Here is a 56,519-nt window from a genome sequence, read left to right on the forward strand (position 1 = left end):
GGGGTACTGGTATTGGGATTGATGATGACCAGGGTCATGTTGGGCTCTGCCTGCTCAGCGCCGCGCGCTGCCCCAGAGTGGGGAGATTATGGAAACGGATGCCTTGTCATGGTGCATCGACGGCCCCGCGGGCGGGTGCATGAGGCCCGGCCGGGGCCCGCGATGAAGGGCAGTCTGGCCCGTGATTCGGCCGATTTGCAACATTTGTTACACCGGCTTATGAATTGGCACGAAGATTGTATCGGCAAGGGTGAAAGGACGGTACCGAGCCGCCACGCTCCCCCAATCGGAGGCCCACATGAGCGATACCACTGATCCTACGGCTCAGGCTGCGGCCGGCCATGATCCCCGGCTCTACAATCAGGCTCTCGCGCCGGCGCGCCAGGACTGGAACGCCTACAACATCTTCGCCTTCTGGATGGCGGATGTGCACAGCGTCGGCGGATATGTGTTCGCGGCCAGCCTGTTCAGCCTGGGGCTGGCCAGCTGGCAGGTGCTGATTTCGCTGCTGGTCGGCATTCTGGTGGTGCAGTGCCTGGCCAATGCCATGGCGCGACCCAGCCAGCGCGCCGGCGTGCCGTTTCCGGTGGTGTGCCGGATGGCGTTCGGCACCGCAGGGGCCAACCTGCCGGCGGTGATCCGCGGCATCATCGCCGTGGTGAGGTACGGCATCCAGACCTGGCTGGCTTCCAACGCCCTGACGCTGGTGATGCTGCGCTGGTGGCCGGGGCTCGAGGCGCTGTCGCAGAACAGCGTGCTGGGACTGTCGACACTCGGCTGGTTGTCGTTCTGTCTGATGTGGGCGGTGCAGGCGCTGGTGTTCTGGCGCGGCATGGGGGCGATCCGGCGCTTCAACGATCTGGCCGGGCCGCTGGTCTATGCGGTGATGTTCCTGCTGGCGGCGTGGATCGTCTGGCGCGCCGGCCCGGAGAACATCAGCTTTACGCTTGGCAGCAAGGATCTCTCCGGCGTGGATGCGCTGTGGCAGATGGTGGTCGCGGCGGCGCTGGTGGCCGGCTACTTCGCCGGCCCGACGCTCAACTTCGGTGACTTCGCCCGTTACTGCAAGAGCGAGCGTTCGGTACGTTCCGGCAACTTCTGGGGGCTGCCGGTCAACTTTCTGGTGTTTTCGATCATCACCGTGGTGGTGGTCTCCGGCACGCCGGCGGTGTTCGGCGAGATGCTGACCGATCCGGTCGAGACCGTGTCGCGCATCGACAGCGCCACGGCCGCCGCCCTCGGCGTGCTCACCGTGCTGGCCGCCACCGTGGGCATCAATATCGTCGCCAACTTCGTCTCGCCGGCGTTCGACTTCTCCCATGTGGCACCCTCGAAGATCAGCTGGCGTGCCGGCGGCATGATTGCCGCGGTCGGCTCGGTGCTGCTGACGCCCTGGAACCTGTTCAACAACCCGGTGCTGATCCACTACACCGTGGATGTGCTGGCGGCCCTGATCGGCCCCATCTACGGCATCGTGCTGATGGACTTCTACCGGCTGCGCCGGCAGCAGATCGACACCCGCGCCCTCTATGACGGTTCGCCGGGCAGCACCTATCACTACACCGGCGGCACCAACCCCGAGGCGGTCAAGGCGCTGCTGGTGGCCGGGGTGGTCAGCGTGATCATCAGCATGGCGCCGCTGGGTGATCTCAGCCACTTCTCGGTATTCATCGGTGGTGGACTGGCGGCGATCAGCTACGCGCTGTTTTCCGGCTACTGGCTGGGCGATGCGGTGGCCTCGCGGCGCGGCGCATCGCAGGCGGCTACCGAAAGCTCCCGCTGATGATCCGGTCCGACCCGGACCCTGCCTCTTGCCTGCCCCGACCGACGCGGCCTGCGTCGGTCGGCGTCATTGTGCCGGATGCCTCTGCCGCGATCCGCTACGCTTGAGTCGCAGCCCGCTGCTGCCGGCCCGGGAAGCCATTGCGGTAGTTTTACAACATGGCTTTAAACCAAGGTCGAGTATCTAGCGGTCTGTCAGTCTGTACGATGTTATCGCTAACACGCTTACGCCCACCCCGTATCGGGGCATCGGGAACGGTTCCGGAGAGCACAATGGAAGGATGGACCCAGACAATGTCGGCCGGTCCGCTGCTGGGCATAGCGGCGGCGGCCATTGCAGTACTGCTGGTGATGGTAATCAAATTCAGGGTGCACGCATTCCTGACCCTGATTCTGGTCAGTCTGCTGACGGCCTTTGCCACCGGCATTCCGGCCGATCAGATCGTCCCCACGATGGTGGACAAGTTCGGTAGCACCCTCGGTTCGGTTGCGCTGCTGGTTGGGCTCGGTGCCATGCTCGGCAAGCTGGTCGAATACTCCGGCGGTGCCGGGGTGCTGGCCGATCGCATGATCTCGATCTTCGGTGAAAACCGCGCGCCCTTCGCGCTGGGCATCGCCTCGCTGTTCATGGGCTTCCCGATCTTCTTCGATGCCGGCCTGATCGTCATGCTGCCGGTGATCTTCGCGGTCGCCAAGCGGCTGGGCGGGCCCGTGCTGCTCTATGCCATTCCCGCGGCAGCGGCCTTCTCGGTGATGCACGTCTTCGTGCCGCCCCATCCCGGCCCGGTGACGGCCTCAGAGCTCTATAACGCCAACCTCGGCCTGCTGCTGCTGGTAGGCATCATCATCGCCTTCCCGATGTGGATGATTGCCGGTTACTTCTGGGGTCGAGTGACCGCGCGCCAGCACCCCTTCAAGCTCTCCGATGCACTGTTCGGTGAAGTGGACGACAGCGAGGTCAGCAATCCGCCCACGGTCGGCACGGTGCTGGCGATGCTGCTGCTGCCGATGGTGCTGATCTTCATGAATACCGGGCTCGACTTCCTGCGCTCGCTGGGCATGGTGGACAGCAGCCAGGGCTGGTACCACGTGCTCTCCGCACTGGGCCGGACCCCCATTGCACTGTTGATCTCGACGCTGGTGGCAATGTGGGTACTGGGCACCCGGCGAGGCGAGAGCGGCAATGCCCTGCAGAAGCTGCTCGATTCCGCGCTGGGGCCGATCTGCTCGGTGGTACTGATCACCGGCGCCGGCGGCATGTTCGGCGGCGTGCTGCAGGCCTCGGGCATCGGTGATGCGCTCTCCGATTCGCTCAACGACATCGGCCTGCCGGTCATCGTGGCGGCCTATCTGGTGGCGGCCATCATCCGCCTTGCGCAGGGCTCGGCCACGGTGGCGCTGGTCACGGCCGCGGGTCTGATGGCGCCGGCGGTTTCCGGGGGCGACTTCTCCTCGCTGCAGGTGGTGGCGATCACCCTGGCGACGGCCGCCGGTTCGGTCTTTGCCGGTCACGTCAACGACTCCGGCTTCTGGCTGGTGGGGCGGCTGCTGGGGATGGACGTCAAGACCACCCTGCAGACCTGGACCGTACAGCAGGCGATCGAATCGCTGGTCGGCTTCGTGTTCGCCTGCATCGTTTTCGTGATCTTCTGAGCAGGAGTACGGCATGGCAAACAACCCCTTTGATATCAGTGGCCGGCTGGCGCTGGTGACCGGTTCCTCGCGCGGGCTGGGCAATGCCCTGGCGCGCGGGCTGGCCGAGCAGGGCGTGCGCGTCATCCTTCACGGCCGCTCGCGCGATACGGTCGATGCCGCCGCCCGCGAGATGGCACAGGCCACCGGGGCCGAAGTCAGCGGCGTGACCTTCGATGTCACCGACGCCGATGAGGTCCGCGCGCAGCTGACGGCGCTCATCGAAGAGCACGGCGTTCCGGACATCCTGGTCAACAACGCCGGCCTGCAGCGGCGCGCGCCGTTCACCGAGTTCGACCCCGAAGACTGGGATGCGGTACTGGCGACCAACCTCTCCAGCGCCTTTTATGTGTCGCGGGCCATTACCCCGGCGATGGCCGAGCGCGGCACCGGCAAGGTGGTCAACATCGGGTCGGTGCAGTCGAAGCTGGCACGCCAGACCATCGCCCCCTACGGCGCCTCCAAGGGCGGTGTGGTGATGCTCACCCAGGGCATGGCGGCCGATCTGGCGCGCCACAACATCCAGGTCAACTGCATCTCGCCGGGCTATTTCCGGACCGAGATGAATACGGCACTGTGGCAGGACGACGAGTTCAACGGCTGGATCGAGAAACGCACGCCGGCGGCACGCTGGGGTGAGGTCGGCGAGCTGGTAGGCACCCTGATCTATCTCTGCTCGGATGCCTCGAGCTTTGTCTCCGGCCAGAACATCTTCGTCGATGGCGGCATGACATCCGTGGTGTGAGTGCCCCGGCGCTCACCCGAGAGGAGGACGGCAACATGAAGGCCCTGTTCATTCATGGCAGACAGGATCTGCGGGAAGCGGACGTCGAAATACCCGAGCCGGGCGAGGGTCAGGTGCGGCTGCGCATGGCCTTTGGCGGCATCTGCGGCTCCGATCTGCACTACTACCACGAAGGCGCCAATGGCGCCTTCGTGGTGCGCGAGCCCCTGATCCCCGGCCATGAGGTGTCCGGGGTGGTGGATCACGATCCTGCCGGCCGGCTGGCTGCCGGCACCCCGGTCACCCTGCATCCGGCCACCTTCGGCGACTCGCAGCCGGGCATCGAGACGCAGCCGCACCTCTGGCCCAACGGCGCCTATCTCGGCTCCGCGTCCACCTGGCCGCATACCCAGGGCGGCATGAGCGAGTACCTGCTGGTGGATGCCGGCATGATCCGGGTGCTGCCCGAAGGGCTGTCGCTGCAGCGTGCCGCGCTGGCCGAACCGCTGGCGGTCGGCCTGCACGGCATCAACGTGGCCGGTGGCGTCGAGGGCAAGCGGGTGCTGGTCTGCGGCTCCGGGCCGATCGGGCTGCTGGCAGCGGCAGCCGCGCTGGCAAAGGGCGCCGCCGAGGTGACGGCCACCGACGTGCTCGAAGGGCCGCTCGAGCGCGCCCGCGCGCTGGGGGTGACGCGCACGCTGCAGATCGGCACCGATGAGCTGCCGGCGGAAGCCTTCGATGTGGTGCTGGAGTGCTCCGGCGTGCCGGCCTCGATCGATGGCGCCATTGCCGCGGTGCGCCGCGCCGGGGTGATCGCCCAGATCGGCATGATGGGGTCGGGCCCGCAACCGGTGTCGCTGGCGGCGCTGATCGCCAAGGAAGCCCAGTTGCGCGGCTGCTTCCGCTTCAATCAGGAGATCGACGAGGCGATTGCGCTGCTGGCCGCCGATGCGCGTTTCGATCGGGTGATTACCCATGTGCTGCCGGCAACCGATGCCGAGGCGGCCTTCGCCGCGGCGAAGGATTCGCAGGCTTCCGGCAAGGTGCTGGTCGAGCTCTGGCCGGACCACGACCGGCACTGAAACGGTCACGGGAGAGCGTCATGAAGATCGTGATCACCGATTGCGACCACGCCGATGTCGCCATCGAGCGTGACTGTATCGCGCAGGTCGGGGGGGAGTGCGCGCTGTATCAGGACGCCTCGCCGGCCGGCATCATCGCCAATGCCCGCGGCGCCGATGGCCTGCTGGTGCAGTATGGCCGGATCACCGGCGAGGTGCTCGATGCCCTGCCGGAGGTGCAGGTGATCTCGCGCTACGGCGTGGGCGTTGATACGGTCGATGTGGCGGCAGCCACCGAGCGCGGCGTGGCGGTCTGCAATGTGCCCGATTACGGTACCGAGGCCGTTTCCGACCACGCCATCGCGCTGGCCGTGGCGGTGGTGCGCAATACCGCCGGCATGGATCGGCGGATGCGGGCCGGGCAGTCGGCTCTGGCGGCCTCGGTGCCGGTGTACGGCTTTGCCGGGCGTCGTTTCGGCGTGATCGGCGCCGGTGCCATCGGCAGCGCCACGGCGCGCAAGGCCGCCGGGCTGGGATTCGAGGTGGTGGTCTTCGATGCCCGCTTCGAACCCGGCGCGCGGACGCCCGAGGGCTGGCCGGTGGTGAGCCTGGAGACGCTGCTGGTCTCATCCCATGTAGTCTCGATACATGTGCCGCTCACCGAGCAGACCCGTCACCTGATCGACGCCGATGCGCTGGCGTGCATGCGCTCCGATGCCGTGCTCATCAACACGGCGCGTGGCGGGGTGGTGGAGACCACCGCGCTGGTGACGGCATTGCAGCAGGGGCGGCTGCTGGGCGCCGGCCTCGATGTACTCGAGGAAGAGCCGCTGCCTGTCGATCATCCGCTGATGAGCTGCCCGCGGGTGGTGCTGACCCCGCATGCCGGCTTCTATACCGAGGACTCCTATGCCGAGCTCAAGCGGCGCACGGCGCAGCACGCCCTCGATGTGGTGCAGGGGCGGCGGCCCGGCAATATCCTCAACCCTGAAGTGCTCAAGTGAAGTACTGGTGCGCAGTGCTGGTGCAAAGCATGGGTGCAAGGTACCCGGGTGAAGTCCCGGAGTCCGCCCGGCGGGGCTGAACCGCCGCTTTCGGCTATGCCACTTTCATCCAAATGTCCCTTGCCTGTCACGACAGGTACCGATCCGGATTGATAATCTGAACCGGAACTGAACGGATGGCACGCGGTTTGCTTCCCGTTCGGCGCCGACGACACTCAGCCGCCGACGCCAGGAGGAGCGGCATGATCTCATTGAGCCTGAACCGAATCCTGCCCGGCCTGTTCACTGCCGGTGTCATGGCCCTGTCGGGAGCGGCAGGCGCCGCGACCGGCAACGATGTATCCCCGTCACTGAGCGTGAAGGATCAGAGCGAGAGCTTCGGCCGGGTGACCCTGCACAACGTCGACATGCCTGCCAACGGCTTCGTGGTCATTCACGAAACCCGGCAGGGCGATGGTCATGGCCCCGTGGTAGGCAGCGCCTTCGCCCAGGCAGGCCATCATGCGAAGGTCAGCGTGGCCCTGGATGACAGCGTGCAGCAGCAGGAACAGCTCACCGCCATGCTGCATCTCGATACCGCCGAACGCTACGAATTCGAACATGGCAGTGATCACCCGCACCTCGATCCGCCGGTAGAGCGGGAGGGCCACCAGGTCACCCGTAAGTTCACGGTCACCGATATTGTGGGCGACGAGAGCGGCTGACATCACGAATGATCGGGTTTCATGTTACTTTTTCCCTGCACCCCGGGTTCTTCCCGGGGTTTTTCATGCCGGCTTCGGGGTGCGGCAGATGAACCACATTGCTTTCATGTAACGCGCCCTGCCGTTACATGCTGCAGGGAGATGCTGCATGGTTGCCGTCTGGGCCATCCTGCCGATTTTCGGTCTGATCGTTCTGGGATACCTGCTGGGCTGGCGTGGCTGGCTGTCACCGGAAGGCATGGGTGGGCTGTCGACGATCACCTTTCGACTGTTCATGCCCTGTCTGCTGTTCACCGGGATTGCCCGGGCGCCGCTGGGTGATGCTCTCTCGCCGGTTTTGATCGCGCTCTACTTCCTGCCCGCACTGCTCATCTTTACCTTCGTCAATACGGTGGTCGACCGCCGCCGCCATCAGGCCACGGCGCTGGGGCTGGCCGGCAGCTACTCCAACAACGTGCTGGTCGGGCTGCCGCTGGTGGCGGCGCTGTTCGGTGACCGGGGGCTGGTCTATCTCTACGCCATTCTGGCCGCGCACAGCCTGGTCCTGTTCACCGCCCAGTCGGTGCATGTGGCGCTGGCCGATGCCGAAGGACGTCGCCCCGGGCTCGGCTCGATCCTCGCCACGCTGAAGAATCCGCTGGTGATGGCGCTGCTGCTCGGCATGGAGGTGAATGCGCTGGGGCTCGGCCTGCCGGAGACGGTCTGGCAGATGCTGGACTGGCTGTCGCGGGCGGCCCTGCCATGCGCCCTGCTGGTGCTGGGCATCGGCCTGACCCGCTACCGACTGCGTTCCAACCGGCTGGTGTGGAGTGTCTGCGCGCTCAAGCTGATTGCCTTCCCGCTGCTGGTGGCGCTGGCGACCACCCTGGCGGGGGTCGGGTCGGTCGAGCAGCAGGTGCTGGTGCTGCTGGCAGCGGGTCCGATCGGCGTCAATGCGCTGGCCTTTGCCACCACCGCCGAGGATCAGCGCACCGTGGGCGGCCTGATCTTTCTGTCCACCCTGCTGGCGGCCCTGACCCTGCCGATCTGGATGGCCGTGATGGGTTGAGTAAGCTTTTTTCATTAAGCAGGACTCACCGTAAGGTATTAGAAAAAAATTTCCTGTTCGGGCTACTAAAGTACGGCTTTTCCTGGACCGATAGTGCAGTCACGCGGTGACTCGAACGGGGCGGTCACGCGCGCTGACAAGTGACCGGGAGAAGGTGGAAATGGGACTACTGCAAAGGAGTGTCGGCACCCGACTGGTGGTGACGCTGACGTTTCTGGCGGCGTTGCTGCTGCTGGTGGGGGGCATGGGGGTAACGGCGCTGGGCAGGTCGAACGAGGCGCTGGGCGATGTCTATCGGCGCAATGTGCTGCCGATGGAGGCGATCAGCGAAGTGATGAGCAGCGTGCTCAACCTGCGCGGCCAGCTGCTGACGCCGGCGCTGATTCGCACCGAGGAGGAGATGACCCGGGCGCGCGACCACCTGGCCGAATATCGCCGCCATTTCGATCACGGCTGGCCGCTCTACATGGCCTCGGTGCCGGCCAGCGGGCGCGAACGGGAGCTGGCCGAGCGGGTCATGGCAGAGCAGCAGGCCTTTGCGGACAAGCTGAACCGCTACTTCGCCCTGCTGGCGGCCGGTCGGTTCGATCAGGCGGTAGACTTCAACAACACCACCCTGCGCGACGAGTTCCGGTCGCTGCGGGAAGATCTGAGCACGCTGTCCGGCATCCAGACCGCCTCGGTACAGACCGCCTATCAGCAGGGTCAGCAGGCCTATCGGCATCAGCGCCTGCTCGTCTCGGCCATCATCATCACGGCGCTGCTGGCGCTGGTGCTGGTGGGCTGGCGGCTGACCCGCGGCATTCTGCATCCGCTGCGGCGCGCCCAGGGCTTTACCGAAGAGATCGCCCGGGGGCATCTCGATGTCCGTATCGAGCACGGCTATCGCGATGAATTCGGCCGGGTGCTCGATGCGCTCGGCGACATGCGCACCCGGCTCGCCGGGATCGTGCGTGAGGCGCGTCTCGGTGCCGAAACCGTGGGCGCGGCCTCGGCGCAGCTGGCCAGCAGCAACGATGAGCTCTCCCAGCGTACCCAGGAGCAGGCCGCCAGCCTCGAGGAGACCGCCTCCTCGATGGAGGAAATGACCGCCACGGTACGCCGCAATGCCGACAACGCCGGTCAGGCCGATCAGGCCGCCGGCAGTGCCCGCGATCAGGCCGTGGCCGGCGGCGAAGTGATCAGCCAGGCGGTTGGCGCCATGGAGGAGATCAGCGCCTCCAGCCGTCAGATCAGCGAGATCGTGACACTGATCGACGACATCGCCTTCCAGACCAACCTGCTGGCGCTCAATGCCGCGGTTGAAGCGGCGCGTGCCGGCGAACAGGGGCGCGGCTTTGCCGTGGTGGCCGGTGAGGTACGCACCCTGGCGACCCGCTCGGCGGAAGCGGCCCGCGAGATCAAGACGCTGGTCGCGACCAGCGTGGAGCGGGTGGAGAAGGGCAGTGCGCTGGTATCACGCTCCGGCGAGACGCTGCGGGAGATCGTGACCGGGGTGCAGCGCACCACCGGGCTGGTCTCCGAGATCGCCATGGCCGGCCGCGAGCAGTCCGCGGGCATCGAACAGGTCAACATGGCGGTCTCGCAGATGGACGAGATCACCCAGCGCAACGCCGCCATGGTCGAGGAAGCCTCCAGCGCCAGTCGGCTGCTGCAGGAGCAGGCCGAGACCCTGCTGGAACGGCTGGCCTTCTTCCGGCTGGCCGAGCGTACGCCAGCGCCGGCCAGCAGCGCCCGGCAGCTGATGACTACCGCGGCACATCACTCTGCCCGCACTCCGGCGCCTCATGCCGCCACGCCGACACGCACTGCCGGGGCCGGGCGGTCATCCGGGGCTGCGCGCACGGTAGCGGCTCAGGTCGAGGATGACTGGGAGAGTTTCTGAAGTCTCCCGCCATGTGCCTTCAGGCCGCCTTCGGGCGGCCTTTTTGTTGACTCTCCAAAAGAGGGGGAAAGCTCAAGTCCCTGCGCGCCGGGCCGTTAACTGCCATTGAGCGGGACTCTATCCGGTCGCTGGGACCGGTCGACAATAATCGCAGGGAGAGTGAACCGATGCGGTTCTGGAACACAAGTGTAGGCACCCGGCTGGTGCTGACCCTGGCCCTGCTGGCGGCGTTGCTGCTGGCGGTCGGCGGGCTGGGCATCGTGGCGCTGTATCAGTCGAACAGCTCGATGGGCAGCGTCTACAAGCAGAATGTCATTCCGATGCGAGCACTCTCTGCGGTGCTCTCCGATACCCTGGGGCTGCGCGGCCAGCTGCTGATGCCGGCGCTGTTTCACTCCGATGCGACCATGGCGGCCAACGAGCAGGACCTGGCCCGCTACCGGGAACATGCGAGCGAGGAGTGGCAGCACTATCTGGCGACCAGTCAGCGTGGCCCCGAAGAGCAGGCGCTGATCGAGCGGGTCGAGCAGCAGCGGGCCGCGCTCGATGAGCAGCTGAAGACCTATCGCCAGCAGCTGGAATTCAACCAGCGGGGCGATGCGATCGACGCCTACCACGATACCCTGAGCGGCCAGTTCGATGCGCTGCGCGGTGATCTCACCACGCTGATTGACCTGCAGCAGCAGCAGACCGAAGGTGCCTGGGGCCTCAGTCAGGCGCACTTCGGTCAGCTGGTCTGGCTGATCGGTGCCATGATGGCCGGTGCACTGATCGCACTGGTGCTGATCGGCTGGCGTCTGACCCGCGGGATCCTGCGGCCGCTGCACCAGGCGCAGCGCTTCACCGAGGAGATCGCCCGCGGGCATCTCGACACCCGCATTTCACACGGCTATCGCGACGAGTTCGGCCGGGTGCTCGATGCGCTGGCCGACATGCGTACCCAGCTGGCCGATATCGTCCGGCAGGCGCGCCGCAATGCCGAGAGCGTGGGCGCCACTTCGGCTCAGCTCGCCGGCAGCAATGATGAGCTATCGCGGCGTACCCAGGAGCAGGCCGCCAGCCTCGAACAGACTGCCTCCTCGATGGAGGAGATTACCTCTACGGTGCGCCAGAATGCCGACAACGCCGGGCAGGCCGATCAGCTGGCCGGCAGCGCCCGCGATCAGGCCGTGGCCGGTGGCGAGGTGGTCAACGAGGCGATCAGTGCAATGGGGCAGATCAATGAGTCCAGCCATCAGATCAGCGAGATCGTGGCGCTGATCGACAACATCGCCTTCCAGACCAATCTGCTGGCGCTCAACGCCGCCGTCGAGGCAGCCCGCGCCGGTGAGCAGGGGCGCGGCTTTGCCGTTGTGGCCGGTGAGGTACGTACGCTGGCGACCCGTTCCGCCGAAGCGGCGCGCGAAATCAAGGCGCTGGTCGCGACCAGCGTCGAACGGGCGGAGAACGGCAGCGTGCTGGTGAAGCGCTCCGGCGATACCCTGGCGGAGATCGTCACCAGCGTGCGACGCACCACCGATCTCGTCTCCGAGATCGCCATGGCCAGCCGCGAACAGACCAGTGGCATCGATCAGGTCACGACCGCGATCAGCCAGCTCGACGAGATCACCCAGCGCAATGCCGCCATGGTCGAAGAGGCCGCCAGCGCCAGCCGCATGCTGCAGGAACAGTCGGCCACGCTGCTCGAGCGCATGGCCTTTTTCCAGCTGGCCGATGAGCCCGGGGCGCGCCCCGCATCGCCCGCAGCGCCTGACACGGCACACCGCGCAGACCATCACACGAGCCCCGATCACGCCTCGCACAACGCGCGCGCTCCGGCGGCCGCCGCCGGGGCAGGGGAGGCGCCCGCCGAGCATCCGCCGGCCCCTGTGGCAGAGCGGCATGAACGCAGCCGAGTGACCACCGCGGAGAGCAGCGACGACTGGGAGAGCTTCTGAAGCGACAGCCCACTGGAAGAAAACGCAGACCGCCCCGAGGGGCGGTCTTTTTACGAAGGGTCTTCAACTGCGGATCTTGATGCAACCGAGCGCATGTCAGGCACGGTTATCGGTGGAGAGGGCCGGCGTGCGTAGCATGAGCTCACGCGAGGGGAGAGTGAACAGCACCTGCCCCTGGCGACGGTTGGCGAGGCGGTAGATGCCGAGGCACAGCAGCACGGTGGCTGCAGCCAGCAGTGGCGGCATCACGGCGACGTACAGCTCGGCAGTGAGGCCGTGCAGCTCGAGCGGGCCAAGCAGCTGGGCGACACCGGCGATGATCAGGCAGTGCATGACGTAGATCGGTAGTGTGACGCGGCCGATGTTGCGCAGCAGCTTGAGCCTGAAGTGCGCCGTGGCCCACGCCGTCACGTCAATGGCGGTAATGATCATGGCCACGGAGGCCAGCGGACGAACACCCGGCATGTGGTTCAGGGTCGGATAGACCTTGGAGATCGTGAGCAGGACCAGGGTGGCGCATGATGCGATGAGCAGGCGCCGGGCGTTGAACTCTCGGGCATGCCGGGTGATGAAGGGTTTGGCAAAGCAGCCCAGGGCGAAGAAGATCGCGTTGGCCAGCAGCGACGCCACACTCCAGAACTCGATCCCGAAAAGCGGCTGATGAAAGACCGAGACTACCCCGATGGCGGTGAGTGTCAGGCCGACGTGGTGGCGCCCTAGGCGGCAGATCACGAAGTAGATGACCAGGCCATAGAGATACCAGATACCCGTGTCGGCCCGCAGGGCCGTGAAGGCCAAGCCGCTCAGGTCGACGGGCAGCGTCCCGGCTCCCGGCACCAGGGTAGGATCGCCGTAATGATAGAGCGCCAGGCACACACCCCAGTCGGCCAGCAGCCAGATGCCGTAGAGCCACAGCAACGAGGCGATACGGGAATGGAACACGTCACGCCACGCGGTGCGATAGACGGCAGAGTGGGCCAGAAATCCCGAGATCATGAAAAACAGCGGCATTCTCATCGGCCGCAGGGCGAGCACGAACGTATTCCACAGCGTGAACGCCAGGGTGTCGGTCATCAGCCCCATTTTGAAGACGAAAAACATGGTGTGATAAAGCACCACCATGAGAATGCACATGCCTTTGGCGGCGTCTATCCAGTCAATACGTTGCGTGTTAAAGCGGGTAGGCATTGATTCTTTCCTGATGTTTGTAACTTTTCGTTATTCCCACCTCGCTGATGCTATCGATTAAGATGCGTTTAATGTATGCCGAAGCGGGATATTACGTCGCAACATGCAAAAATGGCTGATCAGAAGCATTACAAATCGGCCTGGGCCTCCGGCCTGCTCCGGGGCTTGCCTCCCGTTCGCTGCCCCCGATCCTTGATGCGGGCTGAGCCACACCCGCCCCGTGCATTTTCTCCGAGTTGCCTGCCCGGCAGCGAACACATATGATGACCCGCGCAGCATGGCGTTCCCTTTCTGAGCTGCCTGCCCGGCAGCGAACGATCTTGGCGATGCAGTCGATGACCATCTCCATTTCTGAGCTGCCTGCCCGGCAGCGAACGAGAAGAAAAGGAACTCACCGAAACGGCCAGTTTTCTGAGCTGCCTGCCCGGCAGCGAACGCGCCCCACTTGAGAGCATCAAGTGCCACCTTTTTCTGAGCTGCCGCACAGGCAGCTCAGAAATTGCCTGTTATTGCCCTGCGGTAAAAGTGCCCGTGCGCTGCCGCACAGGCAGCTCAGAAAAAGTGCGTCAACCTGGTCAAGAGCCAGGGCGAGTGCGCTGCCGCACAGGCAGCTCCGGTTGGTGAACGAGCCCTGCCGCTTCAGTCGTGCTCGGGCTCGAGGGTGTACTGGCTGTAGCGCACTGCCGCCTGCAGCCTGTCGAGGCGTTGTACACCGGGCTCCTCGACAAAGGCCGCGGCTGCGGCGAGCAGCCGGCGATGGGCAGCGCGCTCGGCGCGACGGCTCATGCAGCGCTGAAACAGTGAACTCACGCGGAAAAGGCGATGTGACAGCGGCAGTCTGAAAGAGGGCAGCATGGGACTCTCCCGCCGGAGCCGGGCGTGCCCGGCTCGATGGATGACAGTGGCGCGTGATTACCAGAGCTTGATGTTCATGCCCGCGCCGTAGGCGTTGTTGCCACGTGAGTCGTGCGACCAGTTGGCATTGACGAACAGGCGGTCATTGAGGGGCGTGCCCAGCGCCAGCGAGGCGGCGTTTTCGCCCTTGTAGGCGCCACCGGCAATGCTCAGCTGGCCACCGGCGCCTGGGCCGAGATGGAACTGGTGCGAGGCGGCGGCCACGGCGGCGGCCACGCCGGCTTCGAGGTCGTCGATATTGCCGCGCAGGTCGGCGATATCGGCCCGGTTCTGTTGGATGCCGGCGGCATTGCGGTCAATGGCTTCGGAGTGCTGCGCGAGGCTGCTGCGGGTCTGGCGCTGATAATCGCGAATGTCGGAAGTGTTGCGGTTGATGACCGTGGCGTGCTGATTCAGCGTCTCGTCCTGGCGGTCGTTGGCCTCGGCATTGGTCCGGATGGCCGTATCCTGCTGCTCGTTGAGCTCGGCATTGGCAAGAATGCCCTGGCGGTTGTGCTCGATGTTGTCGGCATTTTTGCGACCGGTGGCCGTGTTGCGGTCGGCCTGTGCCGAAACCGTATCAACACGCTGGCGGTTATCACGGATCGCTTCATCCTGCCGGTGGTTGGTCTGCGTGTTGGCTTCGATGCCTTGCCGATTGGCGGCAATGCTGTCGGTGTTTTGTGAAGTCCGGGTCGAGACATTCTCGATCTGCTGCGTATTGTCGCCGATGACGTCATCCTGACGCTGGTTGCGCTGATCCATGTCATCGAGGCGGCCGCGGTTCTGGCGGATCACGCCCTCCTGGCGATCATTCCAGGCGGACTGCTCGGCGATTTCGCGCTGGTTGGCTTCGGCCAGCCCGGTGTTGCGATCGGCATGTGCTGCTACCTCGCCGATGGCGTCGCGGTTGCTGTCGATTCGCTGGCTGTTATCGGCTATATCGCCCTGCATGCCGCTGATCACGCAGCCGCAGTTGTCATAGGGGCTGGCCTGAGCGGAAAAGGAGGCCACGAGGGCTGCGGATATGGCGGAGGCAAGCAGCGTCTTTTTCATGATCGATCTTCCCTGACTGGTTCCCTGAAGCGGTCGGCGAGGTGGCCGCCTGTTGTCATTCGTTCCCGGGAGCACGCCGGTCCTGTAGGGGCGAGGGTTTAATGTTTCCCGATGAAACTGTTTGTAATCATGGGAGAGGGAAGGCGGGGGCGTTGTGCCATTCGGAGTGCGACACACTGCTGATATTAAAGCTGTCATTGATTGACAGTCGGTTTGCGGTAATTGATGCCCATTTCAATTAATGGGTGATTTGCTCTCGTTGGTATTAGATATTTGATTGCCTCGAGTATGAGACTATTCATCTGCCCGAGTGGCCGCCGGTAAAATGGCGTGCCGGAGTCGGTTGATATAACGGCATGAAGGAAGCAGTGAGGCGGGAATCAGTCGATGATCAGTCCCCGGTCTGGCGTTGCTCGCAGGGCGCAAGAACTGCTGTCAGGTGCCGCCGGGCAGTCGGTCAGGCCCGGCACCGTGCGGTGCACGGATGGGCACAGTCCTGCCGGCAGGGTATGAGTGTTTATGGTAGCGCGGCCCGGAGATACGCAGGCATCCGGTAAACGTCAGCTTTCAGTTGCGTCGTGTTTTTTTCAAACACATCACAAAAATCACGGAATCGCCGATTTTCCGGACTCGCTTTTCGGGGTAGTTTCAGTGCCATGACGAGTGACCGTACATTGGCACCGGCAGAACCAGCCGAACGGACATTATAAGCGATGCCCGAATAAAGGACTTGTTCGATAGGAGTCCGGTTTCTGCGATAAGTAAGGCTGCATATTATGCTGCCGTTTCCTGTGCCATGTTCTGTTACATGACCGGTTCATGAAGCGAAGCAACCGGTGGAAACAGTCAGGGAGCGCAGCCATGACCGAGAGTACTGCCACATGCCAGCACACTTCACATCGCCGATGGCTGAACGGTCTGCTCGGTACCGTTCGTCACGCCATCACCAGCCGCCTGTCCGATCGTCAGTATGTCGCTCTGGTATATCGACGCGAGTTCGGCTACTGGCCCCATCTGAAACAGCCACGCACCTTCAATGAGAAGATATGCCGCCGGCGCATTGATCCCGAGCCGGCCTTTACTCCGCTGAGTGACAAGGTACAGGTTCGTGACTACGTGAAGGCGGTGGTTGGCGAGCAGTACCTGATCCCTTGCCATGGGGTTTGCAAGCATGTCGACGAGGCTTTCTGGGACACCCTGCCGGAACGGTTCGTGATGAAGGCGAATCATGGTTCGGGGTTCAACCTGCTGGTGCGTGAACGCCGGGATTACCCGCCGCAGCTGCTGAATGCGCTGGGCCGGCAGTGGCTCGACGATGATTTCCACGCGACCAGCCGCGAACGTCACTACCGCGGCATTGATCCACAGCTGATGTTCGAGCAGCTGCTGCTGGACGAGCGCGGCAGGGTGCCGAAGGATTACAAGTTCTACTGTTTTCGCCGGCAGGGAGAGGCGCCCCGGGTCTTCATCGAGATCGATCATGATCGTTTCGAAAACCTGGCCTTCGATTACTACGACAGCGACTGGAATCTGGTTGATATCGTCGAGGAGCGCTTCACGACCGGAGTGCCGATGCCGCGCCCGGCAATGCTGGATGAGGCCATGGCGGTGGCCCTGAAGCTGTCGGAAGGGTTCGGCTTCGTGCGGATCGATCTCTACCTGACCGATGATCGCGTCTACTTCGGGGAGATGACCTTCACGCCGACCGGCGGGATGAAGCATTTTCGATCACACGAGCAGGATCTCGCCTGGGGGCAGCTGTTCGAGGAGCTGGAGGCACCCGCCGAACAGCTCCCGGCGTCTGCCCGGGGGCTGAGTCGCGCTGAGTACCGGGGCGTCTGACCGTATCCGCAGCGGCTGCCGCGGACGTGCCGGAGGAGTGACGGCGTGATGGTGCCGGGCGTGGGTGTCAGTGCGTCGGTGCGGTGCAGCTCGCCAGGGTAGTGGGTTCAGCAGGATAACGGGCTCAGTACGGAGACAGGCCGTACTGTTCGGGCTGGGCCAGCCCCTCCAGCCGGCCCAGCTGGGCAAAGTCGACCCGGCCGAGCACGTCGTCCATGGTCATCCGGTTGCGCGCCGTATTGAGCACGACCCGAATCCGCTCGGGCTGACCGTGCTGATCGAGCTCCAGCACCCAGGCGAGGAAGCCGCGCGAGAACTTCACCAGGCTGCCGATGGGGTAGAAGCCGTGGCGCTGGATATAGCGCGTCACCCACCACTTGTCGAAGCGGGCCGGGCGGTTGTAGAGAAAGCGGTAGGCCTCGATCGCGGTGCAGGCCTGGCGGTCGCCCCGGGGGCGGCGCATGGCATCAATGGCATCGATGACGGCGGCCATGCGGGCGACCGGTGTCAGATCGCCGGCGGTGAAGCCGGCAGGGTAGCCGGTGCCATCGAGACGCTCGTTGATGCAGCCGATCACTTCATGACGAATCCCGGCATCGAGCCAGGTCACCGAGGCCAGGGCGTCGAGCATGACCTCGACATGGCCTTTCAGATAGACCTTCTGCTGCGCCGTCAGCGGCCCCTCCAGCGTGGTCAGCTCCTCGCTGATCAGTAGCGCCTTGCCCATGTCGTGCAGCAGTGCCGCCATCACCGCTTCGCCGACCCGCTCGGCATGCTCGGGTTCGGCCATCATCAGATCGGCGAGATGGCCGGCCACGGTCAGCGAGTGCTGAATCCACTGAGGCTCCTCCTGCAGACAGCAGAGGGCATAGAGGAAGACCTGACGGTTCTTCTGCAGCAGTTGCAGCAGCTGGGTGGTGCTCCGGCGCAGCGCTTCGCACGGTATCGGCTGCTGATTCTGCAGCGCCAGCTGGGTGACATGCAGCTGGCGGGCAATCTCGTGCACGGCAGTGACCATCGGCGTGGTGCTGCCCCGGGGCTTGCGGTCACGCTGGTGGGCGTTGCGCCGGTAGCCCGGCTCATCGGAGGCGAACAGCGGCGAGGGCCAGGCCATGCGGCCGCCTTCACCCGCACGATAGGCGGCTTCGCGTTCCACTTCGTTGACGAAGTGCATCAGCTGCGCCTGCTCCTCTGTCGCCATGTCGCCGAAAGCGATCCCCACGGCAGCGAAGTGCGAACGGCCGGCGGGATGCACATGACGGATCCGGCCGGTGGTTGTCAGGTTCTGCCGGTTGGGAAAGGTGATGGAGATCTCGGGCAGCCACTCATCGAGACGAAACGCCGCGCTGTAGCGCAGCGGCACTTCCAGCAGGCAGCCGCCGGCGGAGAGGTTGCGAATCCGGGCCTCGAGGGCGGGCTGGTCGGCAAAGACGCGCACCCGCACCCGGGCCTGCATGCCGCGAATGAATGGCAGCCGGACACTGCGACGCTTGGAGCTGGTGCGCAGGCGCCCCGGGAAGCGGCAGTGGATTGCCAGTGTGTCGTGGTCGCGCTGGCAATCGGTGATCTCGAAGGTGTCGAACTGCAGCGTTTCACGGATCGTTTCGGCACACAGGGTCAGGTCGGTGAGATCGAGCGCGTCGGCATCAAGCGCCTGGGCGTCGAGCAGGGAGAGCGTGAGCAGATTGCGTTCCGGTTCGATTTGTCTGATCGAGGCCGGGTAGGCCAGCGATGTCGCCGGCAGCGTGATCGTCAGGGTGTGGGTGGCGTCACTCAGCGTATCCACGACCGTGGCGATGTGGGCGGTGTCCCGGATCTCGATCTGCAAAAGCGATTCGGTCTGTTGCTGCGGCTGGCTCTCGCGCGTCTCCATGACACCATCCGTGACTTCGGGGCAACGGATGCAGGCATCCGGAACCGCTTTATCGGCCGATATCGGTAGCGCTTTAAACGACGCCCCCGGCTACCGGGTCGACCAGCTGCGGCCGCCGGGAGGCGTGGTCTGCCCGTCCGGGCAGCGGACACCGCTGGTGGAGTACTCCACCGAGCCATCGGGATGGCGGCAGACCTTCGACGTGCCCCGGCTGTTGCCGTCATAGCCGTTGAGCCGGTAGCTGTCGGGAATGTAGTTCGAGCGCCAGTGCTCGAGCTGGGCAGGAGGCAGTACCACGCCGATGTCGACGTCGCGGCGCGGGTCGAAGTTGCGCGGGCCGTGGGTGCCGAAGGGCTGGTGACGGGGATGCTTCCAGGTCGGCCGTTCAAGCGGCGAGATCGGAGGCAGGCCGCCGGTGTCGGTCACGATGACCGGCTGCGCCAGCACCGGCGACAGTGGCAGGCTCAGCAGGATGGCGGTCATGAGGGGCAGGCAGAAGCGTTTCGATACAGCCGCTGGCATCGTCATGGGACTCTCCACGGAGGGCGACCGGATCGACATGCCGGTCTACGGTGGTCATCGGCCGCTGCGGGGCGGGCTTGAGTCCGCAGCGGCCGAGCACGGGAAAGGCGCCTACTGCCGGGCGTCGATCGGCTGCGCATCGGCCTTGATCCGATAGAGCACGAAGGGGCGCTGTCGCTGATCCTCGCCGTCGTGATACTGCGCCTGGCGCTCGAGCTGATTGGCGGTCACGAACACGCCGCCGTCGGGGCCGATCGACAGGGTGTCCGGCCACAGCAGGCGCGGGTCATGAGCGATCGTTTGCCACTGGCCGGTACGGGTATCCAGCCGATGGATGGCGTTGTGCTCGTAGTCGGTAGCGTAGAGGCGACCCTGGTTGTCCATCGCCAGGCCATCGGAGGCCCCCTTCTGGCCGTGATCGACGACAGCTTCTTCTACCTCCCGGGCACTGGCATCGCGATCGCGCAGCAGCCTGGTTGGCACGCTGTAGAGATGGCGGCCCGACAGCGCCGAATAGTAGAGCGTGCTCCCATCCGGCGAGAGGGCGATGCCGTCGGCCGGGACCCGGTTGATCTGCTGCTCGCCGTTATCACCGGTCACGGTCATGTACTGGCCTTCCACCACGGGCACGAAGTCCGGCTCGGCCTGGGTCGAGGGGTGGCCGTCCAGCCTGCGCCAGGCCTCTCCCGAGGCGAGATCGACCACGATGATGGCCCCCGGACCGGTAAACGAGGAGTCGGTGATATAGGCCACCCCGGCCTCACCGTGGCTGAAATCGAAACGCACATCGTTGAGGTAGGTACTGTCGAGGGCGGCGTCATCCGGTAGCACGATGGTCCGGTCGACCCGATTGGTGTCGAGATCGATGGCCACCAGCTTCGGGCCATGGTCGAGCTGCCCGCTGGCCTGGTAGCCGGCATCCGGCAGGGTGCCGGTATCGAGCAGCCAGAGATGACCATCGCCCGGCGCCACCACGCTCTGTACGCTGATCAGCGACTCGGCGGGGGCCTTCGCGTTCGGCCGGTTGAAGTCGCGATCGGGGTAGGGCACGGCCCGGCCATCCTTCAGCTCGGCCACCGTATAGGCGTTGCCGTCGCCCCAGCGGGGGTAGCTGACGAAGCGCCGGTTGTCGCGGGTGACGGTCACCCCGGTCGGCATCTGCTCGGTAAAGCGAAAGGCCGCCTCGAGCTGGCCGATGCGCTGCTCGCCGGGCAGTGCATCGCTGGCACTGCTGCTGTCGGCCAGCGCCGCGGGCACACCCTGGCCGAGTGCCAGGGCGCCGGTCAGCAGTCCGAGTGAGAGGGCGGTGCGCATATAGACTCCGTAAGTTTCGGTAACATGCCCCCAGTGTAGCTGATGCACTCAGGAGCTCATGCGCAGCAGCGGCATGTTAACCTGGGGCGATCATGTCGAATCAGTCCGTCGGGAAACCGTGTCATGCATGAGGAGCACCATCAGCCACCGTGGTGGCCGCCCTGGCGGCGCCGGCTTGCCGCCGCGCGTCATCGCGGCCTGCTGTGGCTGGCCGGTTCCGCGAGTTGGACCCGCCAGCAGGCGCTGGCCCTGATCGACGGCGAACAGGTGCCGTGGGTCGGCGGCCGGGCGCCCGAGAATCCGTGTATCGAGGCGCTGGCGCCCGACCGGGCGCGGACCCGGCTGGGCGGCGAGAGCGACTGTGTGGTAATCGATGCCCATGACGATCACGGCGGCGGTTTCGATCCCGATGCCTTCGGGGCGCTGGCCGGGACGGTGCGTGCCGGGGGCGTGCTGCTGCTGTTGACTCCGACCGACTGGGGCGTGCGGGCCGATGCCGATCACGCCCGGCTCTGTGATGATGCCACGCCGGTGGCGGCGCTGAGTCCGCGCTATCTCGCCCGGCTGGCGAGTCGTCTGCAGGCCTCGCCGCAGGTGGCCCACTGGCGCGAGGGCGAGGCGCACCCCCGGCTGCCGGAGTGTGCCGCCGACGCCCCGCCGCCGGAAGTGCCGCCGGATGAGGACTGCCTGACGCCGGATCAGGCCGAGGCCGTGCGCCGCCTCGGCCGGCTGCGTCGGCGGCGTCCGCTGGTGCTGACCGCCGATCGCGGCCGTGGCAAGAGTGCTGCGCTGGGGATCGCGGCAGCCCGGCGTCTGCAGGCGGGCGAGCGGGAACTGCTGGTGACGGCACCGCGCCCGGCTGCGGTGGCGCCACTGTTCGAGCGGCTGGCCGAGCTGCTGCCGGGCGGGCGGCGTGATGGCAATGTCTTCTACTGGTTGGATGCGGCCGGCACGCAGCACTGCGTGCGCTTCATCGCCCCCGATGCGCTGAGCGAACAGGCCGCCGACCTCGGCGGCGCCGGTACCACCCTGTTGGTCGATGAGGCGGCAGCGCTGCCGGCGCAGCTGCTGACGCGCTGGCTCAGGGCCTTCCCGCGGATCGTCTTTGCCACCACCGTGCACGGTTATGAAGGCAGCGGGCGGGGCTTTGCACTGCGCTTTCGCGCACAGCTCGAGCGTTATACACCGCAGTGGCGTGCCTTCGAGCTGACCACCCCGGTGCGCTGGGCACCCCATGACCCGCTGGAGCAGCTGACGGCCGAGCTGCTCTGTCTGGATGCGAGCGTGGCACCGCTGCCGCAGCCGGTCGAGCCGGATGCCATCACTACCCACCCCCTCGATCGTGACGCACTGGCCGCCGATGAAGGCGCACTGCGTGAGCTGTTCGGGCTGCTGGTGCAGGCGCACTATCGCACCACTCCGGCTGATTTGCGCATGCTGCTGGCGGCGCCCGGTCTCTCGCTGCAGGTGCTCGAACAGCAGGGCATGCTGCTGGGGGTGGCGGTATGCAGCGACGAAGGCGGCTTCGAACCCTCGCTGGCCGAGGCGGTGACCCGCGGCGAACGGCGCCCGCGCGGGCATCTGCTGGCGCAGTCACTGGCCATGCACGCCGGGGTGAGCGAGGCGGCCGGCTACCGCTGGCGGCGGGTGATGCGGATCGCCGTGCATCCCGAGGCCCGCTTTCGGGGCCTGGGGCGGCGGCTGCTCGAGGCGGTCGAGGCCCGTGCCCGGCAGGCAGGGATCGCGCTGCTGGGGGCCAGTTTCGGGGCCGAGCCGGGGCTGATGCACTTCTGGCAGCAGGCCGGCTTCGCACCGGTGCGGCTCGGGCTGACGGCGGAGACCTCTACCGGCGAACATGCGCTGATGGTGGCACGGGGGCTGACCGCCGCCGGCGAGGCGCTGCGGGTGAGCCTGCAGGCGGCGCTGCGCGAGCAGCTCGGTGAGCTGCTGCTGATCGAACTGGCGCCGCTCGACCCCGGGGTGGCTGCCACGCTGCTGGCCCGGGTCGCCGAGCCGCCCGGGCCGCTGACGGCCGCGGAGCACACCCGGCTGACGCGCTTTACCGACGCCCGGGCGCCGCTGGTGCCGGTGCGCCCGCTGCTGCGCCGGGTACTGCTGGCCGCCCTGCAGGACGACAGCACGGCACGCGCCGAACCCGAGGTGCTGGCGGCGCTGACCGGCGTGCTCTGGCAGGGGCGCACGCTCGAGTGGCTGGCCGGCGAGCATGGGCTGGCCGGCCGCCAGGCGGCGCTGGACTGGCTGCGCGCCCGGCTGGGCGAGCTGGGCCCGCTCGCCTGAGCGGTCAGGGCTGATGGCGCATGCGCGATGGCGTATTCTGACCCCATGGCGACCGGCGACGGCCGCCCGTTTCATCCTCATATCGCTACCGGCAGTCAGGGAGACGGCGTGAACGAACATCTTGAAACCATGGAGCCGACGCTCTTGTGGCGTCATTTCCGGACCTTCTGCAACACCCCGCGCCCCTCGGGCAGGGAAGAGGCGCTGGCGAAGAAGGTCGAGGCCTGGGCGGATGCACGCGGCCTTCATCACGAGCGTGACGAGGCGGGCAACCTGCTGCTGCGCAAGCCGGCCTCACCGGGCCATGAAGAGGTACCGGGCACGGTGCTGCAGGGTCATCTCGACATGGTCTCCCAGGCCGCGCCCGGGGTGGAGCACGATTTTACCCGCGACCCCATCGAGACCTTCGAGCAGGACGGCTGGCTGCACGCCCGGGGCACCACGCTGGGCGCCGACAACGGCATCGGTGCGGCGGCCGGGCTGGCCATTCTCGATGATGACAGCCTCACCCACGGCCCGCTGGAGGTGCTGCTGACGGTCGAGGAGGAGGCCTCGCTGGTGGGCGCGATCAAGCTGCGCGAGCAGTGGCTGCAGGGCCATTTCCTGCTCAATCTCGACTCCGAGGATGAAGGCCAGGTCTATATCGGCTGTGCCGGCGGAGCCTCGGTCTCGACCGAGGCGGTGCTGGCCGAGGCGCCGGTGGCTCCCGGCATGGCAGGGCTGAAGATCGGCGTGCATGGCCTCAAGGGTGGCCACTCCGGACTGGACATCCACCAGGGGCTGGGCAACGCCAACTGCCTGCTGGCACGGCTGCTCGATCATCTTGCCGGCACGGGGCTGCAGCTGGCCGATTACGATGGCGGTACCATGGGCAATGCCATCACCCGCGAGGCCTGGGCCACGGTGGCCGTGCCGCGTGATCGGCTGGAACATGTGACCGGCGAGATCGAGCGCTTCGCGCGGCTCTACCGCGAGGAGCTCGAGGGGGTCGATGACGGCGTGACGCTCAGCCACGAGCCGGCCTCGGTCGAGCGCGCCATCGCGGCCGCCGACACCCGCCGTATCGTGGGCGTGATGCACGCGCTGCCCTACGGGGTGGCGGGCATGAGCCGTTCCGCGCCGGGCGTGGTGGAAACTTCCAACAACATGGGCATCGTGCGGCTCGAGCAGGGGAAATTCCGGCTGCAGCTGATGGTGCGCTCGCTGCGTGACAGTGCCCGCGACGAGCTGGTGGCGCGGCTCGGCACGCTGCTGGAGCTGACCGGCTTCGAGCCGCGCATCAATCAGGGCTATCCGGGCTGGACGCCGGACCCCGAGGCCCCGCTGCTGGCGCGTTTTCAGCGGGTGCACGAGACCACCACCGGCGAGGTCCCGGCGGTGAAGATCGTCCATGCCGGGCTGGAGTGCGGCCTGATCGGGGCCAAACACCCCGAGATGCAGATGATCTCGTTCGGCCCCACCATCCGTGGCGCGCACTCGCCGGATGAGCGGGTCGACATCGGCGCGGTGCAGAACTTTTACGCGGTGCTGCGGGCGATGGTCGAGGATCTGGCCCGCCCGTAGGCTCGGGTCAGTGGCCCGGCGCCGCTGCGGCGTCGGGGTTCCGGCGCAGCACGCTGACCGGTACCGACAGCGACAGCAGCATCACCAGCAGGCCGTAGACCCGGGCGGTGGTCTCCAGCCCCACCGCCTGGGTCGCCATGCCGGCTGCCAGCGCCGGCAGACTGGCCGAAAGATAGCTGGCGACATAGAAGGCCGCCATCAGCGAGGAGCGCTGGCCCGCCGGCGCCAGCGGCATGATTGCCCGCATCGCCCCCATGAAGCCCGCCCCGAAACCGAGCCCCGCCACGGCGTAGCCGATCAGCAGCAGCGCGATGAGATGCAGCTGAACCCCGCCCAGCACGATTGCCAGCCCGGTCGGCAGCAGGGTACCGGAGAGCAGCAGGATGGTACGCGTGGTGAAGCGGCGAAAGCGCCATACCCCGAGGCTGCCCGTGACCGACAGCAGGGAGGCGGGCAGCGCACCCACCAGGGCACTGTCGGTAGCGGCGATGTGTTCGGTCAGGGCCGGCCCCAGCGAGAGCGTGAACCCGCCCAGCGCCCAGGCGGCAATGCTGGCCGGCATGGCGCGCACGAAGATGGGCATGACCGAGGGCGCAACGTAAACCCGTGGCTTCATCGAGGCCAGCGCACCCGGCTGCCGGGTGACGGTTTCCTTCATTTCGCGCAGCCCCAGCGTCTGCCAGAGATAGATCAGCACCATGACCGCGAAGATCAGATGCAGCGGCCAGGGCGCCGTTTCCACCAGAATCCCGGCGCCCAGTACGCCCAGCCCCATGCCCAGCATCGGCGCCACGCTGGCCATCAGCGGGCCGCGCTGATGATCGCTGTCGAGCAGGGCGGCGCCCAGCGCGCTGGTCACGATGCCGGTGGCCACGCCCTGCAGCGCCCGGGCGGCGAGCAGCCAGCCGAGATCGGTCGCCAGCAGAAAGCAGAGCATCGCCAGCAGCTGGATGACCAGCCCGCCCAGGATCACCGGCCTGCGGCCGAGATGATCGGAGAGCGCGCCGGTGAACAGCAGCGTCACCAGCAAAGTGAAGAGATAGGTGGCAAAGACCAGCGTCAGCATCGGTGTCGAGAAGTGCCAGCTTTCCTGATAGAGCTGGTAGAGCGGCGTCGGCACCCCGGACGCGGCCAGAAAGGTCATCAGCATCAGGGTGTAGAACAGCAGCTGACGCCGATCGGGCGGGCCCCACTCGTGGGCGGAAGGTGGCATGCGGTGCGGTCCTTGAAGCCAGGATTGTGCGTTAGAATACGCCCAGTGTAAGCCTTCGGGCTGCTAAGGCAAATATTTTGCGTTTGAGGCTGCCATGAGTACGAAATCCGCGGCACGTCCCGGTGGCCGCAGTGCCCGGGTGCAGCAGGCCGTGCACGAGGCGGTGCGGGGGCTGGACGGCGAGCTTGCCCGCGAGCGACTGACGGTCCCCCTGATTGCCGAGCGCGCCGGAGTGACGCCCTCGACCATCTATCGCCGCTGGGGGTGCCTGCGGGAGCTGCTGGCGGATGTCGCGGCGCAGCGGCTGCAGCCCGAGGCGCCGCTTGCGCAGACCGGTTCGCTGGCCGGCGACCTGTTCGCCTGGACGCAGGAGTACATGGAGGAGATGACCTCCACGCCCGGCCGCCAGGTGCTGGCCGATGTGCTTGGCAGCACGCATCAGGAGCGCCGGACACGTTGCTGGCAGTGGCAGCGTGACCAGCTATCCCTGCTGCTCGAGCGCGCCGCGTCACGGGGCGAGGCCCCGCTGCCCGGGGTCGAGCAGCTGCTTGACGGGGTCATGGCGCCGCTGATCTATCGGCTCAGCTATGCCCCCCATACGCTGGACGAGGCGCGACTGCGCCACTGGATACGCCAGACCCTGGACGAGGCGGTGGCCGCGCCCTCGGCAGCGCGCGGTGAAACTTGAGGGTGAAGGCGGAATAAGCCGCAAAATCCCGTTCATTCTCTCCCATGGCGAGAGCCCGGCTCGTGCCAGGCTGTGCCCCATCGAGCGCTGTCCTGACGCATCCACCGGCTGACAGCCGGCATCCGACAACAGCGCTTTATCCGTTACGAGTCATGGAGAGAGGCATGGGGGTACAGCGTTTCATCGGCATCAACGGTCGTGACGCCATGCGCCAGGTGCGGGAGGCGATGGGCGACGACGCCCTGATTCTCTCCAACCGGCCGGTCGAGGGCGGGGTGGAGATCATCGCCATGCCGGAGCAGGAGCACGAGCAGTCGCTGGCGCAGTTCGATTCCCCGGACTCCGCCTCCGAATCCACTGCCCCGGCGCCGGCGGTCGAACGCGCCGCCGCCACCGACGAGGTATCAACCGCAGGTGATGCCACGCAGACCCCCGCCCCCGTGACGCCCGGTGATGACGCCGCCCTGGGCATGATGCAGGCGATGAATCGCCAGCTGCTCGACGAGATGCGCAGCATGCTGCGCGAGCAGGGCAGCCCGGCGAAGGCGACGGGCGCCGATGCCCGCCAGCGGCTCTCGGGGGCGCTGCGCCGGCGGCTGCTCAATGCCGGGTTCAGCGCCACGCTGGTCGGTGAGCTGCTGGAAGGCGTGCCCGAGGAGCTGCTCGCACCGCCCGCCGATGAGGCGGACGAAGCCGCCACCGCCCCGCTGATGGCCTGGCTGGTGCGTCAGCTGGGCGAGCGGTTGTCGGTACTGGGCGACGAGGGCGAGCTGTTCGACGACACCGGCGTGTTCGCACTGGTCGGCCCGACCGGTGCGGGCAAGACCACTACTACTGCCAAGCTGGCCTCGCGTTACGTGATGCGCCACGGGCCGAAGGAAGCGGCGCTGGTGACCACCGACAGCTACCGCATCGGCGCCGCCGAGCAGCTGCGCATCTACGCCCGGCTGCTCGGGGTCGAGGTGCATGCCCTCGATGCCGAGGGGGATCTCGGCGCCCTGCTGGAGCGGCTGGTGCAGCCGCGCCGGGCGCTGCTGTCACGCTCCGGCGGCAAGCGCATGATGGTGATTGACACCGTCGGCATGAGCCAGCGCGATCAGCGGCTGATGGGCGAGATCGCCCGCCTCGGTGACTCGCCGGTACCGACCCGGCGGCTGCTGGTGCTCGATGCCGCGCGCCACGGCGATACCCTCGAGCAGATCATCGAGGCCTGGCAGCAGGCTTCCACCCGGGCCGGGGCGCCCCTGTGGGGCTGCATCCTGACCAAGCTCGACGAGGCCGTACGACTGGGCAGCGTGCTGGATGTGGTAATCCGTCACCGGCTACGGCTGTGCTATGTCTCGCGCGGGCAGCGGGTGCCCGAGGATATCGAGCCCATTGATGTTCAGGCGCTGCTGCACGAGGCGCTGTCGCTGGATCAGGCCTCGCCGTTCGCCTTTGACGAGGCCGATCTCGCCGCCCACCCCCAGGAGAGCCGGCAGCGCTCGCTGTCGCGCGATGTGCTCCGCCAGGGCAGCGCGCTGGAAGCCACCTTCGCCACCCTGCGCAGTTACAATCTCGGCATGACCCTGCTGGAGCAGGGCTGGCGCCAGGCCGATCAGGACAGCGCCGGTGGCGGCGCTTCCGGCTTCGCCCGGCTGATGGCCGCCACCACCCAGCAGACGATGCTGGCCAGCAGCGGCATGGCCCATGCACTGTGGTGGTCGAAGGAGACGCCGGTCAGCGGCGCCGATCAGGTGATGCCGCTGGTGACGCTGGATCAGCACGGCCTGCCGCAGCCGCTGGTCTGGCCGCGCCATCGGCTGCCGGTCGGGGCAGCGGAGCAGCTCGCCTGGGCCGAGCAGCTCGGTGCGCAGTGGCAGTTGCTGATGCAGCTGCCGGGCATCGGCGAGCTCGACCGGCTCGATGGCCGTGGCTGCGCCTGGCTGGCGCCGGTCAGCGGCAGCCGGCGGGTGCTGCATGGCGGGGTGCGCCAGCCGCTGTCACAGCTGACGAGCTCGGGCGATGAGCTCGAGCCGGTGGTGGTGCGCCATCAGGGGCGGCGGGTGACGCTGCAGCTGAGTCGGCTGGATGTCACCCTGACCCAGCGCCGGGAGGAGGCGCACGGTCTGCCGGTCACCGCCTGGTATGGCGAGCTGCGTGATCCCGACGACGGCCGTCGGCTGGCGAAACGCTACTGGCTGGGAACCAGCCGGGCCGGGCGCGATGCCGTGACCCGGATCAAGTGCTCGCTGACGCTGGAACAGCTGCCGGTGCTGACCCGTCAGGCGTGGCAGGCGCTGGAGGCGCGCGGCATGGCCCGCACCGATCGCGAGCAGCGCTGGCAGCTGGCGGCGGCGCTGGCAGCGCTGGCGCTGCGACTGGCGGTCGAGGAAGCGGAGTGGGCCATGGATGTGCGGGCCCGGTTGTCGCGAGTGGCGCAGCGGCGCTGCGGACGACGGCCGAAGGCCCTGCTCGAGGGGCTGCTGGACGCGCTCAACGCCCGCGAGGCACTCAGCCGTGCCGGCGCCATGCAGCCGGTGACCGCGGCGGACCCGGCATGAGCGATCAGGCGGCAGGACTGCGTGCCTGGCATCAGCGGCAGCATGCGGCAGTATCGGCAACGCCGCTGCTGGTGCTGGGCGCACCGGCGGATGATGAACTCGAGCGGGCACTGGCCGCGCTGCCGAGTCCCGGAGGCCGGGGCTGGCGCCCGGTGACGCCAGCGGCCGCAGCGGACCTGGCGGCCGTCCGCCACCGGCTGCTGTGGTTCGATGTCGTGCACTCCGAGGTGGCCGAGGTCTATCGTGCCCTCAAGCGCCTCGCCGCAGCCGAGCCGGGCCTGCCGGTACTGCTGCTGGTCAGTGCCGAGCCCGACCCCGTCACGGCACAGGTGCTGGATAACCTGATGACGACTGCCCGGCATTTTCTGGGGCTGACCCTGATGCGTGAGCCGCAGCGCTGGCTGACCCCGCGACGCTGATGCAGGAGTCGGTGGCGGTAGTGACGGGGTAGACGTTGCGCTGCTTTGATGAAATACTTCGCAGCCTCAGTTTTAACCGCAGACATTTCCCTGAGCCATCCTGCCGACTGCTGATACAGTCGGCATTTTCCCTTTTCCGGCAGACCGGCGGATTTTCGTTCATGCGACGCATCCCTACCGACCACTGGCTGTTGGCGCTGCGTACGGTGCTGGCCGTCTGGATCGCACTCTACCTGTCGCTGCGCCTGGATCTCTCCCAGCCGGCCTGGGCGATCCTGGCAGTGATGATCGTCACCCTGCAGCCGGTGATGTTCACCGGCGGCACGCCGCCGATCGGCATTATCATCGGGCGCAGTCTGGCGCGCTTTTTCGGCACCCTGTTCGGCGCCATCGCCGGGCTGGTGCTGATCGCCTGTTTCGGTCAGCAGCCGATGCTCTATCTGCTGTTCGCCGGCGGCTGGCTGGCCGTGTGTACCTATTGCGTGATGCTCGAGCAGGATGAGGCGGTGGCCTACGTGATGATGCTCAGCGGCTATACCGCCACGCTGGTGTCGCTGACCGCGATCGGCACCGGGGTCGAGCAGATCTGGTCGGTCGCGCTGGCGCGCTTTACCGAAACCGCGATCGGCATCGGTGCCGGCCTCCTGATGCACATCGTGATTGCGCCACGCTTCGGCAGTCGCGGCCTGCCCGAGTCGCTCTCGACCCTGCTGGCCGAGGCAGCCGGCGAGAGTCTCGAGGCACTGGAAGGCGAGCGCTCGCGCTCGGCACAGGATCAGCGCTTCACGACCCTGCTGCAGCACTATCAGCAGTTCGAGAAACTCTGCGGGCTGACCCGGCGCGAAACGCGCCGCTATCGTCATGTCATTCCGGCGCTGGACCGCTTTGCCAGTGACGGCCTGGCGCTGATTACCGGCCTGCGTGAATTCGAGGAGGCGCTGCGCCGCCTGCGCGCCCGCCCGGAAGGCGCGCGCTGGCTGGCCGGGCTGAGCGAGCAGGCCGCGCCGCTGCTGCGCGATATCCGCGACCGGCCGGCCGGTGAGCCGCGCTCACGCGTGGCGCTGCCCGGGTTCGACTGGTCGCAGGCCGAGGCGGTGGAGGATGACCTGCGCATCGATGCCGAGCTGGTCCATCAGCGTCTCGGCGAGGTGCTGGGGCTTTTGCAGCACGGCCGGCGGCTGCGCCATGCGCTGGAGCATCCGGACTCCTCGCTGGTGCAGAGCCTGCCCCGGGAGCGGCGCCCGCGCAAGCCGCACAACGAGCACTTTGTGGCCCGCTATAACGCTCTGCGCGTCTTCATTGCCTTCGAACTGCTGGGTCTGTTCTGGATTCACAGCGGCTGGCAGTCCGGCTATCTGGCCATGATGCTGCTGGGGGTGTTCACGGTGCTGTTTGCCAAGGCGCCCAATCCGGCGGCGATCGTCTATCAGTTCATGTGGGGCTCGATTGCTGCCGTTTTGCTCGGCGGTATCATCCTGTTTCTGATCCTGCCGGTGATCAACGGCTTTCCGCTGCTGGCGATCACCCTCGGCATCCCGGTCATGATCGCTACCCTGATCACGCCCTATCCGCGCTGGTCGCTGCTGGGGCTGGCGGGGGGGATCACCATGATGACGCTGCTCAATCTGCATACCACCTACAGTTTCACGCCGGTGCGCTACATCAACGGGGGGCTGGCGTCGATCATCGGCACCATCGTGACCATGATCACCTATTCGCTGTTTCGTCAGCGCACCCCCGATGAGCGCATCGCGACCCTGCTCGAGGCGTACTGGGCGGGCCTGGCGCGCATCGCCGGCACCCGGCGGCTGCCCAACCGGGCCCGGCTGGAAAGCCGGCTCTATGACCGCCTCGGTCGACTGGTGGCGCTGGGTGGCAGCGAAGCACGGCTGCGCGAAGCGATCGATTTGCACGCCCTGGCGCTGTGCGTCTGGCGGCTGCGTCACCTGCGCGAGGGGCTGGGCGAGCATCGTGCAGCGATCGAAACCTGGCTCAGACAGGTCAGCGCCCGACTGGAGCACGCCTCCCGGCATGATCCGGCACTGTGGCGCACACTCGCCGGCGAGGCCGAAACCTGGGCGGCCCGGCTGCATCATGAAACCCGGCTGCCGGTCGCCGTGATCGGTGAGCTGGTGATGCTGGCGCATCTGATGCGCAATGCCCCCGGCACCCAGCTGGAGGCCGACAGCCGGCGCGCCGTGACTGCGCGGCAGGCACCGGCCGGAGGGGAGGGGTAATGTTCGACGAATGGGCCTTTCTGGGCTTTCTGGTCCCGCCGCTGACGGTGCCGGTATTCGTGGCGCTGGGACTCTATCTGCTGACCAAGCGGGTGATCGTGCGGCTGGGGCTGTATCGCTGGTTCTGGCATCCCGCGCTGCTCGATGTCGCCCTGTACATTCTGCTGCTGTGGGCGGTGCTGAAGCTCTCCGGTGCGCTGCCCATTGCCGGCCTGACCGAAGGATAAGCCGATGGCACTGACTCTCAAGCCGCGCCGTGTGGTGCGCATCGTTCTGACCGTGCTCATCGTGCTGGCGGCCCTGCTGGCAGTGCGCGCGATCTGGAATCACTACATGCACGATCCCTGGACCCGTGACGGACGGATCCGCGCCGATATCGTCAATCTGAGCACCGACGTCTCCGGCCTGGTGGGCAGCATCAATGTCGAGGACAACCACTTCGTTCACCAGGGTGAGGTACTGTTCACCATTGACCGGCAGCGCTATCAGCTGGCGCTGGACCAGGCACAGGCCAATCTCGAACAGCTCGAGCAGGAGCGTGACGAGGCGAAGACCAACTACGAGCGCCGGCGCCGGCTGCAGAACTATGTCTCCGCCGAGGATCGCCAGAATGCCCGCTTTACCATGCTGGCCGATGAGGCCGCGGTGCGGCAGGCGAAGGTCCGGGTGCGCCAGGCAAAGCTCGATCTCGAACGCTCGACGGTCGAGGCGCCGGTGGATGGCTATGTCACCAACCAGAACCTGCGGGTCGGCGAGTACGTCAATGCCGGCAGCAACGCCATGACCCTGGTCGATGCCCACAGCTTCTATGCGCTGGGGTACTTCGAGGAGACCAAGCTTGCGAAGGTGCATGTCGGGGCGCCGGCCCGGATCCAGCTGCTCTCCAGCGACCGGCCGATCCGTGGCCATGTGGAGAGCTATGCCCACGGCATCACCGACAGCAGCCTGAGCAGTCAGTCCGGCAATCAGTCGGGCGGGCTGGCCTCGGTCAACGCCTCATTCGACTGGGTGCGGCTCTCCCAGCGCATTCCGGTGCGCATTGCGCTGGATCGGGTGCCCGATGACGTCAAGCTCTCCGCCGGGCTGACCGCCACCATCTACCTCGATGCCGGCGCCGCGGCCCGCAATGATCTCCCGGACTGGCTCAAGCCGCTGCGACACTGGTGGGAGCAGCTGGTCAGCATCTGAGCCTGATCGAACAGGCCAGTACCGGGGGGCGCTTTCGCAGGAGGCCGGGAACCGCGTGCGCGCGGCCGGCCCGGGGAGCGCCGGAGGCCATGCCGATATGAAAGGTCGCCGCCGCTGCCGGATAAAAGCGGTGGCGGGCCCCGGCGGCCATGGACGAGAAGCCGCAGTGCCGGGCTGTCCTCGCTGATGAGCGGCTATTCCCGGGGCGCGCCATCGGCAGGGTACAGCACGCTCCTGTAGGCCGGTTTTCGTTCGAAAGCGGAAGCGCCGGTCTTCGCGGTTTCCTGTTCGGTGAAGGACTTCCTGACGTAACTGTCACTGTTCGAGGATGCCCTGATAGCCCCCAGCAGAAAAAGAAGAACCGGGATGACAAGTGCCAGATAGATCACAAGCGCGGTCAATGCAATATTCCCTGGTTTTTGAGTTGATGAAGAAATGCATTGCAGTCTGAATTTTCGCTTTTTCTGAAACTTAAAATAACATCCTGACTGGCGGTGATTATGCTGTTTCGGCTTTAACGTTGAGATTGGTAACATCGTATTATTCCTTGTGGTCAAGGTGTTATTTCCGATCTGGTTGAAGTTCCCACCTCTCTGCCGAAGGTCTGGTACTCATCGAGTATCGAGGTCTAATAGTTCGGCACCTCTCATGTTCCTGTTCCCGATTTCTACGAAGCCATTCTCCGGCTTTATGCTTTGGTCGAATGTCCGCAAGTTCGATCTGCGCGGCAGGGATATGCCAATTGTGCTTTTCATTAAAGCCCCTCTTTTTTGTCATGCCATGGATGTTTACCTTTTAAAAGGTCGTGTTACTTCGCGTGAACCCGCCCAGGAAACGATCGGCTTGCACGGGCAAGAAAGGGCAGGTGGTTGATCTGTCCGTTCCGTGACACCAGGGGATTTACCGGCCGTGTCCTTCCGAATCCGACAGGTTTGCGGGCTCCGGACAGTAGCGTACAAAAATCCGAACAAGGTCCCGGTCAGGGGGCATCCCGGGGAAGGATATAATGCAAACGACCTTTCAATCAGACCATGGCAGACTTCGCCACTCCCGCTGGTACGAACGGATACTGCTGAGTTTTCGTACCAATCTCGTGCTGGGATTTCTGCTGACCACGATCCTGCCTGCCCTGTGGGAATGGGGGTGGCACTGGCATAACCGGTCGGCCATGATCACCATGGTGGCCAGCGGGATTGCCTATCTGATCGCGATCAGCGCGGTGCATGCCATTTCCCGCTTTCCCGGGACACGTGCCTTGGTTTACATCCTGCCGTTCATGACGGTTGCCTATCTTGTGATGGGTGTGCTGCTGCAAGCCTGTCAGCTCGCCTTTTCTGCTGAAACAATGGTCATTTCATATGTCATTTCGCTCTGTGCGGCCGGTGCCGGTTACCTGGTAGCGGCCCGTTATCGCATCCGCAAGATTGCAGTGGTACCGATGGGTCAGGTGGGTGATTTCTGCCAGCAGCACGCCGTGGACTGGCGCTGGCTGCAGCAGCCCGATCTGAAGGATATGCGTGTTGACGGGGTGGTTGCCGATCTGAAAAGTGAGATGAGTCCCGAGTGGCAGCGTTTTCTGGCAGATTGCATGATCCGGCGTATTCCCGTTCATGACGCACAGCGTTTTCATGAGGAGCTGACCGGGAAGGTAGGGCTCGAGCATGTTTACCAGAACAGATACGGTTTGCTGGTGACCAACGGCAATTATGAAATTGCCAAGAGAGCGGTCGATTTCATCGTGGCACTGAGCATGCTGCCCCTGATACTGCCGGTCATTGGCATGGCGGCTGTATTGATCAGGCGTGACGATCCCGGTCCCGTGTTCTTCAGACAGCAAAGGGCAGGGTTCCAGGGACGGGAGTTCGATGTTTACAAATTGCGCAGCATGTATGTCGATCCCGGGAATCAGACGCCTACTGCCGATGGAGAAGATCCCAGGATTACGCGAATCGGCAGGAAGCTGCGCAAGTATCGCATTGATGAGCTGCCGCAGCTGTTCAATGTCCTGAAAGGCGATATGAGCCTGATCGGTCCGCGCCCCGAAACGCCTTCATTGACGGAGGCGTATGAAAGGGATATTCCGTTTTTCCGCTATCGCCATGTAGTGCGACCGGGCATTACCGGGTGGGCTCAGATAGAGCAGGGGTATGTGTCTGAAGTGGAGGGATCAAAGCGCAAGCTTGAATATGATTTCTACTACATCAAGAACTTCTCCTTCCGGATTGATATTCTGATCCTTGTGCGCACCATAAGGACGGTATTTACCGGATCGGGAGCCCGTTAGTCGGTAGTCGTGGCCCGTGAATCCCCTGGCCTGGCTGGCGCCATGCTGCCGGCAAGGCCCCTGCTGCAGCTGCCCGCTTTATCGAGGTGCTGCGTGAGGTGGTCGGTGAGAATCGGTCACTGCTGCCCGGGCCGGAGTAGAAAGCGCCAGGGGGCATCGCGATCAACCGGATCGGCGTAGTCGATGCCGACCCGCGGGCCGGTGCGGATCTCGCCGGCGGCCGCGGGGGTGCCGGCGGCGAACCACAGCCCCCGGCCGCTGCAGAGATCGGCGCGATTGAAGGCGGCCCGGGTGATGCCCAGCGCCTGCGAGAGCTTGCCCGGCCCGTTGCCCAGCTCGCGGCCGGCGCGGCCATTGCGCCGGGCGACCATCGCGGCCTTGCCATGGACGGGCACGATGGCGCGCAGCAGCACCGCGCCTGGCAGGCCATCGCACTCGGTGACCACGTTGAGCAGCTCATGCAGCCCGTAGACCAGGTAGACATAGGCGTGGCCCGGCGGGCCATAGAGTACCTCGTTGCGCGGGGTGCGGCCCCGGGCGACGTGACAGGCGCTGTCGCGTTCGTCGCCGTAGGCCTCGGTCTCGACGATCCGGGCGATCAGTATGCCCTCGGCGCTGTCGTGGACCAGTTCGCGCCCCAGCAGCTCGCGGGCCACCGTACGCGAATCGCGGGCAAAGAAGCTGCGCGGCAGCGGTGACGGGGGAAACTCGGGGTCGGGCATGCAGGGCTCCCTCGGGTGAATCGTGTTCAGCGCAGCATGAGCCGAAAGCGGCGCGGGGCATCGCGATCGACCGGATCGGCGTAGTCGATGCCGATGCGCGGCCCGGTGGTCACGGCACTGTCGGGCACCGCGTCGCCGGCCGCGAAGAAGAGCGCGCTGCGGCCGTAAAGCCCGGTTCGGTCGAAATGCGCGCGGGCGATGGCCATCGCCCGGGTCAGCTTGCCGGGGCCGTTGGCCAGCTCGCGTCCGCTGCGTCCATTGCGATGCGCCACCATCAGGGCCTCACCCGCCAGCGGGGTCACCGCGCGAATCAGGACCGCTCCCGGAGTGCCCTCCGCCGCGGCCACTACATTGAGCAGGGTGTGGCCGTACACGCAGTAGAGATGCCCCACCCCCGGCGGGCCGTGAATGGTGGCATGACGCCGGCGGCTACCCCGGGCAGCGTAGCAGGCGCTGTCGGCATCGGTACCGTAGGCCTCGGTTTCGACGATCCGAGCCGCCATTCGGCCGTCGGGGCTGTCATGCACCAGCTGGCAGCCCAGCAGCTCGCGCGCAACCTGGTCGGGGTCGCGGTTGAAGAAGGCGGGCCCGAGCGGGCGTTCTGTGGTCATGGTGCCTGCTTCCCTGCTCCGGTGCCCGGCTGCGGGCGTGACGGCGGCGGTGTCGAGAGATCGTAGTCGAAGTAGCGGTGCATCAGCCTGTCGAAGGTGCCGTCAGCGTAGATGTCCCGGATGGCCTGGTTGAATTTCACCGCCAGCCCCCGGTCGCGCGGGCGAAAGGCCATCGCGGCTCCGCGGCCGAAGATCGAGGTGGGCTCCCTGATGGCGGGGCCGAGCTGCCTGAAGGGGGCATCATCGCCGCGGAAATCGATATTCTCCAGGGCGATCGGCATGTCCTCGAAGACCAGATCGAGCTGGCCGGCCCTGAGCGCGTTGTCGACCGCCTCGGAAGAATCGTAGCGCCGGATTTCGAGCACATCGCCGTACCATTCGGTGACGTAGGCATCGCGGGTCGAGTCGCGCTGCACGCCTGCGGTCAGATCCTGCAGCGAGGCCCGGTCGGCCAGTTCGATATCGCGCTCACGCGGGATGAGCCACACGCTCGGCGTACTGTAGTAGGGGATCGAGAACAGCACCTGCCGCTCGCGCTCGGGGGTGATCGCCATCGATGAGAGAATGGCATCATACTTGCGTGCTTCAAGTCCCGGAATGATGCCGTTCCAGGCCTGTTCGATCCACTGGCAGTCGAACCCGGCGCGCCGGCACAGGGCGTTGCCGAGATCGATTTCAAACCCCGTCAGCCCGCCGGTCGGTGTCCGCTCGACAAAGGGTCTGTAGGGCACATCGATGGCGAGGCGCAGGGTGTCGGCGGCGTGCGCCAGGGTGGCGCTGGCGCAGAGCGCTCCGGCGAGCAGGATGGCGGCATGGAAGCGTTTCATCGGGAATCCTTGTTGTGTGGTTGAAACGGCCCGCGGCGCATGCTCGCTGTGAAACGAGCGCAGCGGCCATCCTCGCCCGGGTCTGCCCTTTTTGCCAGCGCCCCGGCAGTGGCCGCCGCCGGTTTCGTGAAGCGTGGCGGGATGCTGTAGCATGTCCGCCATGAGAGGCGAATGCCCGGCAGAGAGCCCATGATTCCGTTTGCAACCGATACCTCCGATGGAGGCGACGCCCGCCGCAGGCAGGGGCTGCGACGGGGTGCCTGCCCCACGCTGCACGCGCCGATGGCGACCGGCGACGGCCATCTGGCCCGTCTGCCGCCGCTGCCGCGCGGGCTCGGGGTGGCAGAGACGATCGTGCTGTGTGAAGCCGCCGAGCGGCTGGGCAACGGCATCATCGAGCTGACCCGGCGTGGCAACCTGCAGCTGCGCGGACTGCAGGCGGAAGATGTGGGTCGGCTGCCGCGCGAGCTGGCCGGTCATCCGGGCCACGCCTCGGCATCGGTGATCGGAAGTGATCTGCTCGATCCGCGTGCTCCGGCGATCACGCTTGATGCGCTGATGGCTTGTGATGCCGGGCTTGATGACACCGACCGGGCGGTTGCCGGCCGGCTGCGCGAGCGCCTGCTGGCGGCGGGCGTCGAAGGACTTGCGCCCAAGGTGGCGGTCGTCATCGATGCCGGCGGCGAATGGGCGGGGCTGGATCGCTTGAGTGCCGACCTGCGTATTCGTCTGGTACGCGACAGCGACGGGGAACGGCGGGGCTGGCTGGGGCTGGCCGGGGATGCCGACACGGTCACCTGGCTGGGTGATATCGGTCTGGCGCGGCTGGCCGAGGGTGCCGAGGCGCTGCTCGAGGCGATTGCCGCCTGTGGCCCCCGGGCGCGCGGGCGCGATCTGCTGGCGCACCGCGCGCCATTGCAGCTCTGCGAGGTGCTGGGGCTGCGACCGGCGATCGCCTGGGTACGCCCACGGCCGCCGGAGCGCCCGGTGGTCGGCGCGGATTCGCAGCAGCTCGAGATTCACTGGCCGTTCGGCCAGCTGGAAGCCACCACACTGCTGCAGCTGACCCGGGCGGCGCGCCGGTGTGGTGCCGACACCTTCGCCCCGGCACCGGGACGGCGCTGGCGGGTGGCCGGTCACGGCTCGCTGGATGTCGCTGCTCTCGCGCATCGGGCCCGGACGCTGGGGCTGATCACCGACCCCGATGATCCGCGCCTGAGTCTGGAGAGCTGTGTGGGTGCTGCCGGCTGTGCCAGCGGCCAGCTGATGACCCGCACGCTGGCGGCGGATATTGCCGCGGCCGCCGCACCACTGTGTGATGGCAGCGTCTCGCTGCACCTTTCCGGCTGCACCAAGGGCTGTGCGCGGCCGAATCCGGCGACGCTGGTCCTTACCGGTACTCCGGAGGGCGTGACGCTGGGGCTGGAAGCTCGCGCCGATGATTCGGGCCAGCTCGTGGCGCTGGCGGCCGAGCGGCTGCCGCAGGCGGTGGCACAGCTGGCGCGGCGGGTGCAGCGGGTGCATCGTCATGGCGAGACCATGCGTGAGACCCTGGTGCGGCTGGGCGAGGCGCGACTGGCCGCATGGCTGGCGGCAACCGAGTGAACAACGACACGCCCGTGCGACGGGCGATACGGAGGGCAGGGGGCGCATGACGCAGAGCCTGGAGAGCAGTTTCGACTATATCCGTGATGGCCGCGAGATCTACCGCCAGTCCTTCGCGATCATTCGCGAGGAGGCGGCGCTCGAGCGCTTCAGCGAGCTCGAGGCCGAGATCGCCATCCGCATGATTCATGCCTGCGGGCTGGTCGAGCTGGCCGAGCACATCGAGTTCGGCGGCGATGCCGCGAGCGTGGGCCGGCGCGTGCTGCAAAGCGGCATGCCGATCCTGTGCGATGCCGAAATGGTGGATCGCGGCATTACCCGCAAGCGGCTGCCGGCGGGCAACGAGGTGCACTGCACGCTGCGCGATGAGCGCACCCCGCAACTGGCCGCCGAGCTCGGCAATACCCGGTCGGCGGCGGCGCTGGAGCTGTGGGGCATGCAGCTGGCGGGTGCCGTGGTGGTGATCGGCAATGCCCCGACGGCGCTGTTTCATCTGCTCGAACGGCTCGAACAGGGCGCATTGCCGCGCCCGGCGCTGATCGTCGGGGTGCCGGTCGGGTTCGTCGGCGCCCGCGAATCCAAGCAGGCGCTGGCCGCGAGTCGGCTGGGCATTCCCTTCATCACGGTGCACGGCCGCATGGGGGGCAGTGCCATCGCCTCGGCGACCGTCAACGCACTGGCGAGTGCAGCGCTGTGAGAACCTTTACCGAGCAGGCCATGCTGTCCGGCGCCGGCCGCGCTGCCCCCTCGCAGCAGGGGCAGCTGTTCGGCGTGGGCACCGGCCCGGGCGACCCCGAGCTGCTGACCCTCAAGGCGGTGCGTACGCTGGCGCAGGCCGACGTGGTGGCGTGGTTCGCCAAGGCCGGCAATGTCAGCAACGCGCGCCGGGTGGTCGCCGAACAGCTGCGCCCCGGTCAGCCCGAGCTGGCGCTCTACTATCCGGTGACCACCGAGCTGCCGCGCCATTCGAGCGCCTATCGCGATGCCATCACCGCCTTCTATGACGAGAGTGCGGCGCGGCTCGCCGAGCATCTCGAGCGTGGCGAGCAGGTGGCGGTGCTCTCCGAGGGCGATCCGCTCTTCTATGGCTCCTGGATGCATCTGCATGTGCGCCTGGCGTCGCACTACACCACCACCGTGATCCCCGGCGTGAGCGGCATGTCGGGGGGCTGGTCGAGTGCCGGCCTGCCGATCTGCCAGGGCGATGACGTGCTGAGCATTCTGCCGGGCACGCTCGATGAGGACGGTCTGGTCGAGCGGCTCGGCCGCTGTGAAGCCGCCGTGATCATGAAGGTGGGGCGCAATCTGCCGACGATCCGGCGGGCGCTGGCGCGTACCGGTCAGCTGGAGCGGGCGCTCTATGTCGAACGCGCCACCATGGCGGGTGCGCAGAGCATCGCGCTGGCCGAGCGTGACGATGCCCCGGCGCCGTATTTCTCGATCGTGCTGGTGCCGGGCTGGCACGAGTCGCACTATCGTCCCGAAGCGCTGCGCCATCTGCTGAACAAGGCGCCGCAGGATGAGTGATGCGGTGACGCACGGTGGTGCACTTTGGGTGATCGGGCTGGGACCCGGTGAGCCGCACCTGCTGACGCCCCGGGCGCGCGAAGCGCTGGATGCCGCCGAACGGCTCTACGGCTACGGCCCTTATCTGAATCGCGTGGTCGATGAACACGATCCGCGCCGAATGGCTTCCGATAATCGCGAGGAGGGTGCCCGTGCTCGCCAGGCGCTGACCGATGCCGCGGCCGGCGCCCGGGTGGCGATGGTCTCCGGCGGTGACCCGGGTGTGTTCGCCATGGCGGCGGCCGTCTGCGAGCAGATCGAGCGCGGCCCCGTGCACTGGCGTGCCCTGGAGGTGCAGATGATCCCGGGCATCAGTGCGATGTTCGCCGTCGCTGCCGCCTGTGGCGCACCACTGGGGCACGACTTCTGCGCCATCTCCCTCTCCGACAACCTCAAGCCCTGGGCACTGATCGAACGTCGGCTGCAGGCGGCTGCCGAGGCCGGATTCGTGATGGCACTCTACAATCCCATTTCGGCCTCCCGCCCCTGGCAACTGGGTCGCACATTCGAGCTGCTGCGGGAAACACTGACCGGTGAGACGGTCGTCATCTTCGGGCGCGCGGCGGGGCGCGCCGATGAGCACATGCGGATCACGACCCTGGCCGAGGCCCGGGCCGAATGGGCCGACATGGCGACCCTGGTGATGATCGGCTCCGAACAGACCCGGGTGGTCGAGCGGCCGGATCAGCCTCCGCTGGTTTACTCGCCGCGATTTGCGCCGGGGTGCGATCCGGAAGTTTCCGCCTGACGAATCAGCCATTCAAGCGCCTCATCAATATGCTCGACCCGGGGCAGCGCCGGCGTCGGTGGCCGGCGAACCATCACCACCCGAATGCCCAGCTCGCGGGCGGCGGCAATCTTGGCGTAGGTCTCCTCGCCGCCGCTGTGCTTGGTGACGATCACTTCAATCCCATGACGCTTCAGCAGCGCGCGCTCGCTTGCCAGGGTGAAGGGTCCGCGCGCCAGCAGGCTCTGCGCGCGCGGCAGGTCGAGCGCCGGCTCGAGCGGTTCGACGCTGCGGATCAGGTAGTCGTGCTGTGGTGCCGCCTCGAACAGGGCCGCCTGCTGTCGCCCCAGCGCCAGCAGCACCCGGCGTGGAGTATCGCCCAGCAGGGCCGGCGCGTCCTCGAGCCGATCACACTCCAACCAGCAATCCTGTGGATGGCGCGGCCACTCGGGGCGGGCCAGATGGAGCGTGGGGATGCCGGTCCGCCGGGCGGCCTGCTCGGCATGGACGGCCATCTGCGCGGCGAAGGGATGGGTGGCGAGGATCATGGCATCGATCGATTCGCGCTCAAGCCAGGCGGTCAGCCCTGCGATGCCGCCGAAACCGCCCTGGCGCACGGTGACCGGCGCCAGTCGCGGCGTTCGGGTGCGCCCGGCCAGCGACAGGATGACCTCGAAGCGGTCATCCCCGGCGAGGCGTTCGGCCAGCCGGCGTGCCTCGCCGGTCCCGCCGAGCAGCAGCAATCGAAGGGGCATGGTGTCAGTCATTCCGGGAGTGGAAGGCCATCGTGACACGGATTGCGCTCGCCTTCGACGCGCCCGATCTGCTGGCATCCACCCGGGCCCCTAAAGCAGCGTCAGTCCGAGCGCGATGATCACCCCGGTGACCACCAGCTGAATCAGACAGAAGCCCATGATGTCCCGCGCCTTCAGCCCGGCGATCGCCAGTACCGGTAGCGCCCAGAAGGGCTGCAGCAGATTGGTCCACGCATCGCCCCAGGCCACGCCCATGGCGACATGCGCGATATCGGCACCCAGCTGCTGGGCGGCCGGGATCATCACCGGCGCCTGCACGGCCCACTGCCCGCCGCCCGAGGGTACGAACAGATTGACGATACCCGCGCTGATGAAGGACCAGAAGGGCAGGCTGTTGGCGCTGGCAATCGAGACAAACCATTGCGACATCGACTCGGCCAGACCGGACTGGATCATGATCGCCATGATCCCGGCGTAGAAGGGGAACTGGATGACGATGCCGGCGCCGCCGCGGATCGCCTCGTGGAGACTGTCGAGCAGCCGCCGCGGGGTGCGGTGCAGCACGATCGCCAGAAACAGGAACAGGAAGTTGACGATGTTGAGGTTGAGCCCGCCGCCGCGCAGCAGGAAGTGATCGAGCAGGAAGATCAGCCCGGGAATGCCGACCAGCCAGGCCAGCAGCGTACTGTTCTCGAGGCGCTCGGCCGGGCGCTGGGGTGAGGGGGAGGTCGCGGCGGTGTTGGTTTCGTCGAGCCGCTCGGTATCGACGATTACGGCCTCGCTCTCATCGGGTAGCATCAGGCGATTGACCAGTGGCACGGCGATGAACAGGGCCACCACGATGGCCAGGTTGAACAGCGAGAAGAGGGTATCGCCGGTCGGGATCACGCCGATTCGATCGGCCATGAAATGCCCTTCGGTGGCGATGGTGAGCGGGATCGAGCCGGCCAGCCCGCCATGCCAGACCACGAAACCGGAGTAGGCGCTGGCCACCAGCAGGCGATAATCCACCCGGATCCGGCGTGCCATGACCCGGGCAAACAGGGCGCCGACCACCAGCCCGAAGCCCCAGTTAATCCAGCTGGCTGTCAGCGACACCAGACTGACCAGCACGATGGCGCCCCCGGCACTGCGAGGCACGTCTGCCAGCCGCGCCAGCAGGCGCTTGATCGGCGGGGTGTTGGCGAACATGAAGCCGGTCACCAGTACCAGCAGCATCTGCATTGAGAAGGAGAGCAGCCCCCAGAAACCGTCGCCCCAGATGCGCATGATCGCCAGCGGCGACTGCTGCTCGAACAGCATCGCGGCACCGGCGGCGATCAGGGTGAGCAGCAGCACGAAGATGAACGGGTCGGGCAGGTAGCGCTCCACCAGACGTACCGCCGGGCGTGACAACAGTCTGAGCATGATGGTGTGTTCCCGTTGTTGTTATGGACGGCGCCAGGCGCCGCCACGAGTTTTTCGGAATGAGAGCGCTCAGCGCTCCACCGCCACGGCCACCCCTTGGCCGCCGCCGATGCAGAGCGTTGCCAGCCCGCGATGGACATCGCGACGCACCATCTCGTGCAGCAGGCTCACCAGAATGCGTGCGCCGGAAGCACCGATCGGGTGGCCCAGCGCAATGGCGCCACCGTTGACGTTGACCCGGGCCGGGTCCCAGCCCAGTTCCTGTTGCACTGCCAGTGCCTGGGCGGCAAAAGCCTCGTTGGCTTCGATCAGCTCCAGCTGGTCGATTGACCAGCCGGCACGCGTCAGGCAGCGCTGCGTGGCGGGCACCGGCCCCAGCCCCATGACGGCGGGGTCGACCGCGGCCCCGGCGTGGCCGGTTACGGTGGCCAGCACCGGCAGGCCGAGCGATTCGGCGCGTTCGCGACTCATGATCAGCAGTGCGGCAGCGCCGTCGTTGAGCGCCGAGGCGTTACCGGCGGTGACGGTGCCATTTCTGGCAAAGGCCGGTTTGAGCCGCGCCAGCGATTCGGCAGTCACGCCTTCGCGGGGCTGTTCGTCGCGCTCGATCAGGGTGGTCTCGCCACGCCGACCATGGACCTCGACCGGAGTGATTTCGGCGTCAAAACGCCCTGTATCGCGTGCTTCGCTGGCGCGGCGCTGGGATTCAGCGGCGAAGGTATCCTGAGCCTCGCGGCTGATGGCGTAGCGTTCGGCCAGATTCTCCGCAGTGGCCCCCATGTGGTAGTCGTTGAAGGCGTCCCACAGCCCGTCATGAATCATGCTGTCGAGCAGCTCGGCATGCCCCATGCGCAGACCGGTGCGCGCCTTCGGCAGCACGTAGGGGGCCAGACTCATGCACTCCATGCCGCCGGCCACGATGGTCTCGGCATCGCCGCAGCGAATCGCCTGTACTGCCAGCTGCACGGCCTTCAGCCCGGAACCGCAGACCTTGTCGACGGTCATGGCGGGTACGCCTTCGGGCAGTCCGGCGCCGATCGCGGCCTGACGGGCGGTGTTCTGGCCGGTGCCGGCACGCAGTACATGGCCCATGATCACCTCGTCCACCGTGGCGGGGTCGAGTTCGCCGAGCACGGCGCGAATCACGGTACTGCCGAGCTCGGCGGCGGGGACCGTGGCCAGCCCGCCCTGAAAGGCGCCAATGGCGGTGCGCGTGGCACCGGCGATCACGACATCACGCATGCTGGCTCTCCCGACGATCAAGCAGCTCGCAGCCGGTGGCTTCACGGATCTCTTCGAGGGTCACCTCCGGGGCGAGCTCCACCAGCGCGACACCCCCTTCGGTAATATCCATCACGCCCATGTCGGTGATGATGCGGTTGACCACGCCCACGCCGGTCAGTGGCAGGGTGCATTCGGGCAGGATCTTGTGCTCGCCCTTCGCAGTATGAGCCATCAGTACTACCACCCGCTGCACGCCGGCCACCAGATCCATGGCGCCGCCCATGCCCTTGACCATCTTGCCCGGAATCATCCAGTTGGCGAGATCGCCCTGCTGCGAGACCTGCATGGCGCCGAGGATGGCCAGGTTGATGTGGCCGCCGCGGATCATTGCGAACGACTCGGCGTTATCGAAGAAGCTGCTGCCGGGCAGTGAGGTGACGGTCTGCTTGCCTGCGTTGATCAGATCCGGATCGACGGTTCCCTCGGTCGGGAAGGGGCCGATGCCGAGCATCCCGTTCTCCGATTGCAACCAGACATCCATCCTTTCGGGAATGTAATTGGCCACCAGGGTGGGCTGGCCGATGCCGAGATTGACGTAAAAACCGTCCTCGAGCTCGCCGGCGGCGCGTTCGGCCATCTGCTCACGTGTCCAGACCATCTCAGTTCGCCTCCCTGAGCGTGCGTTTCTCGATGCGCTTTTCCGGGTTGGGGTTATGCACGATGCGATGGACGAAGATCCCCGGCAGATGCACATCATCGGGGTCGATGGCGCCGGTCTCGACGATCTCCTCCACCTCGGCCACACACACTCGGCCGGCCATCGCCGCCAGCGGGTTGAAGTTGCGAGCGGTTTTGGCAAAACGCAGGTTGCCGGCGCGATCGGCCACCTGGGCCTTCACCAGCGCAACATCCACTGGTAGCCCGTGTTCCATGACGTAGTGCTCGCCATTGAACTCCCGTACTTCCTTGCCTTCGGCGATCTTCGTGCCGTAGCCGGTACGAGTGTAGAAGGCCGCAATCCCGGCACCGCCGGCACGCAGCCGCTCGGCGAGCGTGCCCTGGGGGCAGAATTCGAGTTCCAGTTCACCGGAAAGGTACTGGCGCTCGAACTCCCGGTTCTCGCCCACGTAGGAGGACATCATCTTGCTGATCTGCCGGGATTCCAGCAGCAGCCCCAGCCCGAAGCCGTCAACCCCGGCATTGTTGCTGGCGACGGTCAGTTCGCGTTTGCCGGTATCCCGCAGCGCCTCGATCAGCGCCTCGGGAATACCGCACAGGCCGAAGCCGCCCACGGCCAGCGTCATGCCGTCCTCGATCAGGCCATCGAGTGCCTCATGGGCGGAGGCAAAACATTTGTCCATCAATGACTCTCTTGGCAGGGTTCAGGGGCGTGTCCGGAACACGGGGTTCCGGGGACAGTCGGTCCAGTGTTGGGGGGACAGTCGCAATACTGAATCGGCCTTTAGTCGCAGGACGGTGACGGGCACTTGCAGCCGGTCACGACTCGGTCGAAGTTGAAGACCTTCCTGCAGCATTCGTGAACCGACGGAAAGGTGACTGATGAGTACAAGTGGCCCTCAAGCGCCCCGGGTCGCGCTGGTGACCGGTACTTCGAGCGGTATTGGCAGGGCAGTGGTGGAAAAACTCTGCCAGACAGGTTGTCAGGTACTGGCGGTGGACGCCGACCCTGGCGGTCAGTCCGTGGCCGAGGCTGCCGGCGCCGAATTTCATTGTGCTGACCTCACCGATGGCGAGCAGTGCCGTGCCGCCGTCGCAAGGGCAGAGGCCCTGTTCGGTGGCGTCGATATACTGGTGAACAATGCCGGTATTCAGCATGTTGAACGCCTCGAAACCTTCGATGAAGGCAAGTGGCGCACCATCATTGATCTGATGCTGACGGCGCCTTTCATACTGACACAGGCGGTCTGGCCGCACATGCGCCGGCAGCAGTGGGGGCGGATCATCAATATTGCCTCCATCCATGCGCATGTCGCTTCGCCGGGCAAGGCGGCCTATGTCAGCGCCAAGCACGGGCTGCTCGGGCTGACCCGCACTGCAGCGCTCGAGGGCGGTGAGCAGGGTATTACTGCCAATGCGCTCTGCCCGGCCTATGTCCGCACCCCGCTGGTCGAACGTCAGATCGCCGATCAGGCGCGCCTGCATGGGATGGATGAACAGGCCGTCATCGAGCAGATCATGCTGGAGGGGGCCGCCATCAAGCGGCTGATCGAACCGGAAGAAGTGGCCGGAATTGCGGACTATCTCGCCTCCGAGCAGGCTTCGGCAGTCACCGGGGCGAGCTGGGATATCAACCTGGGCTGGACGGCCCGCTAGGGGCCGATAAGCGCCCGGCAACCGCAGGCGGGCCGGGCACGCCGGGCTGCCCGCCAGCGGGGCTCAGAACAGAATGAACAGCAGGATGGCCAGCAGGACGCCCACCAGCGGCAGCAGCACCGTCAGCTTGCCAAAGGCCGGGTAGGCATCCTTGTGGGTTTCACCCGATATGACCCTGATGGTGGTCACCACATAGCCGTTGTGGGGCAGTGAATCGAGCGCGCCCGAGGCGATGGAGGAGACGCGGTGCAGGGCATCGCTGTTGACCCCCATGGCGGTGTAGTGCGGCGCGATCAGGGGCAGGGCGATGGCCAGCCCGCCCGAGGCCGAACCGGTCAGGCCGGCGATGGCGGTGACCGCAACGGCGGCGCCGATCAAAGGCGAGCCCGGCAACGAGGTCATGACATCCACGACACTGGCAAAGGCCGGGGTGGCCTTGGCGACCGTACCGAAACCGACCACGGCACAGGTATTGGCGATCGCCAGCAGGGCGCCGACAGCGCCCTCGGAAACGGCCGAGCCGATGTTCAGGAAGCGCCGGTAGTGCAGGGCCAGGGTGGTCACGACACCGGCCAGCAGTGCGACGATCAGGGCCGATTCCTCAAGCCGGTCATGGAAGAGGAAGGAGATGGCCAGCACCACCACCAGCGGCAGGATGCTGAGGGCAAACGAGGGCAGCTGTTCACGATCGAGCACGGGATCATTGTCGCGCTCCTGAAAGGCTTCCCCTGCGGCCACGGCCTGACGCAGCATCCGGTTGAGCCACAGTGACCCAAGCACGATCATGACCAGGGCGATCACTGCACTGACGGCCCAGCCGGCATAGGGTGAGGTGCCGAGATATTTCATCGGAATCCAGTTCTGGATTTCCACCGAGCCCGCCGAAGTCATGGTGAAGGTGGAAGAGCCAAAGCCCATGGCAGCCGGGATGAAGCGCCGGGGGAGGTTGGCCTCCTGGAACAGGCTGACCGCCATTGGATAGACGGCGAAGGCGACGATGAAAAGGCTGACCCCGCCATAGGTGAGAATGGCGCAGGAGAGCACGATTCCCAGTGCGGCATTACCGGCACCGAGCTTGCCGATGATGAACTTGGCGATACTTTCGGCAGCACCACAATCGCCCATCAGCTTGCCGAATATGGCGCCCAGCAGGAACATGAAGAACCAGGAGCTCATGAAGCTGGTAAAACCGTTCATGTAGGCACTGACGTAGGAAGGATCGCCTTCGGCCGCCAGCTGCGGGAAAAGCGATATGCTGCTGAGCGTGGCAACCAGAAGTGCCGAAATCGGTCCGGCAATCAGCAGATTGGTGCCCCGCATGGTCAGCCAGATCAGCAGAGCCAGCCCTCCAAACAGCCCGATATAACTCATTTCCGAAACCTCTTGAGCAGATGTGGGTGGTACTCGTCATGCTTCGTTCGCCGGCTGGCCCGTGCTCGCCCTGCAGGCTGCAATAGCTGGCACGATCCTTGTTGATGATTCCCCGGCATGTCGGCTATGGCTTTGGTGATCGACCCCGTGCCGCGAGCCGGAAATGGCGATAGGTCGCCCATCGCAAACTGGGTGAGTGCCTGGCCATGAAGCAGTGAATTTTCCCCTTTTCATTGAGAAATCAGATCTCATTTTTTGATATTGGCTGCGCGCTCAGGTGTCAATCGGATGTCTGTAAGCGGGGCGTAATGACGTGATCGTCGATTCGTTGGTATTTTTTTAATCCTTCATATTCAGGTGTTTATGGTTATGCAAGATTGCAGGCGACTTTGGTTGATTAAACCAGGGTCGTAGAGTGCGGGTGGCGGGTAACCTGTCGATCCGAAAGAAGCGTTCGCTCTGGAACGGAAAATCCTGAAAAGTCAAAAGCGGGGCAGTTGCCGGCCATGAGCCGGTAGATCACGCAGGTTGCTGCCTGCCCCGTGGGGTTGAGGGGCTGGCGGTAGTGCCCAGGGGCAGGGCAAAGCCCTCGGCAGGGTGCGTTCATCCAAAGTATAAGGCGCCGGAATTTATGGGCAGGTTTCTGATTTGAAAGTGCTTTTTGTTGCGGCAGAAGCCTGCGCGGCAAGGACTCCGAACGGCAGCTTTGACACGCCCTGATGAAGCTCTTATTCAGAAAGTGAGACTTCAGATCCCATTATTGGATCTGGTCGGTGAATCATCACTCATCTTCACGTCGCTGCCATCGGCAGGTGAGAGGCGGTCATGTCACACCACACCCTGCTGCCACGGATCCTGCAGTCCGGAGCCGGGGCCGTTAACCAACTGGCGGTCGTATTGCGCTCACTGGGCGTCAGCCGACCGCTGATCGTGACCGATCACATGATGGAAGAGCTCGGTTATCTTCGGCGCGTCGCTGCCCTGCTGGACGAGGCGGGTGTGCACCATGGTGTCTTCGCCGACACCGTCCCCGAACCGACCGAGTCCTCGATTCTGGAGGGGGTCGCCACGCTCACGGCCGGCCTGCCCGATGGCAGCCGGTTCGATAGCGTGATCGCCCTGGGCGGCGGCAGCCCCATCGATTCGGCCAAGGCCATCAGCGTGCTGGGGCTGGCCGGTGGTCAGATCCGCGATTACCGCTTTCCCAACGAGGCCGAGCAGCCGGGGCTGCCGGTGGTGGCCATTCCGACCACTGCCGGGACCGGCTCCGAAGCGACCCGCTTCACCATCATTACCGACGATGACGTCGGCGAGAAGATGCTGTGTGGCGGGCTGGGATTCATGCCGATGGCCGCGCTGGTGGACTTCGAACTGACCATGAGCGTGCCGCCCCGGGTAACCGCGGATACCGGCATCGATGCCCTGACCCATGCCATCGAGGCCTATGTCAGCCGCAAGGCCAACCCCTTCAGCGATCAGCAGGCCCTGGCGGCCATGCGGCTGATCGCCCCCAACCTGCGGCGGGTGTGGCATGAGCCGGATGATCGCGCGGCGCGCGAGGCCATGATGATGGGCGCCACCCTGGGCGGCATGGCCTTTTCCAACGCCTCGGTGGCGCTGGTGCATGGCATGAGTCGGCCCATCGGGGCGGCCTTTCACGTCCCGCACGGGCTCTCCAACGCCATGCTGCTGCCGGCGGTGACCGGGTTTTCCATTCCGGCTGCCCCGGAGCGCTATGCCGAATGCGCCCGCACCATGGGCGTGGCAGCGGCCGGTGATGACACCGCAACTGCCAACGACAGGCTGCTGGCCGAACTCCGGGCGCTCAACCGCGAGCTGGAAGTGCCCGGTCCGAAAGCGTACGGCATCGAGCGGGCCCGCTATTTCGAACTGAGTGCCACCATGGCCGAACAGGCGCTGGCCTCCGGATCGCCCGGCAACAACCCGCGTGTACCGGAGGCCGACGACATCGTGGCGCTCTACGAACAGGTCTGGAACCAGGAGTAATCCGTCATGCAACAACTGGGACACTTCATCAACGGCAGCCAGGTCAGCGGGCAGTCCGGCCGCACCTCGGCGGTGTACAACCCGGCCAGCGGCGCGCAGCGGCTCGAGCTGGCGATGGCCGATGCCAGCGATACCCGCCAGGCGATCGAGGCCGCCGCGGCGGCCTTTCCCGACTGGTCGAAGACGCCGGCCGTGGTGCGGGCACGTTATCTGTTCAGATTCAAGGCGCTGCTGGAAGAGCGCCGCGACGAGATGGCCGAGCTGATCGCACGGGAACACGGCAAGGTGCTGTCGGATGCCCGGGGGGAGATCACCCGTGGACTCGAGGTGGTGGAGTTTGCCTGCGGCATTCCGCATCTGCAGAAGGGGGAGTTCAGCCTTAACGTCGGTCGCGGAGTGGATGCCAACTCGCTCATGCAGCCGCTGGGGGTGTGCGCCGGTATTTCGCCGTTCAATTTCCCGGCGATGGTGCCCATGTGGATGTTCCCGATCGCCATCGCCTGCGGCAACACCTTCATCATGAAGCCTTCCGAGAAGGATCCGAGTGCCCCCATGCTGATGGCGGAGCTGCTGGCCGAGGCCGGGCTGCCGGACGGGGTGTTCAACGTGGTCAACGGCGCCCGGGAGGCCGTCGATGTGCTGCTGACCGATCCGCAGATCCAGGCCGTGAGCTTCGTCGGCTCCACCCCCATCGCCGAGCACATCTATGCCACGGCCGCGGCCCACGGCAAGCGCTGTCAGGCGCTGGGCGGGGCCAAGAACCACATGATGGTGATGCCCGATGCCGATCCCGAGCAGGTGGTCAGCTCCCTGATGGGTGCCGCCTACGGTTCGGCCGGTGAGCGCTGCATGTCGATCTCGGTGGCGGTCTGCGTGGGTGAGCAGGTGGCCGACAATCTGGTCGGGCAGCTCAAGGATGCCATCGGTCGCATGACCATCGGCCCCGGTACCGCCGATCCCGAGCCGGACATGGGGCCGCTGGTCACGCAGGAGCATCGCGACCGGGTGGCTGCCTACATCGAGCTGGGCGCCGAGGAGGGCGCCGAACTGGTGGTCGACGGCCGCCAGCACGAGGTGAGCCGTCGCGAGGCCGGATACTTCCTGGGGCCCTCGCTGTTCGATCGGGTCACCCCGCAGATGCGCATCTATCAGGAGGAGATCTTCGGTCCGGTACTGGTGGTGGTGCGCGCGGAATCGTTCGATGAGGCACTGGCGCTCATCAACCGTCATGAATACGGCAATGGCACCGCCATTTTCACCCGCGACGGCGACACGGCCCGTCAGTTCGAGGAGAACGTGCAGGCCGGCATGGTGGGCGTCAACGTACCGATTCCGGTCCCCATGGCCTTCCACTCCTTCGGCGGCTGGAAGCGCTCGCTGTTCGGCCCGCTGCACATGCATGGCCCGGATGGCGTGCGCTTCTTCTCGCGCATGAAGACCGTGACCCGGCGCTGGCCGACCGGTCTTCGCAACAGTGCGGATTTCTCCATGCCGACCATGCAGTAATCCGGGCCGGTGGCCCGACCGAAGCCGACAGCGGGGCGGTCGGCTTCGGTCGTGTGGGGCCGGGAGTGCTCTGATAGAGTGTGGGCCTTCTTTCGGGAAACGGAATCGGATTGATGGGGAGTGCTTCCCGCGACGGCAGTTCGTCCATTCGGCGCGTGCTGAGCATGCTCGAAACCATTGCACGTGCCGAACACCCGCCACTGGCCACCGATCTGGCGCTGCAGCTGGATATTCCCCGCGCGACGGCGCACCGCCTGGTGCAGACGCTGGAGCAGGAGGGGTTCATCAGGACCAATCTGCGCGGGCAGCTGATCCCGGCGCAGCGGCTGGAAGAGATCGCCTTCAGCGTGCTGTACACCGGCCGTTTCAGTGTCCAGCGTCAGGCCATCCTGCAGGGACTGGCCGAGCGCATCGGCGAAACCTGCGGGATCGCCATTCCCCGGGGCACCGAAATGATCTACTACGACCGGGTGCAGTGTCACTGGCCGCTGCAGATCCATCTGCCGATCGGCAGCCGGGTGCCGGTCTGGTGCAGTTCCAGTGGCAAGCTCTATCTCGCCGGGCTGCCCGAACACCAGCTGGACCGGGTGCTGCAGCACCTGACGCTGGAGCGCCGGGCGCGCAATACGCTGACGGAGCCGGAGGCCCTGAAACGGGCGCTGGTGCCCGTGCGCGAGCACGAGCTGGGCACCGACAACGAAGAGTTCATCGATGGCATGGTGGCCTGTTCGGTGCCGATCCGTCGCCATGGCGAGCTGCTGGCCTGCCTGTTCTGTCATGCCCCGGTGCTGCGTCGCAGCATGGAGGACATGCTCGCACTGGCGCCGATGCTGCGCGAGGCGGCCACGGCGCTGGAGGCGATGCTGGGCGAGGGGGACGGCGCGCGGTAGCGGTGCGTGCTGCCGCGGGCGACAGCCATGGCGACCGGGCGGCCGGTCGCCGTGGCCGGATCCGCCGGGGGCTGCTCAGACGATATCCAGCCGCTGCTTGCGCGCCGGCGGCGGAAACGCCTCATCGAGCCGCGCCAGATCCTCGTCGTCGAGTTCCAGCGTCAGCGCGGCAGCATTGTCGCGCACGTGCTCGGGCCGGACGGCCTTGGGGATTGCCATCACCGGATGCTGTCCGCCCTGCTCGCGGATCGTCCAGGCCAGCAGCACCTGCGTGGGCGAGACGCGGTGCCTGTCGGCCACGGCGCGCACTGCGTCACTGTCGGTGAGATGGCGGCTCTGGCGTCCGCCCTGGGCCACCGGGCAGTAGGCCATCACCGGGATGTCGTGTTCGGTCAGGGTCGGCAGCAGATCGTACTCGATACCGCGCGAGCCGAGATTGTAGAGCAGCTGATTGGTCTGGCAGGCACGGCCGCCGGACAGCCCGAGCAGTTCCTGCATGTCGTCGGTATCAAGGTTGGAGACGCCCCAGCGGGCGATTTTGCCGTCCCCGATGAGCTGTTCGAAGGCTTCGAGGGTCTCTTCCAGCGGTGTGCCACCGCGCCAGTGCAGCAGGTAGAGATCGAGCTGCTCGATGCCCAGATGCGCAAGGCTGCGTTCGCACGCCTCGATGGTGCCGCGGCGGGAGGCGTTGCCCGGCAGCACCTTGGAGACCACGAAGGCATCGTCACGGCGGTCGCGGATCGCCTCGCCGACCACCTCCTCCGAGCGTCCACCGGCATACATTTCGGCCGTGTCGATGACCTTCAGGCCCAGATCGAGACCGAGACGCAGGGCGTCGGCCTCTTCCCGGGCGGTGTAGCGCCCTTCGCCCATGTGCCAGCTGCCCTGGCCGATGGCGGGCAGGCGGGTACCGTCGGCAAGCCGGATCTGCGGCAGTGTCATGTTCTCTCTCCTGTCACGACAAACACGGATGAGCCGCCAGTGTAGCAAGGCTGCCCGTCGGCCACGGGCGATGCGACCAACTGTGTTGGCCGGCGCACAACGATGCGATACTGGGAGATCATGCACACCCAACCTGCAAAAGAGGGCGGCAATGGACAACAACGCCCGTGTGGCGGAGGCACAGCGCTGGCTGACCCTGGTGGGGATCGGCGAGGATGGCGTCGAGGGGCTGGATACCCGCGCCCGTGAGGCGATCGGGGCAGCCGAGGTGGTGTTCGGCGGAACGCGGCATCTGGCGCTGGCCGCCACGCTGATCACCGGTCAGGCGATCGCCTGGCCGTCACCGCTCGGTGACGGCATCGAGTGGCTGCTGGGTCATCGCGGGCGGCGGGTGGTGGTGCTCGCCTCCGGTGATCCCTTCCATTATGGCATCGGCGCGACCCTGGCCCGGCATGTCCCGGCGGAGGAGATGAGTGTGCTGGCGGCACCCTCGGCCTTTTCGCTGGCGTGTGCCCGCATGGGCTGGCCGATGCAGAGCACGCGGCTGGTGTCACTGCACGGGCGGCCGCTGGAGGCGATTCATCCGCACCTGCATGAAGGCGCCCGGCTGGTGGTGCTGACCAGCGACGGCGAGGCGCCCGCGACCATCGCCCGGCGGCTGGTCGAGCGCGGTTTCGGCCGGAGCCGGGTGCAGGTGCTTGAAGCACTGGATGGGGAGCGGGAGCGCCGCAGCGAAACCACGGCCGCGGCCCTGGCCGAAGCCGAAGAGAGCAGCGATCCGCTCAATGTGCTGGCGGTCACGGTGGTGGCCGACAGCCGGGCGCAGGTGATTGCCCTGGCCCCCGGCAGGCCGGATGACCGTTTCGAGCATGATGGTCAGCTCACCCGGCGTGATGTCCGGGCGATGACGCTGGCGCGGCTGGCGCCGTGTCACGGCGAACGGCTGTGGGATATCGGCGCCGGCAGCGGCGCGATCGCCATCGAGTGGCTGCTGTGCGATGACTCGCTGGAAGCGGTCGCGATCGAGGCGGAGACCGAGCGAGTGGCGCGGATCGAGCGCAACGCGGCGGCCATGGGAGTGCCGCGCCTGAGCACGGTCGAGGGCCGGGCGCCGCAGGCACTGGCCGAGCTGGCCGACCCCGACGCCATCTTCGTCGGCGGCGGTGCTTCCGACACCGAGTTGCTGGCGCTGTGTATCGATCGGCTCCGGCCGGGCGGCCGGCTGGTCGCCAATGCGGTCACGCTGGAGACCGAACTGGCACTGGGCGAGTGTTACCGCATGCTGGGGGGCGAACTGATCCGGCTGGGCCACGAGCACGCCGCGCCGCTGGGCGGCATGACCGGCTGGGCGCCGGCCCGGACCATCGTGCAGTGGTGCTGGCACAAGCCACGGGAGTTCAGTGCGCCGCAGTAGCTCTGGAAGGTAGCGCCAGAGAAGTAACGCCATCGAAGTAGTGCCATATGCAGTAGCGCCAGAGACATGTGCAAGCGGAGACCAGGGTGACTGTCCACTTCATCGGCGCCGGTCCGGGCGCCGCCGATCTGATTACCGTACGCGGTCAGCGGCTGCTGGCGCGCTGTCCGGTCTGTCTGTATGCCGGCTCGACCGTGGCCGAAGAGCTGCTCGATTACTGCCTGCCGGATGCGAGGCGGGTGAATACCGCGCCGCTCGATCTCGAGGCCATCGAAGCCGAGTATGTGCGCGCCTTCGAGGCCGGCGAGGAGGTGGCGCGGCTGCACTCCGGGGACCTGTCGGTCTATTCGGCGGTCGCCGAGCAGCTGCGACGGCTCGACGCGCGCGGCATCCCCTGGACGCTGACGCCGGGCGTGCCGGCGTTCTCGGCCGCGGCGGCCGCGCTCGGCCGGGAGCTGACGGTGCCCGAGGTGTCGCAGAGCGTGGTGCTGACCCGGCTCTCCGGGCGGGCCTCGAAGATGCCCGGGGCCGAACGGCTGGAACACTTTGCGGCGAGCGGCGCGACGCTGGCGATTCACCTGGCGATCCAGCGCCTTTCGGAGATCGTCGAGCGCTTGCTGCCGTTCTACGGGGCGGCATGTCCGGTGGCGGTGGCCTATCGGGTCAGCTGGCCGGATGAACGCCTCGTCACCGCCCGGCTGGAGAGCGTGGTGGCGGCGCTGGCGGCCGAGCCCATCGAGCGCAGCGCCCTGATCCTGGTCGGCCCGGCACTGGCGGTGCGCGAGTTTCGTGACAGTGCGCTCTATGAAGCCGGCTACTGCCGGCGTTTTCGACACACCGATGACTGATCAGCGGATGACGCCATGGAGAATGACCTGCCGGACAGCATGCGGGGCGATGACGAAACCCTCTATCGCTTTCGCGAGCATCGCCTCTCGTGGCTGGCCTATCTGAACGTCCTGCTCAAGGGAGGCATCGCCTGCGCCATCGGCGTCGCCTTCATGCTGTTCAACCGCTGGGTGACCCTGACCCCGCTGATGGCGCAGCTGCTGTTCGCCGGTGGGGCGGCCATCGTGCTGTTTGCGCTGGGGCTGGTGATCTATCGGGTGCTCTATATCCGCCGCGTGCGACTCTACTCGGATCGGGACGGCGTCTGGTGCTACCGCGGCATCCTGCCCTGGCGGCGCGGGGTGATCGGCACCAACTGGCGCGATCTGCGTCAGGCGAGTTACGCCACCGGCTTTCTGCGCTGGCTGACGAAGGCCTATCCGATCCAGGTCGACAATCGCTTTACCGATACCGACCCGATCGTGCTGGCGAACGTGCACCGTGGCCACGAGTTCGTCGGTCACGTCAACGCCTGGCGCAATCGCATGCTGCGCCAGGCCGGGCACGAGCCCTGATGCCGAAGCGCCGGGGCCTCAGGCCACCTGCTGGCGCAGATCGTCGAGGACCCGCCGGCCGCGGATGCAGTCGGCCTCGTGGGGCTCGTCACGCCAGGGTTCGCGAATGCCCTGCTCGATCCAGTCGGCGACCGCCGGATGGGCCAGCAGCCGCTCGGCATAGGCCATGGCGGTCGGGCCGAGCGTGAGCCCGTAGCCTCGAATGCGCACCGCGACCGGGGCGTAGAAGGCATCCACGGCGGTAAAGTG

51 protein-coding genes (2 of these 51 only partly in view) are annotated in these 56,519 nt (G+C 66.3%); 31 read left to right on the top strand and 20 right to left on the bottom strand.

What is annotated here, in order from left to right; all coding sequences use genetic code 11:
* Positions 1–38 carry the beginning of an aspartate/glutamate racemase family protein gene (locus C7446_RS01560; RefSeq protein ID WP_121170615.1) on the bottom strand. The gene continues 706 nt to the left of window position 1, outside the view, so the window shows 38 of its 744 coding nt (coding positions 1–38); the start codon lies at positions 36–38; the stop codon falls past the left edge of the window.
* A gap of 260 nt (positions 39–298) precedes the next feature.
* Between C7446_RS01560 and C7446_RS01565 the strand changes: the two genes are divergently transcribed.
* From C7446_RS01565 to C7446_RS01605, 9 genes are all read left to right on the top strand, one after another.
* Positions 299–1,783: an NCS1 family nucleobase:cation symporter-1 gene (locus C7446_RS01565; protein WP_121170616.1), complete on the top strand. Its 1,485-nt coding sequence runs from the start codon at positions 299–301 to the stop codon at positions 1,781–1,783.
* A 272-nt stretch (positions 1,784–2,055) separates the two neighbouring features.
* Entirely contained in the window at positions 2,056–3,435 is a 1,380-nt protein-coding gene (locus C7446_RS01570) for a GntP family permease (protein ID WP_121170618.1), read from the top strand.
* Between the two features lie 13 nt (positions 3,436–3,448).
* Positions 3,449–4,219, top strand: coding sequence for a glucose 1-dehydrogenase (locus C7446_RS01575; RefSeq protein WP_121170620.1), 771 nt, complete (start codon positions 3,449–3,451; stop codon positions 4,217–4,219).
* A gap of 35 nt (positions 4,220–4,254) precedes the next feature.
* Entirely contained in the window at positions 4,255–5,280 is a 1,026-nt protein-coding gene (locus C7446_RS01580) for an L-idonate 5-dehydrogenase (protein ID WP_121170622.1), read from the top strand.
* A 20-nt stretch (positions 5,281–5,300) separates the two neighbouring features.
* Positions 5,301–6,263 carry a C-terminal binding protein gene (locus C7446_RS01585; protein WP_121170624.1) on the top strand — a complete coding sequence of 321 codons (963 nt, stop codon included), beginning with the start codon at positions 5,301–5,303 and terminating at the stop codon, positions 6,261–6,263.
* A 242-nt stretch (positions 6,264–6,505) separates the two neighbouring features.
* Complete coding sequence (locus C7446_RS01590; RefSeq protein ID WP_121170625.1) at positions 6,506–6,967, top strand: DUF7282 domain-containing protein; 462 nt, start codon at positions 6,506–6,508, stop codon at positions 6,965–6,967.
* Positions 6,968–7,115: 148 nt separating this feature from the next.
* Positions 7,116–8,015, top strand: coding sequence for an AEC family transporter (locus C7446_RS01595; protein ID WP_121170627.1), 900 nt, complete (start codon positions 7,116–7,118; stop codon positions 8,013–8,015).
* Between the two features lie 160 nt (positions 8,016–8,175).
* Positions 8,176–9,900 carry a methyl-accepting chemotaxis protein gene (locus C7446_RS01600; RefSeq protein ID WP_121170629.1) on the top strand — a complete coding sequence of 575 codons (1,725 nt, stop codon included), beginning with the start codon at positions 8,176–8,178 and terminating at the stop codon, positions 9,898–9,900.
* Positions 9,901–10,067: 167 nt separating this feature from the next.
* A complete protein-coding gene (locus tag C7446_RS01605) occupies positions 10,068–11,837 on the top strand; it encodes a methyl-accepting chemotaxis protein (RefSeq protein WP_121170631.1) in 1,770 nt (589 codons plus the stop codon).
* A 96-nt stretch (positions 11,838–11,933) separates the two neighbouring features.
* Here the strand turns inward: C7446_RS01605 and C7446_RS01610 are convergent, their stop codons facing one another.
* From C7446_RS01610 to C7446_RS01620, 3 genes are all read right to left on the bottom strand, one after another.
* Positions 11,934–13,025: an acyltransferase family protein gene (locus C7446_RS01610; protein ID WP_121170633.1), complete on the bottom strand. Its 1,092-nt coding sequence runs from the start codon at positions 13,023–13,025 to the stop codon at positions 11,934–11,936.
* Between the two features lie 639 nt (positions 13,026–13,664).
* On the bottom strand, positions 13,665–13,880 hold the full coding sequence (locus C7446_RS01615; protein WP_121170635.1) for a hypothetical protein: 216 nt from the start codon (positions 13,878–13,880) through the stop codon (positions 13,665–13,667).
* A gap of 57 nt (positions 13,881–13,937) precedes the next feature.
* Complete coding sequence (locus tag C7446_RS01620) at positions 13,938–14,975, bottom strand: YadA C-terminal domain-containing protein (protein ID WP_170149967.1); 1,038 nt, start codon at positions 14,973–14,975, stop codon at positions 13,938–13,940.
* 861 nt (positions 14,976–15,836) lie between these two features.
* On the opposite strand from C7446_RS01620, the gene C7446_RS01625 reads away from it, so the two are divergent.
* Positions 15,837–16,817, top strand: coding sequence for an ATP-grasp fold amidoligase family protein (locus C7446_RS01625; RefSeq protein ID WP_170149968.1), 981 nt, complete (start codon positions 15,837–15,839; stop codon positions 16,815–16,817).
* 124 nt (positions 16,818–16,941) lie between these two features.
* Here C7446_RS01625 and C7446_RS01630 read toward each other — a convergent pair whose 3' ends face one another.
* The 3 genes from C7446_RS01630 to C7446_RS01640 form a co-directional block, all read right to left on the bottom strand.
* Positions 16,942–18,690, bottom strand: coding sequence for an HD domain-containing phosphohydrolase (locus tag C7446_RS01630; RefSeq protein WP_121170640.1), 1,749 nt, complete (start codon positions 18,688–18,690; stop codon positions 16,942–16,944).
* 90 nt (positions 18,691–18,780) lie between these two features.
* Positions 18,781–19,218 carry a hypothetical protein gene (locus C7446_RS01635; protein ID WP_121170642.1) on the bottom strand — a complete coding sequence of 146 codons (438 nt, stop codon included), beginning with the start codon at positions 19,216–19,218 and terminating at the stop codon, positions 18,781–18,783.
* Between the two features lie 105 nt (positions 19,219–19,323).
* Positions 19,324–20,526, bottom strand: a complete 1,203-nt coding sequence (locus C7446_RS01640) for an L-dopachrome tautomerase-related protein (RefSeq protein WP_121170644.1) — start codon at positions 20,524–20,526, stop codon at positions 19,324–19,326.
* Positions 20,527–20,649: 123 nt separating this feature from the next.
* Between C7446_RS01640 and C7446_RS01645 the strand changes: the two genes are divergently transcribed.
* On the top strand, positions 20,650–22,824 hold the full coding sequence (locus tag C7446_RS01645; RefSeq protein ID WP_170149969.1) for a tRNA(Met) cytidine acetyltransferase TmcA: 2,175 nt from the start codon (positions 20,650–20,652) through the stop codon (positions 22,822–22,824).
* 108 nt (positions 22,825–22,932) lie between these two features.
* Complete coding sequence (locus tag C7446_RS01650; protein ID WP_121170648.1) at positions 22,933–24,387, top strand: aminoacyl-histidine dipeptidase; 1,455 nt, start codon at positions 22,933–22,935, stop codon at positions 24,385–24,387.
* 7 nt (positions 24,388–24,394) lie between these two features.
* Here the strand turns inward: C7446_RS01650 and C7446_RS01655 are convergent, their stop codons facing one another.
* A complete protein-coding gene (locus C7446_RS01655; RefSeq protein ID WP_121170650.1) occupies positions 24,395–25,600 on the bottom strand; it encodes an MFS transporter in 1,206 nt (401 codons plus the stop codon).
* A 94-nt stretch (positions 25,601–25,694) separates the two neighbouring features.
* Here C7446_RS01655 and C7446_RS01660 point away from each other — a divergent pair, with 94 nt between their 5' ends.
* The 6 genes from C7446_RS01660 to C7446_RS01685 all read left to right on the top strand — a co-directional run bounded on the left by C7446_RS01660 (position 25,695) and on the right by C7446_RS01685 (position 32,675).
* Entirely contained in the window at positions 25,695–26,288 is a 594-nt protein-coding gene (locus C7446_RS01660) for a TetR/AcrR family transcriptional regulator (RefSeq protein ID WP_121170652.1), read from the top strand.
* Between the two features lie 164 nt (positions 26,289–26,452).
* The gene (gene flhF, locus C7446_RS01665) at positions 26,453–28,831 is read left to right on the top strand and encodes a flagellar biosynthesis GTPase FlhF (protein ID WP_170149970.1); all 2,379 of its coding nucleotides are present in this window, start codon (positions 26,453–26,455) and stop codon (positions 28,829–28,831) included.
* The gene (locus tag C7446_RS01670; protein ID WP_121170655.1) at positions 28,828–29,250 is read left to right on the top strand and encodes a hypothetical protein; all 423 of its coding nucleotides are present in this window, start codon (positions 28,828–28,830) and stop codon (positions 29,248–29,250) included. Before flhF ends, C7446_RS01670 begins: the two co-directional genes overlap by 4 nt.
* A 161-nt stretch (positions 29,251–29,411) precedes the next feature.
* A complete protein-coding gene (locus tag C7446_RS01675) occupies positions 29,412–31,487 on the top strand; it encodes an FUSC family protein (protein WP_121170657.1) in 2,076 nt (691 codons plus the stop codon).
* Positions 31,487–31,714 (top strand): DUF1656 domain-containing protein, encoded by a 228-nt coding sequence (locus C7446_RS01680; protein ID WP_121170659.1) that lies wholly within the window; start codon positions 31,487–31,489, stop codon positions 31,712–31,714. Before C7446_RS01675 ends, C7446_RS01680 begins: the two co-directional genes overlap by 1 nt.
* A gap of 4 nt (positions 31,715–31,718) precedes the next feature.
* A complete protein-coding gene (locus C7446_RS01685) occupies positions 31,719–32,675 on the top strand; it encodes an efflux RND transporter periplasmic adaptor subunit (protein WP_121170660.1) in 957 nt (318 codons plus the stop codon).
* A gap of 194 nt (positions 32,676–32,869) precedes the next feature.
* On the opposite strand, the gene C7446_RS16235 is transcribed toward C7446_RS01685, so the two are convergent.
* Positions 32,870–33,211 carry a hypothetical protein gene (locus tag C7446_RS16235; RefSeq protein WP_147408712.1) on the bottom strand — a complete coding sequence of 114 codons (342 nt, stop codon included), beginning with the start codon at positions 33,209–33,211 and terminating at the stop codon, positions 32,870–32,872.
* A gap of 112 nt (positions 33,212–33,323) precedes the next feature.
* Between C7446_RS16235 and C7446_RS16240 the strand changes: the two genes are divergently transcribed.
* Positions 33,324–33,548, top strand: coding sequence for a hypothetical protein (locus tag C7446_RS16240; RefSeq protein WP_147408713.1), 225 nt, complete (start codon positions 33,324–33,326; stop codon positions 33,546–33,548).
* A 133-nt stretch (positions 33,549–33,681) separates the two neighbouring features.
* Positions 33,682–34,959 (top strand): sugar transferase, encoded by a 1,278-nt coding sequence (locus tag C7446_RS01695; protein WP_121170664.1) that lies wholly within the window; start codon positions 33,682–33,684, stop codon positions 34,957–34,959.
* A gap of 116 nt (positions 34,960–35,075) precedes the next feature.
* Here the strand turns inward: C7446_RS01695 and C7446_RS01700 are convergent, their stop codons facing one another.
* Genes C7446_RS01700 through C7446_RS01710 form a run of 3 tightly spaced genes read right to left on the bottom strand, consistent with a single transcriptional unit; the run spans position 35,076 to position 37,119 of the window.
* Positions 35,076–35,681 carry a DNA-3-methyladenine glycosylase gene (locus C7446_RS01700; protein ID WP_121170666.1) on the bottom strand — a complete coding sequence of 202 codons (606 nt, stop codon included), beginning with the start codon at positions 35,679–35,681 and terminating at the stop codon, positions 35,076–35,078.
* A 26-nt stretch (positions 35,682–35,707) separates the two neighbouring features.
* Positions 35,708–36,292, bottom strand: a complete 585-nt coding sequence (locus tag C7446_RS01705; RefSeq protein WP_121170668.1) for a DNA-3-methyladenine glycosylase — start codon at positions 36,290–36,292, stop codon at positions 35,708–35,710.
* Positions 36,289–37,119, bottom strand: coding sequence for a transporter substrate-binding domain-containing protein (locus tag C7446_RS01710; RefSeq protein WP_121170670.1), 831 nt, complete (start codon positions 37,117–37,119; stop codon positions 36,289–36,291). Before C7446_RS01710 ends, C7446_RS01705 begins: the two co-directional genes overlap by 4 nt.
* A 189-nt stretch (positions 37,120–37,308) precedes the next feature.
* On the opposite strand from C7446_RS01710, the gene C7446_RS01715 reads away from it, so the two are divergent.
* The 4 genes from C7446_RS01715 to C7446_RS01730 are packed head-to-tail and all read left to right on the top strand — an operon-like array spanning position 37,309 to position 41,038.
* Positions 37,309–38,724, top strand: coding sequence for a hypothetical protein (locus C7446_RS01715; RefSeq protein ID WP_170149971.1), 1,416 nt, complete (start codon positions 37,309–37,311; stop codon positions 38,722–38,724).
* A gap of 46 nt (positions 38,725–38,770) precedes the next feature.
* Positions 38,771–39,421 carry a precorrin-8X methylmutase gene (locus C7446_RS01720; RefSeq protein ID WP_121170674.1) on the top strand — a complete coding sequence of 217 codons (651 nt, stop codon included), beginning with the start codon at positions 38,771–38,773 and terminating at the stop codon, positions 39,419–39,421.
* Positions 39,418–40,251 (top strand): precorrin-2 C(20)-methyltransferase, encoded by an 834-nt coding sequence (locus C7446_RS01725; protein WP_245977598.1) that lies wholly within the window; start codon positions 39,418–39,420, stop codon positions 40,249–40,251. Before C7446_RS01720 ends, C7446_RS01725 begins: the two co-directional genes overlap by 4 nt.
* Positions 40,244–41,038 (top strand): precorrin-3B C(17)-methyltransferase, encoded by a 795-nt coding sequence (locus C7446_RS01730; RefSeq protein ID WP_121170678.1) that lies wholly within the window; start codon positions 40,244–40,246, stop codon positions 41,036–41,038. Before C7446_RS01725 ends, C7446_RS01730 begins: the two co-directional genes overlap by 8 nt.
* Here C7446_RS01730 and C7446_RS01735 read toward each other — a convergent pair.
* The 5 genes from C7446_RS01735 to C7446_RS01755 form a co-directional block, all read right to left on the bottom strand.
* Positions 40,990–41,772: a cobalt-precorrin-6A reductase gene (locus C7446_RS01735; RefSeq protein ID WP_121170680.1), complete on the bottom strand. Its 783-nt coding sequence runs from the start codon at positions 41,770–41,772 to the stop codon at positions 40,990–40,992. The genes C7446_RS01730 and C7446_RS01735 overlap by 49 nt on opposite strands.
* Before the next feature lie 90 nt (positions 41,773–41,862).
* Positions 41,863–43,179 carry a short-chain fatty acid transporter gene (locus C7446_RS01740; protein ID WP_121170681.1) on the bottom strand — a complete coding sequence of 439 codons (1,317 nt, stop codon included), beginning with the start codon at positions 43,177–43,179 and terminating at the stop codon, positions 41,863–41,865.
* Between the two features lie 69 nt (positions 43,180–43,248).
* Positions 43,249–44,421 (bottom strand): acetyl-CoA C-acetyltransferase, encoded by a 1,173-nt coding sequence (locus C7446_RS01745; RefSeq protein WP_121170683.1) that lies wholly within the window; start codon positions 44,419–44,421, stop codon positions 43,249–43,251.
* Positions 44,414–45,061, bottom strand: a complete 648-nt coding sequence (locus tag C7446_RS01750; RefSeq protein ID WP_121170685.1) for a CoA transferase subunit B — start codon at positions 45,059–45,061, stop codon at positions 44,414–44,416. Before C7446_RS01750 ends, C7446_RS01745 begins: the two co-directional genes overlap by 8 nt.
* Position 45,062: 1 nt before the next feature.
* Positions 45,063–45,764 carry a CoA transferase subunit A gene (locus tag C7446_RS01755; protein ID WP_121170687.1) on the bottom strand — a complete coding sequence of 234 codons (702 nt, stop codon included), beginning with the start codon at positions 45,762–45,764 and terminating at the stop codon, positions 45,063–45,065.
* Between the two features lie 199 nt (positions 45,765–45,963).
* Here C7446_RS01755 and C7446_RS01760 point away from each other — a divergent pair, with 199 nt between their 5' ends.
* Positions 45,964–46,737 (top strand): 3-hydroxybutyrate dehydrogenase, encoded by a 774-nt coding sequence (locus tag C7446_RS01760; protein ID WP_121170689.1) that lies wholly within the window; start codon positions 45,964–45,966, stop codon positions 46,735–46,737.
* A 63-nt stretch (positions 46,738–46,800) separates the two neighbouring features.
* Here the strand turns inward: C7446_RS01760 and C7446_RS01765 are convergent, their stop codons facing one another.
* Positions 46,801–48,108, bottom strand: a complete 1,308-nt coding sequence (locus tag C7446_RS01765; protein ID WP_121170691.1) for a GntP family permease — start codon at positions 48,106–48,108, stop codon at positions 46,801–46,803.
* A gap of 825 nt (positions 48,109–48,933) precedes the next feature.
* Here C7446_RS01765 and C7446_RS01770 point away from each other — a divergent pair.
* The 3 genes from C7446_RS01770 (at position 48,934) to C7446_RS01780 (ending at position 52,511) form a co-directional block, all read left to right on the top strand.
* Positions 48,934–50,115, top strand: coding sequence for an iron-containing alcohol dehydrogenase (locus C7446_RS01770; RefSeq protein ID WP_121170692.1), 1,182 nt, complete (start codon positions 48,934–48,936; stop codon positions 50,113–50,115).
* Between the two features lie 6 nt (positions 50,116–50,121).
* A complete protein-coding gene (locus C7446_RS01775) occupies positions 50,122–51,621 on the top strand; it encodes a CoA-acylating methylmalonate-semialdehyde dehydrogenase (RefSeq protein WP_121170694.1) in 1,500 nt (499 codons plus the stop codon).
* Between the two features lie 113 nt (positions 51,622–51,734).
* The gene (locus C7446_RS01780; RefSeq protein WP_121170696.1) at positions 51,735–52,511 is read left to right on the top strand and encodes an IclR family transcriptional regulator; all 777 of its coding nucleotides are present in this window, start codon (positions 51,735–51,737) and stop codon (positions 52,509–52,511) included.
* 75 nt (positions 52,512–52,586) lie between these two features.
* Here C7446_RS01780 and C7446_RS01785 read toward each other — a convergent pair whose 3' ends face one another.
* The gene (locus tag C7446_RS01785) at positions 52,587–53,453 is read right to left on the bottom strand and encodes an aldo/keto reductase (RefSeq protein ID WP_121170697.1); all 867 of its coding nucleotides are present in this window, start codon (positions 53,451–53,453) and stop codon (positions 52,587–52,589) included.
* A gap of 151 nt (positions 53,454–53,604) precedes the next feature.
* Between C7446_RS01785 and cbiE the strand changes: the two genes are divergently transcribed.
* From cbiE to C7446_RS01800, 3 genes are all read left to right on the top strand, one after another.
* Entirely contained in the window at positions 53,605–54,867 is a 1,263-nt protein-coding gene (gene cbiE / locus C7446_RS01790; protein WP_121170699.1) for a precorrin-6y C5,15-methyltransferase (decarboxylating) subunit CbiE, read from the top strand.
* 86 nt (positions 54,868–54,953) lie between these two features.
* The gene (cobM, locus tag C7446_RS01795; RefSeq protein ID WP_121170701.1) at positions 54,954–55,715 is read left to right on the top strand and encodes a precorrin-4 C(11)-methyltransferase; all 762 of its coding nucleotides are present in this window, start codon (positions 54,954–54,956) and stop codon (positions 55,713–55,715) included.
* 15 nt (positions 55,716–55,730) lie between these two features.
* On the top strand, positions 55,731–56,270 hold the full coding sequence (locus C7446_RS01800; RefSeq protein ID WP_121170703.1) for a hypothetical protein: 540 nt from the start codon (positions 55,731–55,733) through the stop codon (positions 56,268–56,270).
* An 18-nt stretch (positions 56,271–56,288) separates the two neighbouring features.
* Here C7446_RS01800 and C7446_RS16800 read toward each other — a convergent pair whose 3' ends face one another.
* On the bottom strand, positions 56,289–56,519 hold the 3' portion of the coding sequence (locus C7446_RS16800) for a glutathione S-transferase C-terminal domain-containing protein (RefSeq protein ID WP_342768337.1). The gene runs 132 nt beyond the window's last position; 231 of the gene's 363 nt are visible here — the last part of the coding sequence; its start codon lies beyond the right edge, outside the window; the stop codon is at positions 56,289–56,291.

Origin of the sequence: Kushneria sinocarnis (assembly GCF_003633775.1) — a bacterium.
Classification (GTDB): Bacteria; Pseudomonadota; Gammaproteobacteria; order Pseudomonadales; family Halomonadaceae; genus Kushneria; species Kushneria sinocarnis.

Excerpts from the sequence above, each read along its gene's own strand:
- C7446_RS01565 (WP_121170616.1), top strand. The coding sequence starts at position 299 with ATGAGCGATACCACTGATCCTACGGCTCAGGCTGCGGCCGGCCATGAT.
- C7446_RS01570 (WP_121170618.1), top strand. The coding sequence starts at position 2,056 with ATGGAAGGATGGACCCAGACAATGTCGGCCGGTCCGCTGCTGGGCATA.
- C7446_RS01575 (WP_121170620.1), top strand. The coding sequence starts at position 3,449 with ATGGCAAACAACCCCTTTGATATCAGTGGCCGGCTGGCGCTGGTGACC.
- C7446_RS01580 (WP_121170622.1), top strand. The coding sequence starts at position 4,255 with ATGAAGGCCCTGTTCATTCATGGCAGACAGGATCTGCGGGAAGCGGAC.
- C7446_RS01585 (WP_121170624.1), top strand. The coding sequence starts at position 5,301 with ATGAAGATCGTGATCACCGATTGCGACCACGCCGATGTCGCCATCGAG.
- C7446_RS01590 (WP_121170625.1), top strand. The coding sequence starts at position 6,506 with ATGATCTCATTGAGCCTGAACCGAATCCTGCCCGGCCTGTTCACTGCC.
- C7446_RS01595 (WP_121170627.1), top strand. The coding sequence starts at position 7,116 with ATGGTTGCCGTCTGGGCCATCCTGCCGATTTTCGGTCTGATCGTTCTG.
- C7446_RS01600 (WP_121170629.1), top strand. The coding sequence starts at position 8,176 with ATGGGACTACTGCAAAGGAGTGTCGGCACCCGACTGGTGGTGACGCTG.
- C7446_RS01605 (WP_121170631.1), top strand. The coding sequence starts at position 10,068 with ATGCGGTTCTGGAACACAAGTGTAGGCACCCGGCTGGTGCTGACCCTG.
- C7446_RS01610 (WP_121170633.1), bottom strand. The coding sequence starts at position 13,025 with ATGCCTACCCGCTTTAACACGCAACGTATTGACTGGATAGACGCCGCC.
- C7446_RS01615 (WP_121170635.1), bottom strand. The coding sequence starts at position 13,880 with ATGCTGCCCTCTTTCAGACTGCCGCTGTCACATCGCCTTTTCCGCGTG.
- C7446_RS01620 (WP_170149967.1), bottom strand. The coding sequence starts at position 14,975 with ATGAAAAAGACGCTGCTTGCCTCCGCCATATCCGCAGCCCTCGTGGCC.
- C7446_RS01625 (WP_170149968.1), top strand. The coding sequence starts at position 15,837 with ATGACCGAGAGTACTGCCACATGCCAGCACACTTCACATCGCCGATGG.
- C7446_RS01630 (WP_121170640.1), bottom strand. The coding sequence starts at position 18,690 with ATGGAGACGCGCGAGAGCCAGCCGCAGCAACAGACCGAATCGCTTTTG.
- C7446_RS01635 (WP_121170642.1), bottom strand. The coding sequence starts at position 19,218 with ATGACGATGCCAGCGGCTGTATCGAAACGCTTCTGCCTGCCCCTCATG.
- C7446_RS01640 (WP_121170644.1), bottom strand. The coding sequence starts at position 20,526 with ATGCGCACCGCCCTCTCACTCGGACTGCTGACCGGCGCCCTGGCACTC.
- C7446_RS01645 (WP_170149969.1), top strand. The coding sequence starts at position 20,650 with ATGCATGAGGAGCACCATCAGCCACCGTGGTGGCCGCCCTGGCGGCGC.
- C7446_RS01655 (WP_121170650.1), bottom strand. The coding sequence starts at position 25,600 with ATGCCACCTTCCGCCCACGAGTGGGGCCCGCCCGATCGGCGTCAGCTG.
- C7446_RS01660 (WP_121170652.1), top strand. The coding sequence starts at position 25,695 with ATGAGTACGAAATCCGCGGCACGTCCCGGTGGCCGCAGTGCCCGGGTG.
- flhF (WP_170149970.1), top strand. The coding sequence starts at position 26,453 with ATGGGGGTACAGCGTTTCATCGGCATCAACGGTCGTGACGCCATGCGC.
- C7446_RS01670 (WP_121170655.1), top strand. The coding sequence starts at position 28,828 with ATGAGCGATCAGGCGGCAGGACTGCGTGCCTGGCATCAGCGGCAGCAT.
- C7446_RS01675 (WP_121170657.1), top strand. The coding sequence starts at position 29,412 with ATGCGACGCATCCCTACCGACCACTGGCTGTTGGCGCTGCGTACGGTG.
- C7446_RS01680 (WP_121170659.1), top strand. The coding sequence starts at position 31,487 with ATGTTCGACGAATGGGCCTTTCTGGGCTTTCTGGTCCCGCCGCTGACG.
- C7446_RS01685 (WP_121170660.1), top strand. The coding sequence starts at position 31,719 with ATGGCACTGACTCTCAAGCCGCGCCGTGTGGTGCGCATCGTTCTGACC.
- C7446_RS16235 (WP_147408712.1), bottom strand. The coding sequence starts at position 33,211 with ATGTTACCAATCTCAACGTTAAAGCCGAAACAGCATAATCACCGCCAG.
- C7446_RS16240 (WP_147408713.1), top strand. The coding sequence starts at position 33,324 with ATGTTCCTGTTCCCGATTTCTACGAAGCCATTCTCCGGCTTTATGCTT.
- C7446_RS01695 (WP_121170664.1), top strand. The coding sequence starts at position 33,682 with ATGCAAACGACCTTTCAATCAGACCATGGCAGACTTCGCCACTCCCGC.
- C7446_RS01700 (WP_121170666.1), bottom strand. The coding sequence starts at position 35,681 with ATGCCCGACCCCGAGTTTCCCCCGTCACCGCTGCCGCGCAGCTTCTTT.
- C7446_RS01705 (WP_121170668.1), bottom strand. The coding sequence starts at position 36,292 with ATGACCACAGAACGCCCGCTCGGGCCCGCCTTCTTCAACCGCGACCCC.
- C7446_RS01710 (WP_121170670.1), bottom strand. The coding sequence starts at position 37,119 with ATGAAACGCTTCCATGCCGCCATCCTGCTCGCCGGAGCGCTCTGCGCC.
- C7446_RS01715 (WP_170149971.1), top strand. The coding sequence starts at position 37,309 with ATGATTCCGTTTGCAACCGATACCTCCGATGGAGGCGACGCCCGCCGC.
- C7446_RS01720 (WP_121170674.1), top strand. The coding sequence starts at position 38,771 with ATGACGCAGAGCCTGGAGAGCAGTTTCGACTATATCCGTGATGGCCGC.
- C7446_RS01730 (WP_121170678.1), top strand. The coding sequence starts at position 40,244 with ATGAGTGATGCGGTGACGCACGGTGGTGCACTTTGGGTGATCGGGCTG.
- C7446_RS01735 (WP_121170680.1), bottom strand. The coding sequence starts at position 41,772 with ATGCCCCTTCGATTGCTGCTGCTCGGCGGGACCGGCGAGGCACGCCGG.
- C7446_RS01740 (WP_121170681.1), bottom strand. The coding sequence starts at position 43,179 with ATGCTCAGACTGTTGTCACGCCCGGCGGTACGTCTGGTGGAGCGCTAC.
- C7446_RS01745 (WP_121170683.1), bottom strand. The coding sequence starts at position 44,421 with ATGCGTGATGTCGTGATCGCCGGTGCCACGCGCACCGCCATTGGCGCC.
- C7446_RS01750 (WP_121170685.1), bottom strand. The coding sequence starts at position 45,061 with ATGGTCTGGACACGTGAGCAGATGGCCGAACGCGCCGCCGGCGAGCTC.
- C7446_RS01755 (WP_121170687.1), bottom strand. The coding sequence starts at position 45,764 with ATGGACAAATGTTTTGCCTCCGCCCATGAGGCACTCGATGGCCTGATC.
- C7446_RS01760 (WP_121170689.1), top strand. The coding sequence starts at position 45,964 with ATGAGTACAAGTGGCCCTCAAGCGCCCCGGGTCGCGCTGGTGACCGGT.
- C7446_RS01765 (WP_121170691.1), bottom strand. The coding sequence starts at position 48,108 with ATGAGTTATATCGGGCTGTTTGGAGGGCTGGCTCTGCTGATCTGGCTG.
- C7446_RS01770 (WP_121170692.1), top strand. The coding sequence starts at position 48,934 with ATGTCACACCACACCCTGCTGCCACGGATCCTGCAGTCCGGAGCCGGG.
- C7446_RS01775 (WP_121170694.1), top strand. The coding sequence starts at position 50,122 with ATGCAACAACTGGGACACTTCATCAACGGCAGCCAGGTCAGCGGGCAG.
- C7446_RS01780 (WP_121170696.1), top strand. The coding sequence starts at position 51,735 with ATGGGGAGTGCTTCCCGCGACGGCAGTTCGTCCATTCGGCGCGTGCTG.
- C7446_RS01785 (WP_121170697.1), bottom strand. The coding sequence starts at position 53,453 with ATGACACTGCCGCAGATCCGGCTTGCCGACGGTACCCGCCTGCCCGCC.
- cbiE (WP_121170699.1), top strand. The coding sequence starts at position 53,605 with ATGGACAACAACGCCCGTGTGGCGGAGGCACAGCGCTGGCTGACCCTG.
- C7446_RS01800 (WP_121170703.1), top strand. The coding sequence starts at position 55,731 with ATGGAGAATGACCTGCCGGACAGCATGCGGGGCGATGACGAAACCCTC.